At 56.0% G+C, this 57,671-nt stretch carries 46 protein-coding genes and 1 riboswitch (2 of these 47 only partly in view); of the genes, 27 read left to right on the top strand and 19 right to left on the bottom strand.

What is annotated here, in order from left to right; translation table 11 throughout:
• Window positions 1–94 carry the start of a GNAT family N-acetyltransferase gene (locus L3068_RS15150; protein ID WP_226856235.1) on the bottom strand. The gene continues 362 nt to the left of window position 1, outside the view, so only the first 94 of its 456 coding nucleotides appear in the window; its start codon is at window positions 92–94; its stop codon lies off the left edge, out of view.
• Entirely contained in the window at window positions 69–401 is a 333-nt protein-coding gene (locus L3068_RS15145; protein WP_008500887.1) for an RcnB family protein, read from the bottom strand. Before L3068_RS15145 ends, L3068_RS15150 begins: the two co-directional genes overlap by 26 nt.
• A 476-nt stretch (window positions 402–877) precedes the next feature.
• Here L3068_RS15145 and L3068_RS15140 point away from each other — a divergent pair, with 476 nt between their 5' ends.
• The 4 genes from L3068_RS15140 (at window position 878) to L3068_RS15125 (ending at window position 5,238) form a co-directional block, all read left to right on the top strand.
• Complete coding sequence (locus L3068_RS15140; RefSeq protein ID WP_023337539.1) at window positions 878–2,017, top strand: polysaccharide export protein; 1,140 nt, start codon at window positions 878–880, stop codon at window positions 2,015–2,017.
• Complete coding sequence (locus tag L3068_RS15135) at window positions 2,017–2,466, top strand: arsenate reductase/protein-tyrosine-phosphatase family protein (RefSeq protein ID WP_023330908.1); 450 nt, start codon at window positions 2,017–2,019, stop codon at window positions 2,464–2,466. Before L3068_RS15140 ends, L3068_RS15135 begins: the two co-directional genes overlap by 1 nt.
• On the top strand, window positions 2,466–4,646 hold the full coding sequence (locus L3068_RS15130; RefSeq protein ID WP_117581216.1) for a polysaccharide biosynthesis tyrosine autokinase: 2,181 nt from the start codon (window positions 2,466–2,468) through the stop codon (window positions 4,644–4,646). The genes L3068_RS15135 and L3068_RS15130 overlap by 1 nt, the downstream gene beginning before the upstream one ends.
• A gap of 76 nt (window positions 4,647–4,722) precedes the next feature.
• Window positions 4,723–5,238, top strand: a complete 516-nt coding sequence (locus L3068_RS15125) for a protein disulfide oxidoreductase (RefSeq protein ID WP_023330906.1) — start codon at window positions 4,723–4,725, stop codon at window positions 5,236–5,238.
• Between the two features lie 36 nt (window positions 5,239–5,274).
• On the opposite strand, the gene L3068_RS15120 is transcribed toward L3068_RS15125, so the two are convergent.
• The 3 genes from L3068_RS15120 to L3068_RS15110 form a co-directional block, all read right to left on the bottom strand.
• On the bottom strand, window positions 5,275–6,741 hold the full coding sequence (locus tag L3068_RS15120; protein WP_117581218.1) for a pyridoxal phosphate-dependent decarboxylase family protein: 1,467 nt from the start codon (window positions 6,739–6,741) through the stop codon (window positions 5,275–5,277).
• Between the two features lie 18 nt (window positions 6,742–6,759).
• Window positions 6,760–8,136: a diaminobutyrate--2-oxoglutarate transaminase gene (locus L3068_RS15115; protein WP_014884533.1), complete on the bottom strand. Its 1,377-nt coding sequence runs from the start codon at window positions 8,134–8,136 to the stop codon at window positions 6,760–6,762.
• Window positions 8,137–8,479: 343 nt separating this feature from the next.
• Window positions 8,480–9,487: a LacI family DNA-binding transcriptional regulator gene (locus L3068_RS15110; protein ID WP_014884532.1), complete on the bottom strand. Its 1,008-nt coding sequence runs from the start codon at window positions 9,485–9,487 to the stop codon at window positions 8,480–8,482.
• A 238-nt stretch (window positions 9,488–9,725) separates the two neighbouring features.
• Here L3068_RS15110 and L3068_RS15105 point away from each other — a divergent pair, with 238 nt between their 5' ends.
• From L3068_RS15105 to L3068_RS15085, 5 genes are all read left to right on the top strand, one after another.
• On the top strand, window positions 9,726–10,967 hold the full coding sequence (locus L3068_RS15105) for an MFS transporter (RefSeq protein ID WP_014884531.1): 1,242 nt from the start codon (window positions 9,726–9,728) through the stop codon (window positions 10,965–10,967).
• Between the two features lie 16 nt (window positions 10,968–10,983).
• The gene (locus L3068_RS15100) at window positions 10,984–12,417 is read left to right on the top strand and encodes a glycoside hydrolase family 32 protein (protein ID WP_117581220.1); all 1,434 of its coding nucleotides are present in this window, start codon (window positions 10,984–10,986) and stop codon (window positions 12,415–12,417) included.
• Between the two features lie 278 nt (window positions 12,418–12,695).
• Window positions 12,696–12,792, top strand: a riboswitch (TPP riboswitch).
• A 35-nt stretch (window positions 12,793–12,827) separates the two neighbouring features.
• Window positions 12,828–13,598 (top strand): hydroxyethylthiazole kinase, encoded by a 771-nt coding sequence (gene thiM / locus L3068_RS15095; protein WP_047027432.1) that lies wholly within the window; start codon window positions 12,828–12,830, stop codon window positions 13,596–13,598.
• Window positions 13,595–14,395 (top strand): bifunctional hydroxymethylpyrimidine kinase/phosphomethylpyrimidine kinase, encoded by an 801-nt coding sequence (gene thiD, locus L3068_RS15090; protein ID WP_047624390.1) that lies wholly within the window; start codon window positions 13,595–13,597, stop codon window positions 14,393–14,395. Before thiM ends, thiD begins: the two co-directional genes overlap by 4 nt.
• Before the next feature lie 42 nt (window positions 14,396–14,437).
• A complete protein-coding gene (locus L3068_RS15085) occupies window positions 14,438–15,184 on the top strand; it encodes a GntR family transcriptional regulator (RefSeq protein ID WP_023330895.1) in 747 nt (248 codons plus the stop codon).
• On the opposite strand, the gene L3068_RS15080 is transcribed toward L3068_RS15085, so the two are convergent.
• The 3 genes from L3068_RS15080 to L3068_RS15070 are packed head-to-tail and all read right to left on the bottom strand — an operon-like array spanning window position 15,158 to window position 18,386.
• Window positions 15,158–16,111, bottom strand: a complete 954-nt coding sequence (locus tag L3068_RS15080; protein ID WP_117581222.1) for a PfkB family carbohydrate kinase — start codon at window positions 16,109–16,111, stop codon at window positions 15,158–15,160. The genes L3068_RS15085 and L3068_RS15080 overlap by 27 nt on opposite strands.
• On the bottom strand, window positions 16,108–17,112 hold the full coding sequence (locus tag L3068_RS15075; protein ID WP_045280995.1) for an ADP-ribosylglycohydrolase family protein: 1,005 nt from the start codon (window positions 17,110–17,112) through the stop codon (window positions 16,108–16,110). Before L3068_RS15075 ends, L3068_RS15080 begins: the two co-directional genes overlap by 4 nt.
• Complete coding sequence (locus L3068_RS15070; protein WP_014884524.1) at window positions 17,109–18,386, bottom strand: nucleoside permease; 1,278 nt, start codon at window positions 18,384–18,386, stop codon at window positions 17,109–17,111. Before L3068_RS15070 ends, L3068_RS15075 begins: the two co-directional genes overlap by 4 nt.
• A gap of 250 nt (window positions 18,387–18,636) precedes the next feature.
• On the opposite strand from L3068_RS15070, the gene fbaB reads away from it, so the two are divergent.
• Window positions 18,637–19,689 (top strand): class I fructose-bisphosphate aldolase, encoded by a 1,053-nt coding sequence (fbaB, locus tag L3068_RS15065; protein ID WP_117581224.1) that lies wholly within the window; start codon window positions 18,637–18,639, stop codon window positions 19,687–19,689.
• Window positions 19,690–19,742: 53 nt separating this feature from the next.
• Here fbaB and yegS read toward each other — a convergent pair whose 3' ends face one another.
• The 9 genes from yegS to yegD form a co-directional block, all read right to left on the bottom strand.
• The gene (gene yegS, locus L3068_RS15060; protein WP_032636047.1) at window positions 19,743–20,642 is read right to left on the bottom strand and encodes a lipid kinase YegS; all 900 of its coding nucleotides are present in this window, start codon (window positions 20,640–20,642) and stop codon (window positions 19,743–19,745) included.
• A gap of 248 nt (window positions 20,643–20,890) precedes the next feature.
• Window positions 20,891–22,252: a prephenate-dependent tRNA uridine(34) hydroxylase TrhP gene (trhP, locus tag L3068_RS15055; RefSeq protein ID WP_008500866.1), complete on the bottom strand. Its 1,362-nt coding sequence runs from the start codon at window positions 22,250–22,252 to the stop codon at window positions 20,891–20,893.
• A gap of 168 nt (window positions 22,253–22,420) precedes the next feature.
• Window positions 22,421–23,143, bottom strand: a complete 723-nt coding sequence (baeR, locus tag L3068_RS15050) for an envelope stress response regulator BaeR (protein ID WP_014884522.1) — start codon at window positions 23,141–23,143, stop codon at window positions 22,421–22,423.
• Window positions 23,140–24,543: an envelope stress sensor histidine kinase BaeS gene (gene baeS, locus L3068_RS15045; protein ID WP_023330891.1), complete on the bottom strand. Its 1,404-nt coding sequence runs from the start codon at window positions 24,541–24,543 to the stop codon at window positions 23,140–23,142. The genes baeR and baeS overlap by 4 nt, the downstream gene beginning before the upstream one ends.
• Window positions 24,540–25,955 (bottom strand): MFS transporter, encoded by a 1,416-nt coding sequence (locus L3068_RS15040; protein WP_087529859.1) that lies wholly within the window; start codon window positions 25,953–25,955, stop codon window positions 24,540–24,542. The genes baeS and L3068_RS15040 overlap by 4 nt, the downstream gene beginning before the upstream one ends.
• Window positions 25,956–29,033, bottom strand: a complete 3,078-nt coding sequence (mdtC, locus tag L3068_RS15035) for a multidrug efflux RND transporter permease subunit MdtC (RefSeq protein ID WP_117581226.1) — start codon at window positions 29,031–29,033, stop codon at window positions 25,956–25,958.
• On the bottom strand, window positions 29,034–32,156 hold the full coding sequence (locus tag L3068_RS15030) for an MdtB/MuxB family multidrug efflux RND transporter permease subunit (protein WP_014884518.1): 3,123 nt from the start codon (window positions 32,154–32,156) through the stop codon (window positions 29,034–29,036).
• On the bottom strand, window positions 32,156–33,358 hold the full coding sequence (locus L3068_RS15025) for an MdtA/MuxA family multidrug efflux RND transporter periplasmic adaptor subunit (RefSeq protein ID WP_117581228.1): 1,203 nt from the start codon (window positions 33,356–33,358) through the stop codon (window positions 32,156–32,158). The genes L3068_RS15030 and L3068_RS15025 overlap by 1 nt, the downstream gene beginning before the upstream one ends.
• Window positions 33,359–33,565: 207 nt before the next feature.
• Complete coding sequence (gene yegD / locus L3068_RS15020) at window positions 33,566–34,918, bottom strand: molecular chaperone (RefSeq protein WP_014884516.1); 1,353 nt, start codon at window positions 34,916–34,918, stop codon at window positions 33,566–33,568.
• A 130-nt stretch (window positions 34,919–35,048) separates the two neighbouring features.
• Between yegD and alkA the strand changes: the two genes are divergently transcribed.
• Window positions 35,049–35,921: a DNA-3-methyladenine glycosylase 2 gene (gene alkA / locus L3068_RS15015; RefSeq protein WP_117581230.1), complete on the top strand. Its 873-nt coding sequence runs from the start codon at window positions 35,049–35,051 to the stop codon at window positions 35,919–35,921.
• Here the strand turns inward: alkA and L3068_RS15010 are convergent.
• Entirely contained in the window at window positions 35,886–39,215 is a 3,330-nt protein-coding gene (locus tag L3068_RS15010; RefSeq protein WP_117581232.1) for a diguanylate cyclase, read from the bottom strand. The genes alkA and L3068_RS15010 overlap by 36 nt on opposite strands.
• A 343-nt stretch (window positions 39,216–39,558) precedes the next feature.
• Between L3068_RS15010 and udk the strand changes: the two genes are divergently transcribed.
• The 3 genes from udk to asmA all read left to right on the top strand — a co-directional run bounded on the left by udk (window position 39,559) and on the right by asmA (window position 42,746).
• On the top strand, window positions 39,559–40,200 hold the full coding sequence (gene udk / locus L3068_RS15005; protein ID WP_008500855.1) for a uridine kinase: 642 nt from the start codon (window positions 39,559–39,561) through the stop codon (window positions 40,198–40,200).
• A gap of 91 nt (window positions 40,201–40,291) precedes the next feature.
• Window positions 40,292–40,873: a dCTP deaminase gene (gene dcd, locus L3068_RS15000; RefSeq protein ID WP_014884513.1), complete on the top strand. Its 582-nt coding sequence runs from the start codon at window positions 40,292–40,294 to the stop codon at window positions 40,871–40,873.
• A gap of 22 nt (window positions 40,874–40,895) precedes the next feature.
• Entirely contained in the window at window positions 40,896–42,746 is a 1,851-nt protein-coding gene (gene asmA, locus L3068_RS14995; RefSeq protein ID WP_045281001.1) for an outer membrane assembly protein AsmA, read from the top strand.
• Window positions 42,747–42,836: 90 nt separating this feature from the next.
• Here the strand turns inward: asmA and L3068_RS14990 are convergent, their stop codons facing one another.
• Window positions 42,837–44,420, bottom strand: coding sequence for a TerC family protein (locus tag L3068_RS14990; RefSeq protein ID WP_023330884.1), 1,584 nt, complete (start codon window positions 44,418–44,420; stop codon window positions 42,837–42,839).
• 693 nt (window positions 44,421–45,113) lie between these two features.
• On the opposite strand from L3068_RS14990, the gene L3068_RS14985 reads away from it, so the two are divergent.
• The 13 genes from L3068_RS14985 to wcaI all read left to right on the top strand — a co-directional run.
• Complete coding sequence (locus L3068_RS14985; RefSeq protein ID WP_014884510.1) at window positions 45,114–46,253, top strand: polysaccharide export protein; 1,140 nt, start codon at window positions 45,114–45,116, stop codon at window positions 46,251–46,253.
• Between the two features lie 6 nt (window positions 46,254–46,259).
• On the top strand, window positions 46,260–46,703 hold the full coding sequence (wzb, locus tag L3068_RS14980; RefSeq protein WP_014884509.1) for a low molecular weight protein-tyrosine-phosphatase Wzb: 444 nt from the start codon (window positions 46,260–46,262) through the stop codon (window positions 46,701–46,703).
• A 2-nt stretch (window positions 46,704–46,705) separates the two neighbouring features.
• Window positions 46,706–48,868, top strand: a complete 2,163-nt coding sequence (gene wzc / locus L3068_RS14975) for a tyrosine-protein kinase Wzc (protein ID WP_214602736.1) — start codon at window positions 46,706–46,708, stop codon at window positions 48,866–48,868.
• A gap of 126 nt (window positions 48,869–48,994) precedes the next feature.
• Complete coding sequence (wcaA, locus tag L3068_RS14970) at window positions 48,995–49,837, top strand: colanic acid biosynthesis glycosyltransferase WcaA (protein ID WP_014884507.1); 843 nt, start codon at window positions 48,995–48,997, stop codon at window positions 49,835–49,837.
• Complete coding sequence (gene wcaB, locus L3068_RS14965; protein ID WP_014170825.1) at window positions 49,837–50,328, top strand: colanic acid biosynthesis acetyltransferase WcaB; 492 nt, start codon at window positions 49,837–49,839, stop codon at window positions 50,326–50,328. The genes wcaA and wcaB overlap by 1 nt, the downstream gene beginning before the upstream one ends.
• Entirely contained in the window at window positions 50,325–51,542 is a 1,218-nt protein-coding gene (gene wcaC, locus L3068_RS14960) for a colanic acid biosynthesis glycosyltransferase WcaC (protein WP_014884506.1), read from the top strand. The genes wcaB and wcaC overlap by 4 nt, the downstream gene beginning before the upstream one ends.
• Window positions 51,517–52,737: a colanic acid polymerase WcaD gene (gene wcaD, locus L3068_RS14955; RefSeq protein ID WP_014884505.1), complete on the top strand. Its 1,221-nt coding sequence runs from the start codon at window positions 51,517–51,519 to the stop codon at window positions 52,735–52,737. Before wcaC ends, wcaD begins: the two co-directional genes overlap by 26 nt.
• A 16-nt stretch (window positions 52,738–52,753) precedes the next feature.
• Window positions 52,754–53,500, top strand: a complete 747-nt coding sequence (gene wcaE / locus L3068_RS14950) for a colanic acid biosynthesis glycosyltransferase WcaE (protein ID WP_023330882.1) — start codon at window positions 52,754–52,756, stop codon at window positions 53,498–53,500.
• A 15-nt stretch (window positions 53,501–53,515) separates the two neighbouring features.
• Entirely contained in the window at window positions 53,516–54,064 is a 549-nt protein-coding gene (gene wcaF, locus L3068_RS14945; protein WP_023330881.1) for a colanic acid biosynthesis acetyltransferase WcaF, read from the top strand.
• 24 nt (window positions 54,065–54,088) lie between these two features.
• Entirely contained in the window at window positions 54,089–55,210 is a 1,122-nt protein-coding gene (gene gmd, locus L3068_RS14940) for a GDP-mannose 4,6-dehydratase (protein WP_014884502.1), read from the top strand.
• A gap of 2 nt (window positions 55,211–55,212) precedes the next feature.
• On the top strand, window positions 55,213–56,178 hold the full coding sequence (fcl, locus tag L3068_RS14935; RefSeq protein ID WP_014884501.1) for a GDP-L-fucose synthase: 966 nt from the start codon (window positions 55,213–55,215) through the stop codon (window positions 56,176–56,178).
• 2 nt (window positions 56,179–56,180) lie between these two features.
• Window positions 56,181–56,660 (top strand): GDP-mannose mannosyl hydrolase, encoded by a 480-nt coding sequence (locus tag L3068_RS14930; protein ID WP_014884500.1) that lies wholly within the window; start codon window positions 56,181–56,183, stop codon window positions 56,658–56,660.
• Window positions 56,657–57,671: the 5' portion of a colanic acid biosynthesis fucosyltransferase WcaI gene (gene wcaI, locus L3068_RS14925; RefSeq protein WP_014884499.1), read on the top strand. Its footprint extends 209 nt past the window's final position; 1,015 of the gene's 1,224 nt are visible here — the first part of the coding sequence; it begins with the start codon at window positions 56,657–56,659; the stop codon falls past the right edge of the window. The genes L3068_RS14930 and wcaI overlap by 4 nt, the downstream gene beginning before the upstream one ends.

Raw genomic sequence — 57,671 nt, 5'->3', positions numbered from 1 at the left:
GGGCGTGGAGATAGAGCGTGCGCAGGAAAGGCCGATCGCTCTCCTGCCACGGACGGATGACGATCGTATCAGCGATGATAGAAGATATCCCCATTATAGGCTTTGTAGATTTTGCCATCTGCATCGCCAATCAGGACGTAGTTTTCGCCCATGTAGGTCCAGTGGGTCCCTGCATCCGGTGCCGGCAGGTTACGCAACTGATACTGTTTGATGGTGTATTCGGGCGTTTGATACTGCGCCGGTGCGGTATCGCCGATTTTGAACTTAGTGAAATCAGCGATGAACTCTTGTTCCTCATAGGCTTTGATGCCTGATGGCGCAGCGGCGGTTTGCGGGGCAGAAAATGCGGATCCCGCCAGAGACAGTAATACACCCAGAAGCAGCAATTTACGCTTAGCCATTTTTTCTCCAGTGATATCGTTACAGATGTTTTGTCTGCGGGCGCGCGTATGAAGCAAGGCAGACAGTCCATTTTAAGGATCAACGCAAGCCGTGTATGAAAAAAATGTAACAAAAATGGACAGTTTTGTGTAGTCGAACCGTGTGGGTCTTATTTGTGTGGTCGATATTTACCATTACTAGTATTTGTTATTTTTATTAATCTATTCTGAAAATAACTTTTAGCATCAAAATTGCGCGGTTAAGCGAATGCTTTACTGAGGAATACCCTTTAGTATCGCCTTCGGATGAAGTGATATTACTTTTGATTTTATTAGACGATTGTGCATCGGCTCAGTTTTTTAAAGCGAATGTATTCGTTTTTTAGAATTTCATGGTAATGCCATTAAAATAATAACTAATTATATTTCATGGTGTTAGTTGCATTCTTTTTGCAGATGTAACGCCTGGCGCAACGATAAACCAACATTTTATATAAATGAAAAACACAACTGCATTCCCACTACTCTTTCTTTTTCTTAGCCAGTTAACAGGGTGTGTATTTTCACCGGGTCAGCACTTAAGTCTGTCTGGAAAAAAAGTTACGCCGAGTGAAGGAATTAATCATCAACTGGATAAACGTGTAGAAATTTTTCCAGTGACCCCTGGGTTGATTGAAAAACTGCGTCCGCCCGTGTCGAAATCTCAGGCGAATCCTAATCTGGATGAGCAGCTCAAAAACTGGGAATACCGTATTGGCACAGGCGACATCCTGACGGTCACCGTCTGGGATCACCCTGAATTAACGACGCCTGCCGGGCAGTATCGTAGCGCGAGCGATGCGGGCAACTGGGTCAACGCCGACGGTACGCTTTTTTACCCCTATGTCGGTAAGCTGCACGTAGCGGGCAAAACAGTTTCACAGATACGTGAAGAGATTACCGCGCGGCTGGATAAGGTCATTGAGAGCCCTCAGGTGGATGTCAGCATAGCCTCCTTCCGTTCGCAAAAAGCCTATATCACTGGTGAGGTAGAGAAATCGGGCCAGCAGCCCATTACCAATATTCCACTGACGGTGATGGATGCAGTCAACGCTGCTGGTGGGCTATCTGCGGATGCCGACTGGCGGAATGTGGTACTCACGCATAATGGTCAGGACTCACGTCTTTCCCTCTATGCCCTGATGCAGCACGGCGATTTAACGCAAAACAAGCTGCTTTATCCTGGCGATATCTTGTTTGTTCCCCGAAACGACGCGCTGAAAGTGTTCGTGATGGGGGAGGTGGTTAAACAGAGCACCCTTAAAATGGATCGTAGCGGCATGACGCTGGCCGAAGCGCTGGGAAATGCTGGCGGCTTAAACCAGAACATGGCCGATGCCACCGGCATTTTTGTTATTCGACAGGTAGCGAAAAAAGGCGACGCGGACAAAATTGCCAACATCTATCAACTGAATGCAGAAGATGCGTCAGCCATGGTACTAAGCACGGAATTTCAGCTGGAGCCGTATGACATTGTCTATGTGACCACCGCACCGCTTTCACGCTGGAATCGCGTCATTACCCAACTGGTGCCGACTATCACAGGTGTTCACGATCTGACCGAAACCGTCCGTTATATCAGATCGTGGCCGCAATAATGTTCAATTCAATCTTAGTGGTTTGCACAGGCAATATTTGCCGTTCGCCAATGGGTGAACGGCTGTTGCGCCAGCAGTTACCCGGCAGGCAGGTGACCTCGGCAGGTATTTTCGGTCTCGAAGGATGCCCGGCGGATGCCGCTGCGCAGGCCGTGGCCTGGCGTCATGGTATTTCGCTGGAGGGGCATGTTGCCCGCAAGGTGACGCGTAGCCTGTTACAAAAATCCGATTTGATTCTGGTGATGGAGCCGAAACACCTTCGTTTTATCGCCACTATGGCCCCGGAGAACCGGGGAAAATCGCTGCTATTTGGACAATGGCTGGAAACCAAGGACATTCCCGACCCGTATCACAAAAGTCGTGAAGCCTTCGAATATGTTTTCAACCAATTGGGAAAAGCCAGTCAGGAATGGGCTCGTCGTTTGAGTCAACAAGGAATGAAGCAGTAATGTCGTCTTCTAAATCAGACAAATTTGGTGCCGCGACACCGCAGAATAATGAAATCGATCTCATTCAGTTGCTTGCTGAGATGTTTGATCACCGGATCATGATTGCGTGTATCACACTCCTGTTCACGGTATGTGCGGGGATTTATGCATTTAGCGCCACGCCAGTTTATCAGGCTGATGCCCTGGTGCAGGTCGAGGCGAAGCAGGATAACTCGCTACTTAAAAGCTTAAGCCAGTTCGGGTCCGATCTCTCCCCCGATGTCGCCCCAGAACTTCTGCTCCTTAAATCAAGGATGATTCTGGGAGAGACCGTTGATCAACTCGGGCTAACATACCACGTTAAGCGGCGCGTACTCCCTGTTATCGGTCCTGTGTGGGAACAGATTCGGGGACGAAAATCTGATGAAATAACGATTGGCGCACTGACTATTCCGCTTCTGGAAGGTGAGCCACAAACGCTTTTACTCACCGCACAGGACCAGGGGCGATTTCATCTTGAGGGTAAGACGCTGGCTGTAGACGGCGTTGTGGGAAAAGCGCTGGTTAAAGATGGGGTATCTCTGCTGGTGACATCCCTCGATGCGGTTCCGGGTACCCAATTTATCCTCAAAACCGTCACGAAACTTGAAGCGATCAACGCCATTCAAAAGAGGCTTACGGTTGCTGAATCGGCGAAACAGAGCGGTATGATCGCGTTAACCATAGCGGGTGAAGACCCCAGTAAGATCGCCAGAGTGCTTAATACAATCGCTGAAAATTATCTCAGTCAGAATATCGCGCGTCAGGAAGCTCAAGATACCCGGAGCCTGACGTTTTTACAGACTCAATTACCGAAGATCAGTCGGGAGCTGGATGAAGCTGAAGCTCGCCTCAATGCCTACAGAGAGAAACGTGATTCTGTCGACTTGTCTCTGGAGGCAAAGTCGGTTCTTGATCAGGTTGTTAATGTGGAAAACCAGCTTAACGAGCTGACATTCCGTGAAGCAGAGGTTTCTCAGCTTTTCAAGAAGGATCACCCCACTTACCGCGCGTTACGGGAAAAGAAACAAACGCTTGAGCAGGAACGTACGCGCCTCAACAAACGCGTTTCAGCCATGCCCTCCACGCAGCAGGAAATATTACGCCTGAGTCGTGACGTGGAATCCGGGCGTACCATCTACCTGCAACTTCTGACGCGGCAGCAGGAGCTGAATATCTCCCGCTCCAGCGCGATTGGAAACGTGCGGATCATTGACCCGGCCGTGACGCAGCCCATTCCGATTAAACCGCGTAAAGCGCTTATTATTGTGCTGGGCATGCTGATGGGGTTAATGCTCTCGACCGGAACGGTTTTCGTGCGTTCGGCCTTTAAGCGGGGCATTACGTCATCTGAGCAACTTGAAATGCAGGGAATACCGCTTCTGGCGACGCTCCCGCGTTCAGTCTGGCTCTGGAAAAAGACGCATCTGCGCAGGCGGAACCTGTTTGCTTCCCACTGGAAACACAGAACATCAAACGTACCTTTCCTGCCAGTTGACCGGCCGACCGATATGTTTATCGAAGCGGTGCGCGGGCTCCGTACCAGTCTGCATTTTACAATGATGGATGCAACAAACCGGATCGTAGTGGTGTCGGGCCCTACGCAGGACTGCGGAAAGACCCTGGTCAGTACCTCACTGGCGTCGATTGCGGCTCAGGCGGGACAGCGAGTCTTGTTTATTGATGCGGATATGCGCAAGGGGTATGTCCACAATATTTTCAAACTGAACAATCATCTTGGATTGTCCAGCGTGCTCGGAGGAAACGTAGAATGGCAGGACGCGGTTCAACGCTTTGAGAAAGGCGGTTTTGATGTCCTGACCTGCGGACCCCGGCCTTCACATCCCGTTGATTTGCTCATGAGTGAACGCTTCCAGGCGGTAATGTCACGGATCGACACACTTTATGACATCGTCATTATCGACACCCCACCCGTACTTGCCGTGACGGATGCATTGCTGATCACCAGAGCCGCGGCCACCACGCTACTGGTTGCCCGTTTTGGAAAAACCAGCGGTAAAGAGGTCGAGCACTCACTGAAGCGTCTGCGGCAAACGGGCGTGCAGGTGAATGGCGCCATCCTCAACGATATCGTGAAATCCGCTGCGCTCTATTACAACTCGGGGTATAGCCACTACGACTACGGTTACACTCAGGAATAAGCGTGGCGCGACACTTCTTTACAGCACCGCGCCGAACAGCCCGTTAAGATGACCTCCGTTACAACGAGAGGTCATAATGGATAACCGTAAATTGAGTCGACTGCGCCGTTGGGCGCGGGAAGGGATCATTTTCTTTTTGCTCGCGCTGGCCGTGATGTGGGGCGTGGATCAATACCGCAAGCCCACACTCCCCGCCAGTTTTAGCGCCACCCCAATGCAAAGCATTGACGGAAAGCGCCACGATATCGAAGCGCTCAGCCAGGAGCGGCCACTGCTGATCTACGTCTGGGCCACCTGGTGTAGCATCTGCCGTTATACGACACCGGCGGTGGATAAGCTGGCAGAAGAGGGCGGTAACGTCATCAGTATTGCCATGCGTTCTGGTGATGATGCGAAGCTGGCTCGCTGGGTCGAGAAGAAAAGCCTGAGTATGCCGGTGATTAACGATGCAAACGGTGCGATGTCACAACAGTGGCAGGTGAGCGTAACGCCGACGCTGGTGATTGTATCGAAGGGGAATGTGGTCAGTACCACAACGGGCTGGACGAGCTACTGGGGATTAAAAATCAGGATGTGGTGGGCAGGTCTGTAAAAATAACCCCTCTCCCGGTGGAAGAGGGGTTTTGTATTACTTAGCCAGAACTTCCTGCGCGGTGTGCTCAACCAAAGACAGCAGGGTTTTAATATCCTCCAGCGTCACGGTTGGGTTCAGCAGCGTAAGCTTCAGGCAGGTAACGCCGTTATGCTCGGTCACACCGACGTTCGCGCGACCAGACTCCAGCAGCGCATCACCAATTTTCTGGTTCAGCAGGGCGATACCCGCATCGTCCATCTGCACCTGGCCACGGAAGCGGAACAGCACGCTTGCCAGCTGTGGCTGCATAACCAGTTCCAGAGCAGGCTGCTCTTTCACGTAGGCGGCAACCTGCTGCGCCAGCGTCACGCCGTGATCGATGATCGCGGCGTATTGCTCCTGACCCAGTGCTTCCAGGCTCATCCACAGCTTCAGCGCGTCGAAACGACGGGTCGTCTGCAGAGATTTGGACACCAGGTTTGGCACGCCCGCCTCTTCATCGAACTCAGAGTTCAGATAGGCTGCCTGATAGCGCATCAGTTCATAGTGACGTGCTTCTTTCAGCAGGAACGCGCCGCAGCTGATGGTCTGGAAGAACTGCTTGTGGAAGTCCAGCGTGACGGAATCCACCAGCTCAATACCGTCCAGGTAATGACGATACTGCTCAGACATCAGCAGCGCGCCGCCCCAGGCTGCATCAACGTGTACCCAGATGTTCTGCTTCGCCGCCAGTTCAGCAATCGCACGCAGCGGGTCGATAGCACCGGCATCGGTGGTACCGGCTGTCGCGACGATCGCCAGAATCTGCTCGCCGTTCGCGTTGCACTTCGCAATTTTCGCCGCCAGATCGGACAGATCCATACGGGAGAATTCATCCGTTTTCACCTGCACCACGGACTGGTAGCCCAGACCCATCAGCGCCATGTTTTTCTGCACGGAGAAGTGCGCGTTTTCGGAGCACAGTACGCGGATCTTACGTAGATCGCCCACTAGACCGTCCTGCTGAACGGAGTGACCCTGACGCGCGAAGAATGCATCACGGGCCAGCATCAGACCCATCAGGTTGCTCTGAGTGCCGCCGCTGGTGAAAACACCTGCGTCGCCAGCCTGATAACCCACGCGGGTACGCAGCCATTCGATCAGTTTGATCTCAATGATGGTTGCGGACGGGCTTTGATCCCAGGAGTCCATACTCTGGTTAGTGGCGTTAATCAGCACTTCTGCCGCCTGGCTTACGACCAGACTTGGGCAGTGCAGGTGCGCCACACACTGTGGGTGATGAACGGACAAGCTGTCTTTCAGGAAGAACTCAACGGCGCGTTCAATCGCCGCTTCGTTGCCCAGCCCTTTCGGGTTGAAATCCAGCTTAATACGGTCGCGCAGTTCCGCGACCGTTTTGCCCTGGTACATCTCAGGCTGTTTCAGCCACTGCATCACAGCCTGAGTGCTTTGTTCAATCGCCTGCTGATAAGCGTCAATGCTCTGCGCAGAGGAGAACAAAATTGGGTTTGAATCTGACATCGTAATCAACTACTCCGGTTACGCCGGGCGAACGCCCGCAGCAAGCAGTGCCTGCTCGAATTTATCCAGGAAGATTTTCAGCTCTTCATCGCTGATCAGCAGAGAAGGCAGCAGACGCAGAACGATACCATTGCGACCACCACGTTCCAGAATCAGACCCGCTTCGAAGCATTTCTTCTGAATCAGTGCAGACAGCTCGCCGTCGCCCGGGAAGCAACCCATGTGGTCAGCCGCTTCGTGTGGCTTAACGATCTCAATACCGATCATCATGCCCAGACCGCGAACGTGGCCGATGACCGGATAACGTTTCGCCATCTCTTTCAGCTGGCCTTTCAGCCATTCGCCCTGTGCAGCCACTTTGCCTGCGATGTTCTGGTCTTTCAGGATTTTCAGCGTCGTCAGACCGGTTGCCATCGCCAGCTGGTTGCCGCGGAAGGTGCCGGTGTGGTGACCCGGTGCCCATGCGTCGAACTGCTTTTTGATACCGAGCACGGCCAGCGGCAGACCGCCGCCAACGGCTTTAGACATCACGATAATGTCTGGCTCAATGCCCGCATGTTCGAAGGCGAAGAATTTACCGGTACGGGCAAAGCCTGCCTGAACTTCGTCGAGGATCAGCAGAATGCCATGTTCCTGCGTCACTTTACGGATGCGCTGCAGCCACTCAGCCGGAGCCGGGTTCACGCCGCCTTCACCCTGAACGGCTTCGAGGATCACCGCTGCAGGTTTACGCACGCCGCTTTCAACGTCGTTAATCAGGTTGTCGAAGTAGTAGGTCAGCGCTTTAACACCCGCTTCACCACCGATACCCAGTGGGCAGCGGTATTCGTGCGGATAAGGCATGAACTGCACTTCTGGCATCATACCGTCAACCGCTTCTTTCGGAGACAGGTTACCCGTCACGGACAGTGCGCCGTGGGTCATCCCGTGGTAACCACCTGAGAAGCTGATGATACCGCTACGGCCGGTCACTTTTTTCGCCAGCTTCAGCGCCGCTTCAACGGCGTCAGCACCGGATGGACCGGTGAACTGCAGGCAGTACTCTTTGCCCTGACCCGGCAGCAGAGAGAGAAGGTATTCAGAAAACGCGTCTTTCAGAGGCGTCGTCAGATCCAGTGTATGTAACGGCAAGCCGCTGGTAATGACATTTTGGATGCTTTTCAGCACATCAGGATGGTTATGTCCAAGCGCAAGGGTTCCTGCACCTGCTAAACAGTCAAGGTATTCTTTATTATCTGCATCGGTGATCCACACGCCTTCTGCTTTAGTGATCGCTAAAGGCAGTTTGCGCGGATAACTCCTGACGTTAGATTCAAACTCGGCCTGACGGGCCAGATAGGTTTCGTTGCTTTTGTGGGCATCTACAGTGTCAATACGGACTTTATCCGTCATCATATCACTCCTACAACCGCCGCTTCGTTATGAGCCACGATTGAATAAAAAGTTAAAAAACAGATGGGGCCTGAAAAAAACGCCGCCAATATAGAGCCTTTTGCCACGGGGCTCAATGGTTAATTTGTTTACTGTTTTGTGACATGGGTTACAGGGGCGGGTTTATCCCCGTTTAAGGAGAGGAAATTACACTTTATGGTAAATAAAAACAGCCTGTTACGTACTTTACGCCCTGATTGTAAAATCATAAAAAAGAGTGTGGCAAATTGTGCGATTCGCTTGATGAAAAGGAGGTAAGCCGCCTCCTTTGCACGCTTATTTCTGCGACCTGTGCAAAAAGCTGCGGTCAGGATGCATGCGCAACGGAATCACGCTTTAAATATGGACTTTCAACACGTGTGGTTTCCAGGTGTTGCTCACCGTTAATAATATGCAGGGCGCTCAGGCGACCAATTTCATAATGCGGCAACTGAACCGTAGAGAGCGGAGGGAGGAAGAGTTCCCCAATGCCGACCATATTGTCGTAGCCGATAACCGCGACATCCTCGGGAATGCGAAGCCCTTGCGCCAGTAGCGTCTGATAGACCATCAACGCGATGCGGTCGTTGCCGCAGATCACGGCGTCGAACCGTGGGACACCATTCTGGATGCGCGCCAGCAACACTGAGGGAATGTCACGATAGTGCTCATCGCCGGGCGCCATATAGTTGTGCTCCAGGCTATCCGGGTCGATTCCCGCTTCAAGGCATGCGCGTTCCAGCCCCTGACGGCGTCGGGTTGTGGCCAGGTGGCCCGCAGGCAAATGCAGGCAGAGTGGTTGTTGATAGCCCTCCGCAAGCAACGCGCGCACGGCGGTGTACTGCCCCAGTTCGTCATCTGGAATATAGCTGGCTACCCGTTCACCGTCACTTTCGCAGTTGGCCAACACACAGGGTAGGGTGAGCAACTTAGCCGGGAGAGGAACCTGACGTAGCCCCATGGTGGTGTAAATAATCCCGTCAGGCCGATGAGACAGGAGAAGGTCGACAATGGCGTCCGGATTATCATCGCTAAACATATTCATCACGAAGCTGTTCCAGCCGTGCATCCTGGCGGTCTCTTCAATGGACAGCGTAATCTCCACCGAGAAAGGTGTCGTCACCGTATCAAGGGCCAGCACGCCGATGGTTTTAGGTGAGGCATGTGCACCACGTATCTTCTTGGCGGACAGATCGGGCACATAGTTGGTCTGCTCGATGGCCCGATGTACGCGCGCCAGCGTTTCCGGTTTTAGGCGCTCCGGGCTGTTAAGCGCACGTGATACGGTCATCAGAGACACGTTCGCCAGCTTTGCGACGTCCTTCAGGGAAGCCATTTTCTTACTCCGTCAATGATCTGTAAGAGAGAATATACAACTAAGTAACTGATGTAAAAGGAAAGCCTGTTCAAGGGTTGTGTCGTGCAGCGATCACAGATGAATATTTGATCGCGATCGCACTCCTTCAATGTTAACGTTAACTTTCGTGATTAACATCATAAATCTTAGTCAAACAGCATGAGAATAAAATTATGTTAACGTTACCATCGTGTCATTACTCCAACATGAGAATGTCATGATGAAAACGCATCACTCTCACAGCTACCCTTTATTGAGCGCATTACTGTTTTTCTTTTTTGTGACCTGGTCGTCTTCCGGCTCGTTGCTTTCTATCTGGCTCCACCAGGAAGTGGGCTTAAAGGCAGGGGATACCGGCATTATCTATGCCGTGCTTTCAGTCTCTGCGCTCTTTGCTCAAATCTGCTATGGATTCATTCAGGACAAGCTCGGTCTGAGAAAAAACCTGCTCTGGTTTCTGACCAGTCTGCTCATTCTATCGGGTCCGGCGTTTTTGCTGTTTGGTTATCTGCTGCAGATTAACGTTTTACTCGGCAGTATTTTCGGCGGGGTTTTTATCGGTTTGACGTTTAACGGCGGGATAGGGGTACTGGAATCCTATACCGAGCGCGTGGCACGCCAAAGCCAGTTTGAATTCGGCAAAGCGAGGATGTGGGGATCGCTTGGCTGGGCAGTGGCGACCTTTTTTGCGGGACTCTTGTTTAACATCGATCCGAAGCTGAATTTCGCTGTCGCGAGCTGCGCAGGACTGGTGTTTTTTATTTTGCTGGCGCGTCTCAGGGTCTCTTCGGCACCGCACGCCATGCAGGAAGCGGTCTCCGGCGGCAAGGTCACGCTGGAAGACGCGCTGCGCCTGCTGACGCTGCCACGCTTCTGGGCGCTGGTGTTTTTCGTAATCGGGACCTGTATTTACGGCGTTTACGACCAGCAGTTTCCGGTCTATTTCTCCTCCCAGTTCCCGACGTTGCAGGAAGGGAACGCCATGTACGGCTACCTCAACTCCTTCCAGGTTTTCCTTGAAGCGGCGGGGATGTTCTGCGCTCCCTGGCTGGTGAATCGCCTCGGCGCGAAGAATGGCCTGATTTTCGCGGGAATGGTGATGGCGATGCGTATGGTGGCATCGGGACTGGTTGAGGGGCCGGTATTGATCTCCATAACCAAACTATTGCACGCAGTAGAACTGCCTGTTTTGCTGGTCTCAATCTTTAAATACAACAGTTTACATTTTGATAAGCGGCTCTCTTCCACCCTTTATCTGGTGGGCTTCGCCTGTACAAGCTCGGTAATTGCCTCAGTCCTGTCGCCGCTGGCAGGTTACAGCTATGAGAAATACGGTTTTGCCCAGTCTTATCTGATTATGGGGCTGTTAGTGTTCAGCACCACGTTTATCTCCATCTTCCTTTTGCGCTCGGGTAAGTCCTCTTCTGACCCGCTCATGCCGCAACCTTCCACTATCTGATCGAAAGAGTAGAGCAATGACGTATTCCATTACGAAAGCAGAGCAGGAACTTCAGTCCAGACGCGAGGGGCTTAACCTGCGCTGGTATCCGCGTTACCACCTCGCTGCACGCGCTGGCTGGATGAACGACCCTAATGGCCTGGTCTGGTTTGATGGCTGGTATCACGCCTTTTATCAACATCATCCGTATTCGACCCAGTGGGGCCCGATGCACTGGGGCCATGCGCGCAGCAAGGATTTAGTTCACTGGGAACATCTCCCGGTTGCACTGGCGCCAGAAGGAGCAGAAGACAAGGATGGCTGTTTTTCCGGATCGGCAGTGGTGGATGGCGATACGCTTGCGCTGATTTACACCGGACATAAATTCCACGGCGATCCTGATGATGAGGCAAATCTCTACCAGGTGCAGTGTCTGGCGACCAGCCGTGATGGTATTCATTTTAGCCGGGAAGGCATGGTTGTTGACACGCCGCCTGGCCTGCATCACTTCCGTGACCCGAAAGTGTGGCGTGAGGGGGAGAGCTGGTACATGGTCGTCGGTGCGCGGGACGGCGAAACGGGTCAGGTGCGCGTGTATCGCTCTGAAGATCTGCACGCGTGGCAGGATATGGGCGTGCTTGCGGTGGCAGAAAAAGAGATGGGGTATATGTGGGAATGCCCTGACTTTTTCACTCTCAATGGCAAGCGCGTACTGATGTTTTCACCTCAGGGAGTGGTGGCTGAAGGATACAAAAATCGTAATCTATTTCAGAGTGGCTATCTGTTGGGCGAGTGGCAGCCTGGTCAGCCTTTTGTGCGAGAAGGTGAGTTTGTGGAGATGGATCGCGGACATGATTTCTATGCGCCACAAAGTTTCCTGACCCCTGATGGCCGCCGTATCGTTATCGGCTGGCTGGACATGTGGGAATCCCCACTGCCGGAGCAGGAAGATGGATGGGCTGGCATGCTCTCTTTACCGCGTGAACTGACGCTGAGTGCGGATAACCGCCTGCAAATGCGACCGGCCAGAGAGGTCGAAGGCATCCGGGGAGAGTGGTTCCCCTGGCCAGTAAGTACTCTTAAAAACCAGCAGATTACTCTGGTGGAACACTGCGACGCGATGGAGGTCATGCTGAAGTGGGATTGCGCCAACAGCGGTGCAGAGCAATACGGCATTCGTTTTGGAGATGGCTTACGCGTCTATGTTGATGCGCAGATGCAGCGCCTGGTGCTGGAGCGTTATTATCCGCAGTATGGCCTGTGCGGTACCCGAAGCGTCGCGCTGAACCTGAACGACACGCTAAGCCTGCGCCTGTTCGTTGACAGCTCGTCAGTGGAAGTGTTTGTCAATGAAGGGGAGGCGTGCCTGAGCAGCCGTATTTACCCTGATGCAGAGTGTCGCGAACTTGCGTTGTTCGCGTGGACCGGGGCCGCTTCGCTTATCGATGCCGGAGCATGGCAATTAGGGTAAACGAATGACGTCAGGAATAACGTCCTGAATTTCCTGACGTCATAATCCGTATGGTCTGCAAATAAAAAGGCGACAGGCGACGCCTTTGTTTTACGTTGCTTCTTTACTCACCGCCGATCTGCTCTGACAGAGTAATAAACGAAGATGAACAGGTGATTCCTTTCCCGGTCTCTGCTGTGATGAGTACCGCGATAAATCGAAACCCCTTGCGCCTGGCACGCCGCCGCGGTTACACTAAACAACAGCAATAAGCGTTAATTAACTAATTGTTTTAAAAGTATTTTGACTCGGGGTGCCCTTCATTGTGAAGGCTGAGAAATACCCGTATTACCTGATCTGGATAATGCCAGCGTAGGGAAGTCAGATGCCTCCCCGGTCATCGCTTCTTCACGCAAGGCAGGAGCGAACCCATGCAGCCTGACCTGCTCGATTTACACGTTTTACATCATTTCCGTACCCGTTCTCCGCTTACCCATTGCATGACCAACGATGTCGTACAGACCTTCACGGCTAACGTGTTGCTGGCGCTTGGCGCATCCCCTGCGATGGTGATTGAGGCCGAAGAAGCTGAGCAGTTTGCCGGGATTGCCGATGCCCTGCTGATTAACGTCGGCACGTTGACCTCGCCGCGCGCCCAGTCGATGCGTCGGGCGATTGAAAGCGCGGTGGCGGCAGGAAAGCCCTGGACGCTGGACCCGGTGGCCGTGGGCGCGCTGACGTTCCGCACCCGCTTTTGCCACCAAATTCTTGCCCTTAAACCGGCCGCCATTCGCGGCAATGCCTCCGAAATCCTTGCCCTTGCCGGAATGAGCGCCGGTGGGCGCGGCGTTGATACCACCGATACCGCGGTCAGCGCGGTGCCAGCTGCACAGGCGCTGGCCCGTCAGACCAATGCCATTGTGGCGGTGACGGGGGAAATAGATTACATCACTGACGGACAGCGCACCCGAACGGTTGCGGGCGGCGACCCGCTGATGACCCGCGTGGTGGGTACGGGCTGTGCGCTCTCCGCCGTCGTCGCGGCCTGCTGTTCGCTGCCGGGCGACAGGCTGGATAACGTTGCCGCCGCCTGCGGATGGATGAAGCGTGCCGGAACGGTTGCCGTTACGCACGCTCGCGGGCCAGGCAGTTTTGCGAGCGCGTTCCTTGATGCGCTCTATACGCTGGAGGAGCAGGCATGAAACGGATTAACGCCCTGACCATTGCCGGTACCGACCCCAGCGGCGGCGCGGGTATCCAGGCTGACCTGAAAACCTTCTCGGCACTCGGCGCGTACGGCTGTTCAGTGATTACCGCGCTGGTGGCGCAAAATACGCGCGGCGTGCAGTCGGTTTACCGAATCGAACCGGATTTTGTTGCCGCGCAGCTTGATTCGGTGTTCAGCGACGTGCGCATTGATACCACAAAAATCGGCATGCTGGCCGAAACGGACATTGTTGAAGCGGTGGCAGAACGACTGAAGCGTTATCAGGTGCAAAACGTGGTGCTGGACACCGTGATGCTGGCAAAAAGTGGCGATCCGCTGCTTTCCGCTTCCGCGGTTGAGACGTTGCGCCGGAAATTGCTGCCGCAGGTGGCGCTCATTACCCCTAATCTGCCGGAGGCCGCCGCGCTGTTAGGCACATCGCATGCGCAAACTGAACGTGAAATGAAAGCTCAGGGAAACGCGCTGCTGGCGATGGGGTGTGGCGCGGTGCTGATGAAAGGTGGGCACCTGGATGATGCTGAAAGCCCTGACTGGCTCTTTACCCGCGACGGGGAAGTGCGTTTTACCGCCCCGCGCGTACAGACAAAAAATACCCACGGCACGGGCTGTACGCTCTCTGCCGCGCTGGCGGCGCTGCGTCCACGGCATGACAACTGGGCCGATACGGTACGCGAAGCGAAGACCTGGCTCTCGGCGGCGCTGGCAAAAGCCGATACTCTGGAAGTCGGTCACGGTATTGGGCCGGTTCATCATTTTCATGCATGGTGGTAAGCCAGTATACTGGCAGGAAACACCACGTCTGAGAAAACAGAGATGGAACAAGCGCATACCCGATTAATCGCTCAACTGAATGAACGGATCGCCGCGGCCGATAACACACCGCTGTACCTGAAATTTGCCGAAACGGTAAAAAACGCGGTGCGCAGCGGGGTGCTGGAGCACGGGAATATTCTGCCCGGCGAACGCGATCTCAGCCAGTTAACCGGCGTGTCGCGCATCACCGTGCGCAAAGCGATGCAGGCGCTGGAAGCCGAGGGCGTTGTAACGCGTGCCCGGGGTTACGGAACGCAAATCCACAACATCTTCGAATATTCGCTGAAAGAGGCGCGCGGTTTTTCTCAGCAGGTGGTGCTGCGCGGTAAAACGCCCAACACGCTGTGGGTCAATAAACGGGTGGTAAAATGCCCGGAAGAGGTGGCCAGCCAGCTGTCGCTCGAGCCTGAAAGCGAGGTGTTCATGCTGAAACGCATTCGCTATGTTGACGACGACGCGGTGTCGATTGAAGAGTCCTGGGTGCCGGTCGGATTAATTCCCGATCCGGATGCGATTGGTATTTCGCTGTACGATTACTTCCGCAGTCAGAATATTTTCCCGCAGCGTACCCGTTCACGGGTGAGCGCCCGTATGCCGGACAGCGAGTTTCAGGCGCACATCAAGATGGACGAAAAAATACCGGTGCTGGTGATCAAGCAGGTTGCGCTTGACCAGCAACACCGGCCGATTGAGTACAGCATCAGCTACTGTCGTAGCGATCTATACGTCTTTGTGTGCGAGGAGTAGTTCCTCGCGAGTGGGGGCGCAATCACCGCCGCGGTGGCTGACCACCCAGGACGCCACGGCATTCCCCAACAGAATGGCATCTGCCAGTGACCATCCTGCCGCCAGCCCGGCGAGCGTGCCGCCCGCATGGCTGTCGCCTGCGCCAATGGTATCCACGACCGTGGCCGGAAACGCCGGAACAACGCCTGAAGCATCGCCGTCATACCAGGCCGCGCCGTCTTTATCATGACGGACAATCAGAGCGGCGCCGAAACGCCGCTGCCATTCTACGCCGAGGTTTTCAGGCTTCACCCCCAGTCTTTCTGCCGCAATTTCTGCCTCCTGACGATTAAGCGACACGATCGGCCTGCAGGCCATAATCCGCGCCATAAGGGGGTCTGGAATATCCCCGATGCGCGGGCCGAAATCGATCAATGCCGTCACCTCATGTAACCCTTCCAGCCAGCTCGTCAGCAGCTCACCGCACGGTGAGGCCAGCTGATATCCGGACAAATAAACCAGGCTGTGTGATGGTACAGACAGCGTATCAAGCCAGCCCGGCTGCCACTGGTTCTCCACCCCGCTAAACGACATAAAGGTGCGCTCGCCGTCAGGCTCTACCAGCGCCAGGCACCAGCCGTTGTCGCCGGTTTCGGCCTCCACGGCGCTGTGCAGATCCTGTTTTGCCATCGCGTTGCGGATAATATCCGCCCACACGCCGTGGCCGACGGGAAGGGCGTTTTGTGCCACAATGCCGAGTCGTTTCAGGGCGATGGCAATGTTCAGCGCGCAGCCGCCGATATTCACACCCTGCTGTTTAAGCTCGATATCGCACCCGCGCCAGGGCAGGGCGTAGGCGTCGGCGATGACGTCAATCACCGCCGCGCCCAGCACCGTCACCGGGCGTGTGGCATACAAGGTTTCGAGACGTCGGGCAAACGAGTTCATACGCCCTCCCTTTGCTCCCGGTAGTGCAGCAGTTTTTCGCAATAGTGGCCGAAATCGAGCTGGTTGACGGCGTCGAGCTCGGCCTTGAGCGCCGGATCAATCGCCTGCACACCATGCAACGCCCCGCAGATGGCTGTTGCCATCGCGCCAATGGTGTCGGTGTCGCCGCCCAGGTTGGCGCACAGGACCGCGCAGCGGTTCGGGTCGGTTCCCGCCAGTTCGACCATCGCAATGGCCGCCGGAACGGACTCAATGGTGCTGGTTCCCGCGCCCGTGAGCTGATAAATCTGCTCGCTGGCGGAGTCGATGCCGTTAGCTTCCCGCACTGTCTTAAGCGCCAGCTCAATACGCGCTGCCAGCGATGCACTGAAGGTGGTTGTTTTCGCCTCCTGCGCATAGCGGGCGATACCCGGCAGGGCATCGACGATGTTCTGCCAGCGTTCCCCGTCGATGGCGCGGGAAACCGCCCAGGCAATCACCACCGCACCGGCGATGGCAAGATCCGATTTATGGGTCGGGCTGGAGGCCAGTGCCACCTGCTCCACAAAATGTTCCAGACGCGTGGCCGGGAGCAGGCAGCCCAGCGGGGAGGCTCGCATCGCCGCCCCGTTGGTCACGCCGTTGTTTTCCAGTTCACTGACCGGTTTACCGTCACGGATCGCGTTTAGCGCGATTTTCGATGTCGGGCCGAGTACGTTCTTATTAAACGCGTCGAAATCGAGCGCCCAGTTCAGGATATGTTTGCCGATAACATCCGCATCAATCTGTCCGTCGCATTCGATAATCGCATCCGCCAGACACAGCGCCATCGAGGTATCATCGGTGAACTCGGCCTGCCTGAAATAACAGGCTGCATTATTCTCTGCCGGGCCGGGTAAAAAGCGGTCGATCCAGCCGAAGTGCGCCTTAACGCGCTTTCTCGGCCACAGCTCTGACGGCATGCCCATCGCATCGCCTAATGCCTGCCCGTAAAGGGCACCGAGAATACGGTTTTGCTTCATTTAACTTCCCCTTGTGTCAGCGCGGCATCGCCATCAACCACCTCAATTGCAGTGATCTCTTTGTCCGATTCGCGGAAAAACAGCATAAACAGCACGGCGATCACGGCAATCATGATCCCACCAAATGTCCACATTCCGGCCCAGTTGAAGGTCAGCCCATTCACCGGCTCTTTGTAGGCGAACATTTTTTCCATCATCACGCCGCCCAGGCGGTAACCCAGCAGGCTACCAAAACCCTGACAGCACAGCGTAATCAGGCCTTGCGCGGCGGTGCGCATATGCGCCGGCGCTTTTTTATCCACGTAGATATAGGCGGTGACGTAGTAGAAGTCGTAGCTCACGCCATGCAGCAGAATACCGAGGAACAGCAGGGCATAGGTGAAGTACTGTTCCGCGCCGCCGTAAACGAAGAATCCATAGCGAATGGCGGCCGTAATCAGACCCAGCAGTAAGACCTTCTTAATACCAAAGCGTTTGGTGAAGAACGGCAGGGCCAGCATAAAGAAGATTTCGGAGAACTGACCGAGCGTCATCCAGCCGGTGGCGTTTTTCATTCCCACTTCGGTGAGATAGCCGTTGGCGAAGATGTAATAGAAGGCCAGCGGCATGGCGAATAAAAATGAGCAGAAGAAGAACACCAGAAAGTTTTTATCACGCAGCAGGATAAGGGCATCCAGACCCAGCATCACTTTGAAATCCAGCTTGCCGGTACTCTTCGGCGGCGTGTCTGGCAGGAACAGGGCAAAGACACCGAGCAGGGCGGAGCTGGCTGCCGTCATCAGCAGCGGAATATTGGTATCCGAGATGTCGCTATAGCCCAGCATTTGCGGCAGGAATCCGCACGCCAGCCCGGAGGCGATCCAGCCGATCGTTCCCATCACGCGGATGCGCGGGAAATCGGCCTCGACATCGCCCACGTTGGCGAAGGCGATACTGTTGGTCAGTGCGATGGTGGGCATATAGGTCAGGGAGTAAGCCAGCAGCAGCGGGAAGAAGGTGCTGAACTGGGTTTGCTGCGCGGCGAAGTACATCAGAATGGCACCGGCAAACATCAGTACCGCCAGCACTTTCTGGGCGGCGAAGAAGCGGTCCGTCAGCGAGCCGACCAAAATAGGCGAGAGAATAGCGGCAATGGCGGTACAGGCATAAGACCAGCCGATTTCCCCGGCGGTAAACCCGCTTTTACTCAGCCACAGCCACAATGGCACAAACCAGGCGCCCCAGATAAACCATTCAACGAACATCATGAATGACAGTTGGACTTTCGTTTTCATTTTTTAATCCTGCATGTCAGTGAGGGTACGCCTTTAACATACCACTCAATAATACCTTTTAAATACCTTTGTGGCGATTGTTTGATCAATGTAACAGTTTTGTTGTACACGAATCGAGCCAGCAGATTGTGCTGAAAAAAAATGCAAAGGGTGGAAAATCGGTTAAGTCGGTACCAGGCTTAGTCTGCCCATAAAAAATGGGACGGGATAAACACACACCGACACGATGTCGGATTTACGGGAGTATCACATGACTGATATTGCGCAGTTGCTTGGCAAAGACGCCGACAGCCTTTTACAGCATCGTTGTATGACCATTCCAGCCGACCAGCTTTACCTGCCTGGTCATGACTATGTTGACCGGGTGATGGTGGATAACAACCGTCCGCCAGCGGTTCTGCGAAATATGCAAACGCTCTATAACACCGGACGACTGGGTGGCACCGGCTATCTCTCTATTCTGCCGGTAGACCAGGGCGTTGAACACTCGGCGGGTGCCTCCTTTGCCGCGAATCCGCTCTATTTCGATCCGAAGAACATCGTTGAACTGGCGATAGAAGCGGGCTGTAACTGCGTGGCGTCCACCTACGGCGTGCTGGCCTCCGTCTCGCGTCGCTATGCCCACCGCATTCCGTTCCTCGTGAAGTTGAACCACAACGAAACCCTCAGCTACCCAACCGAATATGACCAGACCCTCTACGCCAGCGTCGAGCAGGCGTTCAATATGGGGGCGGTGGCCGTTGGCGCGACGATTTACTTTGGCTCTGAACAGTCCCGCCGTCAGATTGAAGAGATCTCTGCGGCGTTTGAGCGTGCGCACGAGCTGGGTATGGTCACCGTGCTGTGGGCGTACCTGCGTAACTCAGCGTTCAAAAAAGACGGGGTAGATTACCACGTCTCCGCTGACCTGACCGGGCAGGCGAACCATCTGGCCGCGACCATCGGCGCGGATATTGTGAAGCAGAAAATGGCCGAGAATAACGGTGGCTATAAAGCGGTCAACTTCGGCTATACCGACGATCGCGTCTACAGCAAGCTGACCAGCGAAAACCCAATCGACCTCGTGCGCTACCAGCTGGCGAACTGCTATATGGGCCGCGCGGGGCTGATCAACTCCGGCGGGGCTGCAGGGGGCGACACTGACCTGTCAGATGCGGTGCGTACAGCGGTTATTAACAAACGCGCGGGCGGCATGGGGCTGATCCTGGGCCGTAAGGCGTTTAAGAAATCGATGGCCGACGGCGTGAAGCTGATCAATGCGGTTCAGGACGTCTATCTGGACAGCAAAATAACGATTGCCTGACCTGAGGACGAAACGTAGGCCGGGTAAGGCGTAGCCGCCACCCGGCAATACAATCAGCGCAAAAGCACACAGTCCGGCGGCAATCTGCACTGCAGCGCGCCGGGCAATACCTCAATGCGGAACTGCGTCCCGCTCAGCGGTTCGCCGTCGAGATTAAAGGTCATCCCGTGCGGGGCATTCACCTCAAACCATGCCGATTTCCCGGCAATAATATTCGGGCTCTCTTCGGGCTGCGTCAGCGTGGTAAACAGCGCGGGCAGCAGGCCGTCACCTGTGAAAATACGTAGCTGGAGCTGACCGTCATTGATCAGCGCCTCCGGGCAGAGCTGCTGTCCGCCGCCTGCCTGACGGCCATTGCCAATCCCAATCACCAGCGCATCTCCCTGCCAGTGAAAATCCTCGCCATGAATTTCGCAGCGGTCTGGCTTAAGGGTATCCATGCGTATCAGACCGTGTATCAGATAAGACACGCCGCCCAGCGCCGCCTTCAGCTTTTCCGGCGTTTCGCTGGTGATGCGCGTGCCAAATCCGCCCGTCGCCATATTAATAAAGCAGGTTTTGTCATTCACCTGGGCAATATCCACCGCGGTGGCTTTGCCAAGGATGGCCAGCTGGAGAGCTTTCTCTAAATCTTCCGGGATCCCGGCGCTGGTGGCGAAATCATTGGCGGTGCCGAGCGGTAAGATGCCCATCACCGGGCGGTCAGCCGGGGGAAGGTCGATAAGCGCAGAGGCGATCTCATTGATGGTGCCGTCGCCGCCGCCGGAAATAATAGTGCTGACGCCTAACGTTAAGCCTTCATGGATATAGCGTGCCGCGTCGCCCTTTTCCCAGGTTACCCGCACGTGGATACGTGCGCCATCGTCACGCAACCCCTGAATTGCCTGACGCAACAGATCGTTGCCTGCACTTTTGCCATTGAGAATCAATAAACTGTCTGGATAGGTTGCCATCCGCGCTGCTCCCTTTTTTAGCGTTAGTAAGAGTGTATAGCAGAGCGGCAAAAAGCGGGTAAGAACAGGATGAAAGGCAAAAAATAAGCCCGCGTAAGGGAGATTACGCAGGCTAAGGAGGTGGTTCCTGGTACAGCTAGCATTTATGGGTTATGTTTTTCAGCGGGGGGATAATACCCGTATTGAACGAAGCGGTATGTGATCCGATTCTAAGAATTATCCCACCGTGAAAAAATTCCCCTGATTAACTATTTACCGTGTGGGTTTCGGGTGCTTTCACCGTTGAAATTACGCATCAGCAGCGCGAATTTCAGCTCCACCTCTTCCGGAACCGGCAGCCAGACGGTATGACCGTCACCCGGGGCAACCTCAATCGCTTCGCCTTTACCGTTTTCCAGATGCTCCAGCGTGAAGTTCATATTGCCCTGCGGGGTCATCAGCTCCAGGCTGTCGCCTTTGGTGAACTTATTTTTCACCGCCACGGCCGCCAGTGCACCCTTACGCTCGCCGGTGAAGTCACCGACAAACTGCTGACGCTCGGAAACGGAGTAGCCGTGCTCATAGTTCTGGTAGTCATCGTGAGTGTGACGACGCAGGAAGCCTTCGGTATAGCCGCGGTGCGCCAGACCCTCCAGGGTTTCCAGCAGGCTGGTATCGAACGGTTTACCGGCTGCCGCATCGTCGATGGCCTTGCGGTAGACCTGTGCGGTACGCGCGCAGTAGTAGTAGGATTTGGTGCGGCCTTCGATCTTGAGGGAGTGCACACCCATCTGGGTCAGGCGTTCAACGTGGGCGATAGCGCGCAGATCTTTCGAGTTCATGATGTAGGTGCCGTGTTCGTCTTCAAAGGCGGTCATGTACTCGCCCGGACGTTTGGCTTCTTCAATCATAAACACGCTGTCGGTCGGTGCGCCGATGCCCAGCGTCGGCTCAACGTTGGTCACCGGGATTGGCTCATGTTTGTGGACAATGTTGCCGATGTCGTCCTCTTTGCCTTCCTGGACGTTGTATTCCCAGCGGCAGGCGTTGGTGCAGGTACCCTGGTTCGGGTCGCGCTTGTTGATATAGCCGGAAAGCAGGCAGCGGCCGGAGTAGGCCATGCACAGCGCGCCGTGAACGAAGATTTCGATCTCCATATCCGGCACCTGAGTGCGGATCTCTTCGATCTCTTCAAGGGACAATTCGCGAGACAGGATAACGCGGGTCAGCCCCATCTGCTTCCAGAACTTCACCGTCGCCCAGTTGACGGCGTTAGCCTGTACCGAGAGGTGAATATCCATCTCCGGGAAGTTCTCCCGAACCAGCATGATTAAACCCGGGTCCGACATGATCAGCGCGTCCGGCCCCATATCCACCACCGGCTTCAGGTCACGGATGAACGTCTTCAGCTTGGCGTTGTGCGGCGCGATGTTGACCACCACGTAGAATTTTTTGCCAAGGGCATGCGCTTCGTTGATGCCGAGCTGCAGGTTCTCGTGGTTGAATTCGTTGTTACGCACGCGCAGCGAGTAGCGAGGCTGGCCCGCGTAAACGGCGTCGGCACCATAGGCGAAAGCGTAACGCATATTTTGCAGCGTTCCCGCCGGGGAAAGGAGTTCCGGTTTAAACATGTTTGTTCTCGTTCTGATGACAGGTCAGATCCGCATGCACCAGGTGCAGCGGTAAGGGGAGATCCCCCACTTTAAGGGCGGGCATTGTAGCGCTGAGGGGCAGGGAGGTAAAGTGATTGTGCCGGGTGGTGGCTTCACCTTACCCGGCTTACGTTGACCAGCGGCGGACTAGGCTATCCTGCACGCATCCGCTTCCCAGCGATACCCCACGCCGTACACCGCGCGGATAAACGACTGCTCGGCGTCCAGCGCCTCCAGCTTGCGGCGCAGGTTTTTGATGTGGCTGTCGATGGTGCGGTCAGTCACCACGCGGTAATCATCGTACAGATGGTTCAGCAGCTGTTCTCGGGAAAATACCTTCCCGGGCTCATGAGAGAGGGTTTTCAGCAGGCGGAATTCGGCAGGCGTCAGGTCCAGCAGCTTACTGCGCCAGCTTGCCTGGAAACGGCTTTCGTCGACAATCAGCGGGCTTTGTGCATCCAGCACCTGCAGTTCGCGCTGCGGTTTGCAGCGGCGCAGAATGGTTTTCACCCGGGCGACCACTTCACGCGGGCTGTAGGGTTTACAGATGTAATCGTCCGCGCCGATTTCGAGGCCCAGCAGGCGGTCAATCTCTTCAATTTTGGCGGTGACCATGACGATCGGCACGTCGGAGAAGCGACGAATTTCCCGGCACAGGGTCAGGCCATCGGTACCCGGTAGCATCAGGTCCAGCAGGATCAGGTCCGGCGGCGTCTGGCGCACGTACGCCAATACCTGGTCGCCGTGGCTTATCAGTGACGGGGCATAGCTGGCCGCGCGTAAATAGTCGATCAGCAGTTGCCCCAGCTTGGGTTCGTCTTCGACAATCAAAATACGTGGCGTGTTTTCGTCAATCGGTAACTCGGTCATGCTTCTCTCGATAAATCCCGTTCCAGAGGTAACTCTACAGTAATGCTAACCCCGCCAAAAGGCGAATGGGCGGCGCGGATCGTCCCATTATGCGCCTCGACGATGTTAACGCAAATCGCCAGCCCCAGGCCGGATCCGCCGCTGGCGCGGTTGCGGGAGCCTTCGGTCCGGTAAAAACGTTCGAACAGCTTGTCCAGCTGCGCATCCTGCACCCCTGGGGCGGAATCGGCGAAGGTGAGGGCGAAGCGCCCGTTTTCCTGTCTGCCGGAAATATGCAGCCCGCCGCCGCTGTCGGTATAGCGCAGGCTGTTTTCCAGCAGATTATTGAAGAGCTGCATCAGACGGTCTTTGTCGCCAAACACCACCGCGCTGTCCGGCAGGGAGAGATCGATCTTCAGGTTGCGGCTGGCAAACCGTTCCCGGAAGGCGCCGCTGGCAACTTCAAGCACGTTAATCACATCAACCGGCGCCTTCTGGTAGGCCAGTGCACCTTCGTCGGACATAGAGAGCTGGTGGAGGTCATCCACCAGCTTGGTGAGTGTGCCCACTTCCGCCTGCAAAGAGGCCACCGATTCAGGCGTAAACTGACGTACGCCGTCCTGAATGGCTTCCAGCTCGCCGCGCAGGACCGCCAGCGGCGTGCGCAGTTCGTGAGAAATATCGGCCATAAAGTCGCGTCGCATCTGCTGGTTTTTCTCCAGCGTGCTGGCGAGCTGGTTAAAGTCCTGCGCCAGCCGGCCGAGTTCGTCCTGGCTACGGGTATCGACGCGGGTGGTGAAATCCCCGGCGGCCAGCTTGTGCGTCCCTTCCACCAGCCGCTTTACCGGGGCGAGCAGACCGCGCGCCAGCGGGAAGGTGGCGAGCGCGGCGAGCAGGGTGGAGAGGGCTACAATCAGCCAACTGGTCCGGCGCTGCTGGCGGTCAAAGTTGATGTCGGTATTGCGCGTCAGGCGCTCCACCGGGGAGGCGATAACCCAGCCGACGGTGGCGTTATTGACCTTAATCGCCCGCCGGGTACCGTCCGGCGGAATCGGTGCGCGCGGGCCAACCAGCGTGCGCATCTCCTGGTCAATGACCCAAAACTGGGTGCGCCAGCCGTGCGGCGGCATGCCCGGGCCGGGACGATCGTCCCCGGTATCGTGCTCCAGCGAGCGCAGGATCTGGAAAATAAAGCGGTCATTGTTGCGCAGAAAACGCCAGTTGCCGTGCTGGGCGTACTGCTCGCCCAGCGCATCGCTTAAGCCCTGCAGACGCTGCTCGTTGCCGTGCTTAATGTAATCAATAAAACCCCGCTCAAAGCTGACCCGCACGGCCCAGTGCATGGTGATCAGCAGGACGATACAGGTGGCGAAGATCGCCACAAAGAGCTTGCCGGTGATCCCCGGTCGCCAGAATTTCATGAGCCACTCCTTTTGCCGCGCCTAATCACGACGTTCTTGCTGGTATCATCTGGCACTCTGGCGAAGATGAATGCGGGCAGGGCGATGATGACCGCCATGCTGAGATACGTATATAAAAAGATCTGATGCGCCACCGGCGTATCGACGCTGAGATGGTGCTGGCCGTACATGCCGAGCAGCAGTCCGGCGATCGTCACCCCCACGCTCATCGAGAGCTGCATGATCATCGACAGCAGGCTGTTGCCGCTGCTCGCCAGTTCGTCCGGCAGGTCCTTCAGCGTCAGGGTATTCATCGACGAGAAACGCATGGAGTTGATGATTCCCTGGCAGAACAGGACCAGCGGCAGAACGTAGAACCAGCCCATTAACGCCACGGCCATGAACAGCAGGCTGACCAGCGCCAGCCCCAGCGTGGCGGCCACCAGCACGTGACGATAGCCAAAGCGGTTTACCACCTGCACCACGATGCGCTTCATGCCCATGCTGCCGAGCACCATCGGGATCATCATCAGGCCCGCGTGAAACGGTGAAAATCCCATCCCGATTTGCAGGAAAACGGGGGTCATAAACGGCAACATGCCGCTGCCAATACGTCCGGCAAAACTTCCCACTAGTCCCAGACGGTAGGTCGGGTTTTTAAATAAATTCAGGCTGAACAAGGCCCGATCGTTTCCTCTGGCATGCCACAGGTACCACAGAATCGCGGTGATGCCGACGGTGACCAGAACACCGAGCATGAGGGAAGAGATCCCCAGCCCCTTTTGTCCGTCGAGCGCCAGGGTGAGCGTGGCCATGCCCGCTGCCAGCAGAATGAAACCGAAGAAATCGAAGCGACGCGTCTGCATTGTGTAGTTCGGCATCAGCGCGAGGGTGGCAATCGCGCCGATGATGCCCACCGGCAGGTTGATTAAGAAAATCCAGTGCCACGAGGCGTATTCCACCAGCATCCCGCCCAGCGCCGGGCCCAGCAGCGGCCCCACCTGGCCGGGCAGGGTGACAAAGGTCATCGCCGCCATGTACTGCTCGCGTGGGACAATCTTCATCACCGTTAACCGCCCGACGGGCACCATCATCGCCCCGCCAACGCCCTGCAGCACGCGCGCCATGACCAGCTGGTCGAGGGTGCTGGCCTGAGCGCAAAACAGCGAGCCGGTGGTGAACAGCACGATGGCGGTAAAGAAGATATTTCGCACGCCCACTTTGTCCGCCAGCCAGCCGCTGGCAGGCAGCATGACGGCAACCGTCAGCACGTAGGCGACAATCACCATATGCATATGCAGCGGGCTCTCCCCCAGGCTTTTCGCCATGGAGGGGAGGGCAGTATTGACGATGGTCGTGTCCAGCGACTGCATAAAGAAGCCGAAGGCGACTATCCATAACTGCCAGCGAACGTTAGCGGGGAGGTCGGTCATTTACTCGGTCACCGTGGATCTGTTTTTACGCGAAAAACGCAGCCGCAGGCGGTCGAAGAACAGATAGACCACCGGCGTGGTGTACAGCGTCAGCAGCTGGCTCATCACCAGGCCGCCGACAATGGTGATCCCCAGCGGCTGGCGCAGTTCAGACCCGTCGCCGCCCGAGACAACCAGCGGCAACGCACCAAACAGTGCCGCCAGGGTGGTCATCATGATCGGACGAAAACGCAGCAGGCACGCCTGGAAGATCGCCTCTTCCGGGGAGAGATTGCCATTACGCTGGGCGTCCAGCGCGAAGTCGACCATCATAATCGCGTTTTTCTTCACGATACCGATCAATAGCATGATCCCGATGAGCGCGATAAGGCTGAATGGCGCACCAAACAGCTCAAGCGCCAGCAGTGCCCCCACGCCTGCGGAGGGTAGCGTCGAGAGAATAGTCAGCGGGTGAACGTAGCTCTCATACAGGATACCCAGCACAATGTAGACCGTGGCGATGGCGGCCAGAATCAAAATCACCTGCGAGTTCATCGTCTCCTGGAACACCTGCGCGGTGCCGGCAAAACTGCCGCGCACGGTGGACGGCACGCCGAGCTGCGTCATGGCGCGATTGATCGCATCGCTGGCCTCAGAAAGCGACGATCCGGCGGGCAGGTTAAAGGAGATGGTCGACGCCGCTGACAGCCCCTGGTGGTTCACCGACAGCGGCGCGTTGGCTGGCTGCCAGCTGGCAAAGTAGGAGAGCGGTATCGCCTTGCCGTCGTTGTTAATCACAAACATTTTGTCCAGGGCGCTGATGTCCTGGGTGTAGCGCGGGTCCACCTCCATCACCACCTTGTACTGGTTCATTGGCTGGTAGATGGTCGAGATCTCACGCTGGCCGAAGGCGTTGTTCAGCAGGCTGTTGGCGGCCTCAACGTTGATGCCCAGCCGCGACATGGTTTCGCGGTCGTAGGTCAGGGCCATCTCTGCGCCGTTGTCCTGCTGGTCGGAGTTCACGTCCGCCAGATCCGGCAGGGCGGCCAGCGCCTTGCGGATCTTCGGTTCCCACTCGCGCAGGGCGGCCAAATCATCCGAGAGCAGCGTGTACTGATAGCTGGCGTTAGCCTGACGCCCGCCGACGCGGATATCCTGAACGGCCATCAAAAACAGGTTGGCCCCCGGCTCTTTGGCGAGCTTGACCCGCAGGCGATCGATCACCTGCTGGGCGGTTTCATTGCGCTCGCTGCGCGGTTTGAGGGTGATAAACATCATCCCGCTGTTGACGCGCGATCCGCCGGTAAAGCCGGTGACGTTATCCACGGCGTTGTCTTCACGAATGATCTTCATAAAGTCCTGCAGCTTGCCGCGCATCGCCTGGAACGAAATGCTCTGGTCCGCCTGAATGCCGCCCATCAGCACGCCGGTATCTTGCTCCGGGAAGAAGGTTTTCGGGATGGTGATATACATCCAGACGTTGAGCACAATGGTGCCGATGAGCACCAGGCCGACAAGCCGGGTATGGTTGAGCACCCACTTCAGCGATTTGCCATAGCCTTCCTGCATCGCCATCAGGAAACGGCCAAAGCCTTTGCGACGCGGCTGGGAGTGCGGCTTGCTGCGCTTGAGCATCCACCCGCACATCATCGGCGTGAGCGTCAGCGAAATCAGCAGCGAGATGCCGATGGCGACCGAAAGCGTGACGGCAAACTCCCGCAACAGCCGACCCGGCAGGCCGCCCATCAGCAGCAGCGGCAGGAACACCGCCACCAGGGACAGGCTCATGGAGAGCACCGTAAAGCCCACCTCGCGCGTCCCCTGCAGCGCGGCCTGAAGTGGCTTCACGCCCGCTTCCAGATGGCGGGAAATGTTCTCCAGCACCACGATAGCGTCATCCACCACAAAACCCGTCGCAATGGTCAGGGCCATCAGCGACAGGTTATTGAGGCTAAACCCGCACAGGTACATGGCGGCAAAGGTGCCAATAAGCGACACCGGCACGGCCACCGCCGGGATCAGCGTCGCCCGACCGGAGCGCAGGAACAGGAATACCACCAGGATCACCAGTGCGACGGAGATCACCAGCGTCTGCTCCACCTCCTCAAGCGAGGCGCGAATGGTCGGGGAACGATCCTGGGCAATTTGCAGATCGATCGCGGCCGGGATAGTCTCCTGCAGCTCCGGGAGGCGGGCGCGAATGCTGTTCACCGTCTCAATAATGTTCGCTTCCGGCAGCTTACGAATCATCAGCAGGATAGCCGGTTTGGCGTTGGTCATCCCGGCGTTGCGTACGTCCTGCACGGAGTCCGTCACGCTGGCGACATCGCTTAAGCGTACCGCCGCGCCGTTGTTGTAGTGAATAATCAACGGCTGATATTCAGCTGCAGTTTTCAGCTCGTCGTTGGTGTGGATCTGCCAGCGGTGGCTGCTGTCCTCAACCGCCCCTTGCGGTTTGCGCACGTTGGCGTTGCTGATGGCGGATCGCACATCGTCCAGCGACACGCCCTGATTGAACAGCGCCTGCGGGTTTAATCCCACGCGCACGGCGGGCAGGGAGCTCCCGCCGACGCTCACGTCACCGACGCCGTTAATCTGCGAGATCGTCTGCGCCAGCTGGGTGGACGCAAAGTCGTACAGCTGCCCCTGAGAGTAGGTATCCGACGTCAGCGTCAGGATCATGATCGGCGCATCCGACGGGTTGGCCTTGCGGTAGGTCGGCCGGCTCGGCATGCCGCTCGGCAGCAGGCTTTGCGCGGCGTTGATGGCGGCCTGCACGTCGCGCGCTGCGCCGTTAATATCCCGGTCGAAGCTGAACTCCAGAATGATGCGCGTACTGCCGAGCGAACTGCTGGAGGTCATCTCGTTGACCCCGGCAATCCGCCCGAGAGAGCGCTCCAGCGGCGTGGCGACGGATGACGCCATGGTTTCCGGTGAGGCGCCCGGCAGCGAGGCGCTGACCATGATCACCGGGAAATCCACCTGCGGCAGGGGAGCCACCGGCAGTAGTCGGAAACCGAGCACGCCGCAGAGGGTGATGGCGAGCGAGATTAATATTGTCGCCACCGGGCGATAAATGAAGAGGGCGAAAAACTTCACTTACGCCTCCTCTTCACGTTTCGGGAAGCGGCTTTTCGTCCACAGCGCCAGACGGTCAAACAGCAGATAAATCACCGGTGTGGTGAACAGGGTCAATACCTGGCTCACCAGCAGACCGCCGACCATGCCTATTCCCAGCGGGCGGCGCAGCTCCGCGCCGACACCGGTGCTGAGCATCAGCGGCAGTGCGCCAAGCAGGGCCGCCAGCGTGGTCATCAGGATCGGACGAAAACGCAGCAGACAAGCCTGGAAGATAGCCTCACGCGGCGACATGCCCTGCTCACGTTCGGCGGCCAGCGCAAAGTCGATCATCATGATGGCGTTTTTCTTCACGATCCCAATTAACAGGATGATGCCGATAATGGCAATCACGTCCAGCTCGCTTCCCGCCAGCATTAATGCCAGCAGCGCCCCCACGCCTGCCGTCGGCAGGGTAGAGAGGATGGTGATCGGGTGGATAAAGCTTTCATACAGCACGCCGAGCACGATGTACATTGCCACGACGGCGGCGACAATCAGCCAGATGGTGTTGCCCAGTGCGGCCTGGAACGCTAGCGTGCTGCCCTGGAACTGGGTCTGAATATCGGACGGGAAGCTGAGCGCTTTTTCAGCCGCCTGGATCGCCTCCACCGCTTCGCCGAGCGAATAATTGTCCGACACGTTGAAGGAAATCGTGGTGGACGGGAACTGATCCAGGTGGTTAATCGACAGCGGGGTATAGCGCTCTTCCACCGTGGCGATAGCGCTTAACGGCACAATCCCACCGTCTTTGCTGGTCAGGCGCACCGAATCCAGCCCGGCCAGACCGGGTGTATTTTCCGTGTTGTGCTCCAGTACCACGCGGTATTGATTCGCCTGGGTGTAGATGGTGGAGATCAGTCGCTGCCCAAACGCGTTATACAGGGCGTTATCCACGTCCGCCATGGTAATGCCGAGACGGCTTGCCGTGTCGCGGTTGACGTTCACATACGCGGCCAGCCCTTTGTCCTGCCAGTCGCTGCTTACATCGTTAAGTTGCGGCAGGGTTTTTAGCTTATCGACCAGCTGCGGCACCCAGGTGCTGAGGGCATCCAGCGTGGTGGCCTGCAGCGTAAACTGGTACTGCGTGCGGCTGACCTGGGTATCAATGGTCAAATCCTGTATCGGTTGCAGATAAAGCTCCACGCCCGGGACGCGAGCGACGGCGCTTTGCAGCCGTTCAATAACGGCATTGACGCGATCGTCACGCTCATCCAGCGGTTTGAGGTTGATCTGCAGACGGGCGCTGTTCAGCGACGGGTTGGTGCCGTCGACGCCAACGTAGGACGTCAGGCTCTCTACCGCCGGGTCTTTCATGACGATCTCAGACACCTGCTGCTGACGCTGCGCCATATTGGCGAAGGAGACCGACTGCGGCGCCTGCAGGGTTCCCTGAATAATGCCGTTGTCCTGAATCGGGAAGAAGCCTTTCGGGATAAAAATCCACAGCATCACGCTGAGCGCCAGCGTGCCAAGCGCCACGCCGAGCGTGGCCCATGGATGGTTCAGCACTTTGGCCAGCACGCGACCATACGCCGCAATGATCCGTTCGAACATCCGCTCGGAGGCGAGCGAGAAGCGGTTTTGCTTGCGCAGGGACGCGTGGCTCAGCATCCGGGCGCACATCATCGGCGTCAGGGTCAATGACACCACGGCGGAGATCAAAATGGCCACCGCCAGCGTGACGGCAAATTCGCGGAACAGTCGCCCGACGATATCGCCCATAAACAGCAGCGGGATCAGCACGGCAATCAGCGAGAAGGTCAGCGAGATAATGGTAAAGCCGATCTCACCCGCCCCTTTCAGCGCCGCCGCCAGCGGTTTTTCGCCTTTCTCGATATAGCGCGAGATGTTCTCGATAACCACGATGGCGTCGTCCACCACGAAGCCGGTGGCGATGGTGAGCGCCATTAGCGTCAGGTTGTTGATTGAAAAATCGAGGAACACCATCACCGCAAACGTGCCAACCAGCGAGAGCGGCACGGCGACGGCGGGAATAATGGTTGCCGGGACGTTGCGCAGGAACAGGTAGATAATCATCACGACCAGGGCAATCGCCAGCATCAGTTCGAACTGAGTGTCGGTGACCGACGCGCGAATGTTCGTGGTGCGGTCGGAAAGCACCTTCACGCTGACCGACTTCGGCAGGCTTTCGATCAGCTGCGGCAGCATGGTGCGAATGCTGTCGGCGGTTTCGATGATGTTGGCGCCCGGCTGGCGCTGGACGTTCATTACGATCGCCTGCTGCTTGTTCGCCCATGCGCCAAGCCAGCTATTCTCCGCCCCTTGCTCCACCGTCGCCACATCGCCCAGACGCACCGGGGCGCCGTTCTGGTAAGCAATAATCAGCTGACGGTATTCATCCGCGGACTGCATCTGATCGTTGGCAGAGAGCGTGACGGCGCGGGTTGGGCCGTCCAGCGAGCCTTTTGCCGAATTAACGTTGGCGCTGCTGATGGCGGTGCGGATGGTTTCACTGGTCAGCCCCAGTGCGGCAATCGCCTGCGCATTAAGCTTAACGCGCACCGCCGGGCGCTGCCCGCCCGCCAGCGTGACGAGACCGACGCCGGAGACCTGAGAAATCTTTTGCGCCACGCGGGTCTCGACCATGTCTTCCACCTGCGTCATTGGCATGGCGGAGGAGGTGACGGCAAGCGTCATGATCGGCGGATCCGCCGGGTTTACTTTGCTGTAGACCGGCGGGTTAGGCAGGTCCGACGGCAGCAGGTTGGTGGCCGCATTGATGGCGGCCTGAACTTCCTGCTCGGCTACATCCAGTGACAGCGTCAGCTGGAACTGTAGCGTCACGACAGAGGCCCCGCCGGAGCTTTGGGAGGACATCTGCTTCAGGCCCGACATCTGCCCAAACTGGCGCTCCAGCGGGGCGGTGATGGCGGACGTCACCACGTCCGGGCTGGCGCCGGGATAAAGCGTCACCACCTGAATGGTGGGGTAATCCACTTCCGGCAGCGCCGAGACGGGCAGGAAGCGGTAGCCGATAATCCCCGCCAGCAGGATCGCCACCATCAGCAGCGTGGTGGCGACAGGACGGAGGATAAACAGGCGTGACGGCCCACCTGTAGCGACGGGAGGCATAACCTGCATCAGGAGGCCGCTCCCTGTTTCGCAGGTTCAACCACTTCCACTTTCGCCCCTTCAGTCAGACGGTCGATACCGTCGGTGACCACGCGGTCGCCAGCGGAAAGCCCGGCGCTGATTACCACCGTCTGACTGTCCTGAATCCCGGTTTTCACCAGATGCTTACTGACTTTGTTTTCACTGTTCAGTACCCAGACAAAGTTGCCTTCGTTACCCATCTGCAGCGCGGCGGTGGGGATCACCACCGCGTTCTCTTCGGTCGCGACCAGCATTCGCGCGTTGACGAACTGGTTCGGGAAGAGGGCATCGTCCTGGTTGTTAAAGCGGGCCTTCAGCTTAATGGTACCGGTCGTGGTGTCGATCTGGTTATCCAGGCTGAGCAGGCTACCTTCGCTGAGCTTCTGTTTATTGGTGCGGTCCCAGGCTTCCACCACCAGGCCTTTCCCGGCTTTTTGCGCCTGAATGACCGTCGCAATGTCGCTTTCCGGCAGGGTAAAGACTAAATCAATCGGGTGAGTCTGGGTGATCACCACGATGCCCGTGGTATCTCCGCTGGAGATTTGGTTGCCGATATCGACCTGCTTCAGACCAACCCGCCCGTCAATCGGTGCGGTGATGCGGCTCCAGTCGAGCTGTAACTGGGCGCTGGCCACGGCGGCTTCGTCGGCTTTGATGGTGCCCTGCGTTTCGCTGACCAGCGACTGCTGTGTGTCCAGCTCCTGGCGGGAGACCAGATTGGTTTTTACCAGCTGCTGATAGCGCGCTAAATCACGCCGGGCGTTGGCAAGGGTGGCTTTGTCTTTCGCGAGCTGTCCCTGCGCCTGGGCGAGGGCCACCTTAAACTGGCTTGGGTCGATCTCCGCCAGTAAGTCACCGGCCTTAACCTGCTGACCTTCCTGGAAGTGGATCGCAATGAGCTGACCATCGACGCGGCTACGCACCGTGGCGGTGTTAGCGGCGGTAATGGTTCCGAGCCCCGTCAGATAACGCGGAACGGCTTTACTCACCGCCGTAGCTGCCTGAACCGGCGCCAGCGCACCGCCTCGCATACCGTGACGGCCGCCACCTGCCGGGCGCTGTGATGCGCTGTTGGCACCGGCGGGTACGCCAGAGTTTGCGGATTGGCTGTGCCAGTACCAGGCGGCGGCAAGTGCCACCACAATGATGCCAGCGGCGATTGCCCAGCGGGATTTATTACGGCCTTTCATCGTTATACGTTCTCATCCTGAATACTTCGGGGAATGATACTAGTTTAGTCAGGCAACACAGCGGAAAAATGGAGGAAATATGGAAGACTGTCTGGAATTGTCTGAGTGTGGTGCTTTTTTTTGCCGGGTGGCGCTTCGCTTACCCGGCCTACGGTTCGAGGGTTTTGTAGGCCGGGGAAGGCGAAGCCGCCACCCGGCACCGCGGCACTAGCTAAACATCACCTGCGCCCAGCGCGCCAGCCCCGCGGTAACGGAGCCAAAGTCATCGCCACCAGCAATTGGAATACCCGGCAACTGTTCCGCCAGCGCTTTTTTGATCAGCGGTGAACGGGCGCTTCCTCCGGTCAGGTAGATGACGTCCGGCTTCTCTTTGCCGTTCTCCAGCGCGAGTTGCACCTGTTCCAGTATGCGCTGTAGCGGCTGCGCGAGCGCGGTCTCCAGCCCCTCCTGTGAAATCGCCGTGGCCAGATCGTCGCTGATAAATGGCAAGGACACCGCATGTTCAGCGCGGTTTGAAAGGGCAATTTTGCTCTCTTCGGCGGTGCGTACCACGCGGTAGCTCAGGCGCTGACGCCACACTTTATACAGCAGGGCGACTTTATCGGCGTCCTGCGCGTCACGCATCAGGTCATTCAGGAAGCGGCCGTTGGCGGTACTGTAAAAATCACTCTGCGCCGGGACGTCGTTGATGGCAATCGCGTTCCACCACGGCAGGATCGGCAGGGCGATGCCTTTTTCCGTTTGCCCGCCCATGCCGAGCAGCGGCATCAGGCTCTTGAATGCCAGGGCGATATCCAGATCGTTACCGCCCACGCGGCAGCCGCTGTGCCCCAGCAGGCTATTTTCACGGTCGCGGCGGTGATGCCACTGCGGCCCCATCAGCAGCAGCGAGCAGTCCGTTGTACCCCCGCCGATATCCACGACCAGCACCCGTTTTTCTTCCGTCAACGTGGCCTCAAAGTCCAGCCCCGCCGCAACCGGCTCATACTGGAACACCACGTCGCGAAAGCCTGCCCGGTGCGCCGCGCGCTCAAGGATCCCCTGCGCCTGCTGGTTGGCCTCATCGCCGCCCAGCCCCTGGAAGTTGATCGGGCGGCCAATCACGGCCTGGGTAATCGTCTCGGGGACCTGCGTCTGCGCCTGATGACGGATATGCAGCATCATGGCGCATACCAGGTCTTCAAACACCGCCACCTGCTGCGGTTTGAGGCCGCTGGCCCCGAGGAAAGATTTTGGCGATTTAACAAAGTAGACCTCTTCCGGGTCTTCAATGTAATGCCCGAGTGAAGAGAGGCCGAACTGCACGCTGGAAGGCGTAACGTCGATATCTTCCTCGCGGTTAAAGCTCACTGCCCGGCGCAGCAGCGCCTGAGTTTCTGCCGCAGTCGCCGGAACCTGATGGTGGCGGAACAGCCACTCGCTCACCGCTTCACGCGTCGGCGCGCAGAGCATTGACGGCAGCAGCGTGCTCTCTTTTTCCATTTTCAGGAGCTGTGGTTGCCCGTTTTGCATAATTGCAACCGAGCAGTTTGCCGTACCGTAGTCGAATCCGATAAACACAATAAATCCCCATGCCAGTGAGAAGGGGCGAGACTTTAGCGGAATGCCTGTCCGGCGACAACAGGAATATGAAAGCAAGGCGTAACACGCTTTTTCAGTTTATCCTGAGGGGAACAAAAAAGGAGCGACAATGTATACCCTGACCTGGCACCCCCCTTACGACTGGCAATGGATGTTTAGCTTTCTTGGCGCCCGTGCGGTGGCGGGGGTTGAGACGGTCACGGAAAGCTATTACGAGCGCAGTTTTGCCTGTGAAGGGCGTCAGGGGATCTTCCGCGTTACGCCGGACACGCAAACCCATACGCTACAGGTCACGCTGAGCCCGGGGTTAACGCCGGTGGCCGGACTTTGCCTTGAGCGTATCGGGCGTCTGTTCGATCTTGCCTGCGATCCGCAGGACGTCCACCGGACTTTGGGCGATCTCGGCGCCGCGCGGCCAGGCCTGCGTTTGCCCGGGGCGATGGATGCCTACGAACAGGGCGTGCGGGCCATTCTGGGTCAACTGGTCAGCGTGGCGATGGCGGCTAAACTGGCTTCACGCGTTGTCGCCCTGTGCGGTGAGCCGGTCAAGGATGCGCCGGGCTATGTCTGCTTTCCCTTCCCACAAGCCCTGGCGGCTGCTGACCCGCTGGCGCTCAAAGCGCTCGGGATGCCGGTCAAACGCGCGGAATCGCTGATTCATCTGGCACAGTCGGTCGTCGACGGGACGTTTCCGCTCACGCCGCCTGAGGACGTTGAGGCAGGCATGAAGGCGTTACAACAACGGCCGGGTATTGGCCGCTGGACGGCAAATTACCTCGCCCTTCGCGGCTGGCAGGCGAAAGATGTGTTTCTTCCGGATGATTATCTGATTAAGCAACGTTTCGCCGGAATGACGCCTGCGCAAATTCGTCGCTATGCCGAGCGCTGGCAGCCGTGGCGTTCCTACGCGCTGCTGCACATCTGGTATACCGACGGCTGGGCGCCGTCAGTTGATGGCGAAATAACTGGTGTTGAGCAGTAGATCCAGCGGCTGCGGCTCGGCGATGGTGTCACCATAGATAAAATCAATGCCAATGCCGGAAAGCGTATCCATCATGATGGGCTGGTTGCAGGGGCCTGCGATGGTTCTCATCCCCAGACGCTGGGCATGGCCCTGAACGATGGTCACCATCATCTCATCCATCAGGTTGCCATAGACGTTGCTCACGACTTCGGCATCCAGCATCAGGTAATCGGCCATGTTCGGACTCAGGTGGGTGAAAATGTCCATGTCGCGGCCTATCTGGCTGAGGATCACGCGGCAGCCCGCCTGGCGAAGCTTTTGTAAACCCCGCTGCAGATTCTCATCCGAATCACACACCACGCCGGCAGGGATCACCAGATGCAGCAGACGGCCCGGCATTGGGCTTTTATCAAGAAGATCGAGAAGTTCGTCGACCAGCGTCACGCTGGCTAAACCGGCTGCCGAAAGCGGCAATGCGATCCCCATGCCTTTACTGGCGATCCTGGCGGCAGATGTCCGGAAGAAGTCGCTAAAGATGCGTCTGTCGAGGGCGTGCAGCAGTTCCGGCTCTGCCAGGCCAGAACGGAAGGCGTGTTCCTCCAGGACTTCGCCCTGGCTGGTCCACAGGCGCAGCGAAATCAGCCAGAAATTACAGCTCTCCGGTATGCGAGGGGAGGCGACGCTACGGGCTATCATCATCAGGTGATTGTCTTTGATCATGTGCCATTGTTCGTCCAGCGACATCATGCTGCGCGTGCTGTGATCCCGCTCCTGCTGCGGTTCGTAAACCGTCACGATGCCGCGCCCGCTGTTTTTCGAGGCATAACAGGCAATATCTGCCTGTGACATCACTTCTGACGCCAGGTGGTTATGTTCATCGATCAGCGTGATCCCGGCGCTGGCGCCAATTCGATGCAGGCGGCCTTCCCACATAAAGTGATAGTCGTTGATGCTATGGACCAGACGACCGGTGATATAGCGTGCGCTCTCAATATTGCAGTCCGGCAGCAACAGCCCAAACTCATCACCCCCCAGACGCGCCAGCACATCGCTGGAGCGCAGCATGGTTAACATCATGGAAGAGAGTTCCCGCAGCAGGGCATCGCCCGCCGCATGGCCTGCGGTATCATTGACGGCTTTGAAGCGGTCCAGATCGATAAAGACCAGCGCATGACGCTGCCGCGTCTCACGAACCGTTTGCAGGAGTCGTTTGAGGTGGTTTTCAAAGCTGACCCGGTTTGCCAGGTGGGTCAGGGCATCGTGCGACGCGCTGTAACTCAGCTGACGCAGCATTTTGCGCGACTCGGTGACATCCTGAATAACGATAACCGAGCCGATACTTTGTCCATCCAGCGTGCTGAGTGGCGTAATGCAGTAATGGATGTCAAACGCTCCACCCGTGCGGCAGTTCAGCACCACGTCCTGGTCGATATCTGAGCGTGACATATCCCCGCTGTGGATGTTCTCCATCAGCGGCCCTCGCTCCCCAAACGTGATGTGTAATACCTTGAGAACCGGCTGGCCGATAGCCTCGGTTTGTAGCCAGCCGCTCATCTTCTCGGCGACCGGGTTCATAAAGGTGACGTTCATGTCGATATCGGTACAGAGCACGGCTTCGCCGATGGAGTCGAGCGTGATATGCAGACGCTCTTTTTCCTGGAACAGCGCCTCGTTAAGCTGCTTAACCTCAGTCATGTCCATGTTGATGCCAAGCAAACGCTCGACTTCACCCTCTTTATTCAACACCCGGTTTGCCAGGGAGCGAATATGGCGCACGCCTTCCTTCACGCGGATACGGAATTCCAGCTTAAACGGCAGACGTGAGATCAGTGAATCCCGCAGCACCTGTTCTGCATGGGCGCGGTCTTCCGGCAGCATCGTGTCGTGCCAGAGCTGCCAGGTGGGCTTGATGTGCGGCGGGATTTCATACAGTTCGAACATCCGCTTATCCCAGCTGATGATGTCAGGCTCCAGATCCCACTCCCAGATGCCGATGCCGCCCGCTTCGTTGGCCAGCGTAATGCGCTCCATCAGGCGTTTGTTGACCCACTCGGTCTGCTTCAGGTCGTTAATGTCTTCAATCTGGGCGATAAAATAGAGCGGCGAGCCGTCGGTATGGCGCACAACGGAGACGGCAAGCAGCGCCCAGACCACTTCACCGTTGCGCGTGTAATAGCGCTTTTCAAGGGTATAGGTGTTGATGTCGCCGTTGACCAGCTGCTCCAGCTGTTCGAGGTCGGTGTGCAAATCTTCCGGCCAGGTGAGCTGCTGGAAGGTGAGTGACTGTAGTTCGGACTGGCTGTAACCGAGGAAATTGCACAGCGCTTTGTTGGCCTGTAGCCACTGCCCCTCAATGCTGACTAACGCCATCCCGATGGCGGAATACTCCATCGCATTACGAAAACGCGCTTCGCTTTCAGTGATGTGTTTGCGTTCGGCACGGAAGGCATACATCACCATGGTCATCACGTTCGCCGGGAGAAGCAGCATCAGGAACGGCAGCCAGGGCGCGTTGATCATCGGCCCTTCGTGTTGGGTGGTCAGCGCCTCAGGGTTATGGGCAATCATCAGGGACACGACCATCACGGTGACCAGAAACACCAGGAACGCTTCCATTCGCGGTAAGCGCACGGCGCTCCACATAAGCAGGACGATCACGCAGGTAAATGGCCATGGAAGCCAGGTGATGGCTGCCCAACTCAGGGCCAACGTCACGGCCATTGTGAGCAGCGTTTCCAGCAGCAGTCGCGGATCACGGTGGCGCAGCAGGTAGTGGGGTTTAAACAGTAATCCCAGCGGCACCAGTGCCAGCGCGCCAATGGATTCAGATAACACCCACACAATGAAATCGCGCAGTGGCTCAGGACCGGGAACCAGAAAAATCACCAGAATACCGCCTACCAGCGGCGGCACCAGCGCGCTGCCCATCGCCAGACGGATCCAGTCACTTAAATTTTGCAGCGGGTTATACCACGGGAGCAGTTTGCGCAGTAGTAATGCACCGACGACGGCCTCAATCACATTTATGGCGGTGTAGGTGAGGTTAATCGCCCCCCACGAGAACAACATCCACGAGGCCAGAATATTGCCGAACGAACAGGCCAGGGCAATGCCCGGCCACATTTTTCCCGCGTGGCGGTAAAACGCCACCATCATGATGGCGGTGGGGAACCAGAGCGGCGCCAGCAGGGTGCCGAAGCGGGTAAGCTCCAGCGAAAATAAGGTAAAGATAAAGGTGACCAGGCCCAGACAGACAAGTCGTAATAAAGGATGTGGGGTGGTAACCAAAACCCGCTGGTATTGTTTATTCATTACCGCTTTATCCAGAGACGCCGTGCCGTCAGGAGAGAAGTCCGTACGAGTGAATTTGATAATTTGGTTTATGCTAGTACAAACAATTTACAATTCATATGGCGACTGCTCATAATTTGACATCATAGACTTATTAAATAGTTACAGGTTAAAAAATCGCTGTGAAACGCTGAAAAAACGCGCATTAAAATTTCACTCAGGGAACAATTCACAACTTTACAGGCTGTCTCGCATTACCTGCGCTTTCGACTGGTATCACGCCCGCGAAATCCCTATAATTGCCGCGTTTGACGCTCCGGCGTCGTCCTTCCTTAACATCCAGGTTAATCAGGTCGCTAAATTTATGACTGATAAGTCTCATCAGTGCGTCATTATAGGCATCGCCGGCGCATCGGCTTCAGGTAAAAGTCTAATTGCCAGTACGCTTTATCGCGAACTGCGTGAACAAGTAGGTGATGAGCACATCGGCGTCATTCCCGAAGACAGCTATTACAAAGATCAATCCCATCTGTCGATGGAAGAGCGCGTAAAAACCAACTATGACCACCCGAATGCAATGGATCACAGTTTACTGTTCCAGCATTTAGAAGCCCTCAAAAGCGGCCAAGCGATTGAGCTGCCCGTTTACAGTTACGTAGAACACACCCGCACCCAGGAGACGATCCGCATCGAGCCGAAAAAGGTGATTATCCTTGAAGGTATCCTGCTCCTGACCGATGCTCGCCTGCGTGAATCGATGAACTTCTCGATTTTCGTCGATACCCCGCTGGATATTTGCCTGATGCGCCGCATCAAGCGAGACGTTAACGAGCGCGGCCGTTCGATGGATTCCGTCATGGCGCAATACCAGAAAACGGTCCGTCCGATGTTCCTGCAGTTTATTGAGCCCTCCAAACAATACGCCGATATCATCGTGCCGCGCGGAGGCAAAAACCGCATTGCCATTGATATCTTAAAAGCGAAAATCAGCCAGTTTTTTGAATAAGCCGCGCGAATTGTGTACCGTTCAGAGATAACCTGGTTTTACCCTGAGATGTTAAGGTCTCAGGGGTCGATGCATGAAAGGAGAAAGTGCCATGCGTCTTTGTGATCGCGATATTGAAGCCTGGCTGGATGAAGGCCGTTTGTCTATTACCCCACGTCCTCCTGTAGAGCGTATCAATGGGGTGACCGTTGATGTACGGTTGGGGAATAAATTCCGCACCTTTAGTGGCCATACTGCACCGTTCATCGACCTCAGCGGGCCGAAGGATGAAGTCAGCGCCGCGCTCGATCGCGTGATGAGTGACGAAATCGTCATTGACGAAGGTGACGCTTTTTATTTGCATCCAGGTGAACTGGCGCTGGCGGTGACGTTCGAATCCGTGACCCTGCCTGCTGATCTCGTCGGCTGGCTGGACGGCCGTTCTTCTCTGGCCCGTCTGGGGCTGATGGTGCACGTGACCGCGCACCGTATCGATCCCGGCTGGTCGGGCCGTATCGTGCTGGAGTTCTTCAACGCCGGCAAACTGCCGCTGGCGCTGCGCCCCGGCATGATGATTGGTGCGTTAAGCTTTGAACCGCTAACCGGCCCGGCAGACAGGCCTTATAACCGCCGGCAGGACGCAAAATACCGCGACCAGCAGGGTGCGGTTGCCAGCCGTATTGATAAAGACTGATCGTTAGTCCATTGAGGATGCCATGAGAAGAGTTCTGACAACGCTGATGATTTTGCTGGTCGTGCTGGTTGCTGGCCTTTCGGCGTTGGTTCTGCTGGTTAACCCTAACGATTTCCGCGCTTACATGGTGCGGCAGGTCGAGGCGCGCAGTGGTTACCAACTGAAGCTCGACGGGCCGCTACGCTGGCACGTCTGGCCACAGCTCAGCATTCTCTCTGGCCGCATGTCGTTAACGGCACCGGGCGCTGCCCAGCCGATCGTGTCTGCGGACAATATGCGTCTCGATGTGGCGCTCATCCCCCTCATTTCTCACCAGTTGCAGGTTAACCAGGTGATGCTCAAAGGGGCGGTCATTCAGCTTACCCAGCAGACTGAAGCCGTGCGCAACGCGAATGCGCCGGTTGCACCGCGTGAGAATACCTTACCGGATGAGCCGTCCGATACGGGCTGGTCCTTTGATATTGCCAAACTGAAAGTTGCCGATAGCGTGCTGGTATTCCAGCATGAGGATCAAGAGCAGGTTACGGTTCGCAATATTAATCTGCAGATGGAACAGGATGCGCACCATCTTGCGTCGCTGGAATTCAGCGGGCGAATGAATCGCGACCAGCGCGATCTGACCCTCTCGCTAAATGCCAGGGTAAATGCGTCAGACTATCCCCATCAGCTGACGGCCGATATTCAGCAGCTCAACTGGCAGCTCACGGGCGCAGATCTTCCGACCCAGGGGATCACCGGACAGGGGACGATGCAGGCCGTCTGGCGCGAAGAACAAAAACAGCTGGAGCTGGATAACCTCAACCTGCAGGCCAATGACAGCAGCCTGAAGGGGCAGGCGAGCGTCACGCTCGAAGAGAAGCCGAAGTGGGTGCTGAACCTGCAGTTTGACAAGCTCAACCTGGAAAACATCCTACCGCCGCTACCGGCTGGCACAACGGACAGCGATGCTGTGCAGACAGGACAAAGCCAGCCGCCGGTGTCGCGTCCGGTTATCTCGTCGAATCTTGATCAACCTGACTATAACGCCCTGCGCGGATTCACGGCCGATATCCTGTTGAAAGCCAACAGCCTGCGCTGGCGCGGTATGGACTTCACCGACGTGAGTGGCCAGATGTTTAACCACAACGGGTTGCTGGTGATCTCCGAGCTGAGCGGCAAAATGGGGGCAGGGCATCTTTCACTGCCTGGCACGCTGGACGTGCGTAAGGACGAAACCCGCGCGCAATTCCAGCCGCGTCTCGACAACGTTGAGATTGGTACCATCCTTAAAGCCTTTAACTATCCGATATCCCTGACAGGGCAGTTGACGCTGGCGGGGGATTTCTCAGGCACAAAAATTGATGCCGAAGCTTTCCGCCGTGAATGGCAGGGCGAGGCGCACGTGGACCTGAAAGACTCCCGTATGGAAGGTCTTAACTTCCAGCAGCTGGTACAGCAGGCAGTGGAGCGCAGCAGTGACGTCAAAGCGCAGGACAACTACGATAGCGTCACGCGCCTCGACAGTTTCTCCACGGATCTGACGCTGGATAACGGGCAACTGACGCTGGCAGCGATGCAGGGAACCTCTTCTATGCTGTCGTTGACCGGAGAAGGCTCGCTGGATCTGGTCAAAGAGACGGCGGACACGCGCTTTAACGTCCGGGTACTTTCCGGCTGGCAGGGCGAAAGTAAGCTGATTGATTTCCTGAAAGAGACGCCAGTGCCGCTTAGCGTCTATGGTAAATGGCAGGCGCTGAATTACAGCCTTCAGGTGGATCAGATCCTGCGTAAGCATCTGCAGGATGAAGCGAAACGTCGGCTTAATAGCTGGGCAGATCGTAATAAAGATTCCCAGAACGGCAAGGATGTGAAGAAACTGCTGGATAAGCTTTGATGACAGTTGTGCCGGGTGGCGGCTTCGCCTTACCCGGCCTACAAAAGCCTGACGTCGTAGGCCGGGTAAGCGCAGCGCCACCCGGCTTTTTTACACCTCAAAATCCAGTTCTTCCTCATCCCGCAGTGGAATGAGCTGCACTTTCTGCACGCGATGGTTTTCAATCTGCAGCGTTTTAAGCCGATAGTCACCCACCTGAACCTCTTCACCTGGCTGCGGGATACGCTGTAAGTATTCCATCAGCAGGCCCGCAATGGTGTGGTACTCCCGCTTTTCATCCAGCGGCAGCGGCACATACTGCACCAGGTCTTCCAGCGGCATATGGCCGTTGGCCGTCCACGAGCCGTCGGCGTTTTTCTGAATATCATGGCGGGCATCAATCTCATCCACTTCGTTTGGCAAATTGCCGGCAATGGTTTCCATCACGTCGCTGAGCGTGACCAGCCCTTCAACCGAACCAAACTCATCCACCACAAAGGCAAAGTGCGTTCGCGCATTTCGGAATTGCTCAAGGGCAGAGAGCAATTGCAATCCTTCCGGGAAGACCAGGGGCTGGCGTACCAGGGCGCGCAGATTGAGCGCCTCCCCGTGCAGCTGCTGCTGGAGCAGGTCGATAACGTGCACGACGCCCAGTAATTCTTCTTCCTCTTCACCGCCGGTCACCACCACGCGCGTGTGTTGGTTTTTATCCAGCAGGGCGCGGATGTGCTCTTCGGGGGCGGTGAGATCGATATGCTCAATGTCATGCCGGGAAGTCATGATGCTGCTGACCGTGCGCTCATTAAGGTTAAGCACTCGCTCAATCATCAGGCGCTCCTGCGGGTTAAAGATCTGCCCGTCGCTGTGATCGGCCAGCATGGCAGCAGATTCGGCGTCCAGCTCTGCATCCTCTTTTTTACCGCTCAGCAGGCGCATAACGGTGTCGGCCGTGCGCTGACGCAGGGTCTGATTAGCGGAAAGGAAGCGGCGGCGGTTAAATATCGCCAGCTGATTAAGCGCTTCAATCATGACGGAGAAACCAATGGCGGCGTACAAATAGCCTTTCGGAATGTGGAAGCCAAAACCGTCGGCCACCAGACTAAAGCCAATCATCAGCAGGAAGCTCAGGCAGAGGATCACGATGGTCGGGTGGCTGTTCACAAAGCGGGTGAGTGCCTTGCTCGCCATCACCATCAGCGTGATGGCGATAATCACCGCTGCCATCATAACGGCCAGATGGTCCACCATCCCGACGGCGGTGATCACCGAATCCAGGGAGAAGACGGCATCCAGCACCACGATTTGCGCTACCACCGGCCAGAATCTCGCGCCACGTCGCTGGGTCGGGTTCTCGCTGTCTTTACCTTCGAGCCGTTCATTGAGCTCTACCGTGGCTTTGAACAGCAGGAACAACCCGCCGAAGAGCATGATCAGATCGCGGGCGCTAAAGCTGAGGCCGTGAACGGAAAACAGCGGTTGCGTGAGTGTGACCATCCAGGAGATAGAGGCCAGCAACAGTAAACGCATCACCATCGCCAGCAGCAGGCCCGTTACGCGCGCGCGATCGCGCTGGGAAGGGGGCAGTTTTTCAGCGAGGATGGCAATAAAGACCAGATTATCAATCCCGAGCACTAATTCGATGACGACCAGCGTCACCAGCCCGGCCCAGATTGATGGATCGGCAATCCATTCCATAGTAATAGCAATACCTTCTGTTATATGACGATTGTCACACTTCGATCATGGATAAAGCCGGGGAAAATTGCAATGCCGGGCTGAGATTTCTCTTAATACGAAACGCTTAAAAGAGAGCAAACTCATCGGGGTGTAAATAAGCAAAATACGTATATTTAATTATAAAGAGAACATTTTAGGATATATCGCAGATAATGGTTTTTACTCCCGCCTTGTCAATATAAAGAAAATCCTAAAAGGTCAAAACTTTGCTCTTAATATTAATCTTAAAAACAGATATTAGGACAGTTGTCTCCTTGCCTGCTATTAGGTTAGCTGCAACAATTCTCCCAGCATCAAATGTTAAATCTTGTTGTTGCTATTTTTGTTTTGGTCTTCCGGGATGGTTATTCATTATCCGTTGGGTGTCTCACCCGGCTGATATATTTCCAGAAGGCCTTGCTCAAGAGGGTGTCTATCCATAACACATTGTTTAGTCAGTGGATTGGTAACTGAAAGCCAAGGGCGGTAGCGTGCCTGAAAGCGTGTGAATCAGCCTCGGTTATTCTGTCAATAGCCAATGGATGAATAAGCTTTTTTTAGGACTGATGCCAGTTATATTTCTATTTGATTAACTGCATGCTGAAACCCAATACGACCCAAGCTTATTTAAATTGCACAGGATAATTACTCTGCCAAAGTGATAAATAATCAATGATGAAATCCAAAATGAAATTGATGCCATTATTGGTGTCTGTGACCTTGATGAGTGGTTGCACGGTCTTTCCCGGCAGCAATATGTCAACAATGGGTAAGGATGTGATCAAGCAACAGGATGCCGATTTTGATCTCGACAAAATGGTGAATGTTTATCCACTTACGCCACGTCTGGTCGAACAATTACGCCCACGTCCGAATGTTGCTCAGCCGAATATGTCTCTGGACCAGGAAATCGCCGCTTATCAGTATCGCGTGGGGCCGGGTGACGTGATCAACGTGACCGTCTGGGATCACCCCGAACTGACCACGCCAGCGGGCCAGTATCGTAGCTCAAGCGACACCGGGAACTGGGTACAGTCAGATGGCACGATGTTCTACCCCTACATTGGTAAAGTCCATGTTGCCGGGAAAACCCTTGCCGAGATCCGGAGTGATATTACCGGCCGCTTAGCGCAGTACATCGCCGATCCGCAGGTGGACGTTAATATTGCCGCATTCCGCTCGCAAAAAGCCTACATTTCCGGCCAGGTCAATAAATCCGGCCAGCAGGCCATCACCAACGTACCGTTAACCGTTCTGGATGCCATTAACGCCGCAGGCGGGTTAACCGACGGTGCCGACTGGCGCAACGTGGTCCTGACCCACAACGGCAAAGAGCAGCGCATCTCACTGCAGGCGCTGATGCAAAACGGCGATCTGACCCAGAACCGCCTGCTCTATCCGGGCGATATTCTCTACGTACCGCGTAATGACGATCTGAAAGTCTTCGTGATGGGTGAAGTGAAGAAACAGAGCACCCTCAAAATGGACTTCAGCGGCATGACGCTGACCGAAGCGCTGGGCAATGCGGAAGGCATCGATCTGACCTCCTCCAACGCCAGCGGCATCTTCGTGATTCGCCCACTTAAGGACGACGCCAGCAACAAAGGCAAGATTGCCAACATTTACCAGCTCGATATGTCCGACGCCACCTCGCTGGTGATGGCAACGTCGTTCCGCCTCCAGCCATACGATGTGGTGTATGTCACTACCGCGCCGGTTGCCCGCTGGAACCGTCTGATCAACCAGTTGCTGCCAACCATCAGTGGCGTTCGCTACATGACGGATACGGCGCGCGACATTCATACCTGGTAATCCGCGATGTTTAACAAAATTCTGGTGGTATGCGTGGGGAACATTTGCCGTTCCCCGACGGCAGAGCGGTTGTTGAAACACTACCAGCCTGAACTGACCGTCGAGTCCGCAGGCCTTGGCGCGCTGGTCGGTAAAGCGGCCGATGAGCGCGCAACGAGCGTGGCCCGCGATCATAACCTCTCCCTTGACGGGCATATTGCCCGCCAGGTCACCGGCCGCATGTGCCGGGAATATGACCTGATCCTGGCAATGGAAAAACGCCATATTCATGCGCTATGCGATATCGCACCGGAGATGCGCGGCAAGGTGATGCTGTTTGGTCACTGGGACAATGAACGCGAAATCCCCGATCCGTATCGCAAAAGCCATGAGGCCTTCGAGGCGGTTTACACCTTACTTGACCAGTCTGCCCAACAGTGGGCGCAGGCACTGAAAGCTCAGCAGGGATAACAATGACAGAAAAAACAAGACCTTCTGCCGCCCCGACTTCGGGCAGTGATGAAATTGATATTGGTCGCCTGGTCGGCACGGTTATCGAGGCAAAGTGGTGGGTGCTTGGCATTACCGCTGTGTTTGCCGCGGCAGCCGTCGTCTACACGCTGTTCGCCACGCCTATCTACAGCGCCGACGCGCTGGTGCAGATTGAGCAAAATACCGGCAACTCGCTGGTGCAGGATATTGGCTCTGCGCTGGCGAACAAACCACCGGCATCCGACGCTGAAATTCAGCTGATTCAGTCACGTCTGGTACTGGGGAAAACGGTTCACGACCTCGGTCTCGATATCTCCGTCACCAAAAATACCTTCCCGATCTTTGGTGCCGGCTGGGATCGCCTGATGGGACGAAGCAACGATACGGTAAAGGTGACTGACTTTGTGCTGCCGAAAGGGGCGGGCGATCAAACCGTTACCCTGACGGTGCTGGGTCCGACACAGTACCAGTTGACCAGCGATGCGGGATTCAGCGCGCGCGGCGAAGTGGGCCAGATGCTGACGAAAGATGGCGTCAGCATGATGGTGAGCGCCATTCATGCCCAGGAGGGCGGCGAGTTCACCGTGACCAAATTCTCCACGCTGGGAATGATCAACAATCTGCAAAACAACCTCACCGTGACTGAAAACGGTAAGGACACCGGCGTGCTGAGCATGACCTTTACCGGTGAAGATAAAGATCAAATCCGCGACATCCTGAACAGCATCACCCGCAACTATCTTGAGCAGAACGTTGAGCGTAAGTCGGCGGAAGCGGCGAAAAGCCTGGCTTTCCTTGCTAAACAGCTCCCGGAAGTGCGGGCCCGTCTGGATGATGCCGAGAATAAACTGAACGCTTACCGTCAGGATAAAGACTCTGTTGACGTGCCGCTGGAGGCGAAGTCTGTTCTTGATTCAATGGTTAACATCGACGCCCAGCTCAACGAGCTGACCTTCAAAGAGGCGGAGATTTCCAAGCTGTACACCAAACGCCACCCGGCCTACCGGACGCTGCTGGAAAAACGTCGCACGCTTGAAGAAGAGAAGGCGAAGCTGAACGACCGCGTAACCGCGATGCCGAAAACGCAGCAGGAAATTGTACGTCTGACCCGCGACGTGGAATCTGGTCAGCAGGTGTACATGCAGCTGCTGAACAAACAGCAGGAGCTGAAAATCACCGAAGCCAGTACCGTGGGTGATGTGCGCATCGTCGACCCGGCGATTACCCAGCCGGGCGTGCTGAAGCCGAAGAAAGCGCTGATCGTTCTCGGCAGCATTATTCTCGGCCTGATGCTCTCCATTGTCGGTGTGCTGCTGCGCTCGCTGTTCAACCGCGGAATCGAAAGCCCGCAGGCGCTGGAAGAGAGTGGTATCAACGTCTATGCCAGCATCCCGCTTTCCGAGTGGCAAAAATCCCGTGACAGCGTCAAAACCATTAAAGGCGTTAAGCGATACAAACAGAGCCAGTTGCTGGCCGTGGGTAACCCGACGGACCTGGCGATTGAAGCGATACGTAGCCTGCGTACCAGCCTGCACTTCGCCATGATGCAGGCCAAAAACAACGTCCTGATGTTAACCGGTGTCAGTCCGTCAATCGGTAAGACCTTTGTCTGCGCCAACCTGGCGGCCGTCGTCAGCCAGACCAACAAACGCGTGCTGCTAATCGACTGCGATATGCGCAAGGGTTATACCCACGAGCTGCTGGGCACCAATAACGTTAACGGTCTGTCGGAAATCCTGCTGGGGCAGGGGGAGATTAGCCAGAGCGCCAAGCCGACCTCGATTCCGAGATTCGATCTGATCCCACGTGGTCAGATACCGCCTAACCCGTCGGAACTGCTGATGAGCGAACGCTTCACCCAGCTGATTGAGTGGGCGAGCAAACACTATGACCTGGTGCTGATCGATACGCCGCCGATTCTGGCCGTGACCGATGCCGCCGTGGTAGGTCGCCATGCGGGTACCACCCTGATGGTGGCACGTTACGCGGTGAACACCCTGAAAGAAGTGGAAACCAGCCTGAGCCGCTTCGAGCAGAACGGGATTGAGGTGAAAGGGGTGATCCTGAACTCCATCTTCCGCCGCGCGACCGGGTATCAGGATTACGGTTATTACGAGTACGAATATAAGTCTGACAGTAAATAACAGCCAAAACATACCCTTACACCCCTCACCCTAACCCTCTCCCCTGAGGGGAGAGGGGATTGTTCGGTGCCGCTTTCACCCTATCCCCTCAGGGGAGAGGGCCGGGGTGAGGGGTAGGAGAAAGAAATGACCACACAACGCCCTTTGATTTCTATCTATATGCCGACATGGAATCGTCAGCAGCTGGCGATCCGCGCAATCAAGTCGGTGTTACGTCAGGATTATGACAACTGGGAACTGATCATCGTGGATGACTGTTCTTCTTCGTATGAACAGCTGCAAAAATTTGTCACCGATCTCAACGACCCGCGCGTGATGTACACCCATAACCCGATTAACTCCGGGGCATGCGCGGTGCGTAACCAGGCGATTATGCAGGCCAAAGGGCAGTATTTGACCGGCATCGACGACGATGACGAATGGACCCCGAACCGACTGTCGGTCTTCCTTTCACATAAAGCACAGCTGGTGACGCATGCGTTCCTGTATGCCAACGACTATGTCTGTCAGGGTGAAGTCTATTCGCAGCCTGCCAGCCTGCCGCTGTACCCGAAATCACCCTATTCTCGCCGCCTGTTCTACAAGCGCAACATTATCGGCAATCAGGTTTTCACCTGGGCATGGCGCTTTAAGGAGTGCCTGTTCGATACCGAACTGAAAGCCGCGCAGGATTACGACATCTTCTTGCGGATGGTGGTTGAGTATGGCGAACCGTGGAAAGTGGAAGAGGCCACGCAGATCCTGCACATCAATCATGGGGAGATGCAAATTACCTCCTCGCCGAAGAAGTTCTCGGGCTACTTCCATTTTTACCGCAAGCACAAGGACAAGTTCGACCGTGCCAGCCGGAAGTATCAGCTCTTTACCCTCTATCAGATCCGCAATAAGCGCATGAACTGGCGCACGCTGCTGACGCTGCTGTCCGTCCGTAACGGCAAACGTCTGGCTGATGGACTTCGGGGGAAATAATGTTTCTTGAAGATTGCCGCGCAAACAGCTGGAGCCTGCGCCCATGCTGCATGGTCCTGGCGTACCGTATCGCGCATTTTTGTTCGGTGTGGCGCAAGAAAAACGTGCTGAACAACCTCTGGGCAGCGCCGGTTCTGGTGCTGTACCGCATTATTACTGAATGCTTTTTTGGTTATGAAATTCAGGCCGCTGCCACCATTGGCCGCCGCTTTACCATTCACCACGGCTATGCGGTGGTGATCAATAAGTTCGTGGTCGCCGGGGATGATTTCACCATTCGTCATGCGGTCACCATTGGCAACCGAGGGCCAGACAGCCTGGCCTGCCCGGTTATCGGCAATAACGTCGAGCTGGGCGCGAACGTGGTGATCATTGGTGACATTACCATCGGTAACAACGTGACGATTGGTGCGGGCAGCGTGGTGCTGGACAGCATTCCGGACAACGCGCTGGTGGTGGGAGAAAAGGCCCGCGTGAAGGTGATTAAATGAACATTCTGCAATTTAACGTCCGCCTCGCTGAAGGCGGAGCGGCAGGCGTGGCCCTGGATCTGCACCAGCGCGCACTGCAAAAAGGACTTCAGTCTCGTTTTATTTATGGCTACGGCAAAGGCGGCAAGAAAAGCGTCAGTCACGATAACTTCCCGCAGGTGCAAAAGCACACGCCGCGTCTGACCTCGATGGCCAACATTGCCTTGTTCCGCCTGTTTAACCGCGATTTGTTTGGCAACCTGAATAATCTTTATCGCACTGTGACCCGAACCACGGGCCCGGTTGTGCTGCATTTCCACGTCCTGCACAGCTACTGGCTGAATCTGGAAGAGGTGGTGGCGTTTTGTCAGAAGGTGCAGGCGCACAAGCCTGATACACGCTTCGTCTGGACGCTGCACGATCACTGGAGCGTGACCGGACGCTGCGCATTTACCGACGGCTGCGAAGGCTGGAAGGATAACTGCCAGAAATGCCCGACGTTAAGCAACTACCCGCCGGTGAAAGTGGATCGTGCTCACCAGCTGGTAACCGGCAAGCGCAAACTGTTCCGCGACATGCTCTCGCTCGGCTGCACGTTTATCTCCCCGAGCCAGCACGTGGCCGATGCCTTCAACAGCCTTTACGGGGCAGGGCGCTGCCAGATTATCAACAACGGTATCGACGTGGCGACGGAAGCCATTCTGGCGGAGCTGACGCCGGTGGCGGACACCGCGGGTAAACCGAAAATCGCCATCGTTGCGCATGACCTGCGTTACGACGGCAAAACCAACCAGCAGCTGGTGCGCGACATGATGGCGCTCGGTGACAAGATTGAACTGCATACCTTCGGCAAGTTTTCCCCGTTCGAAGGGGCGAACGTCGTGAACCACGGGTTTGAAACCGACAAGCGCAAACTGATGAGCGCGCTGAACGGCATGGATGCGCTGGTGTTCAGCTCCCGCGTGGATAACTACCCGCTGATCCTCTGCGAAGCGCTTTCCATCGGCGTGCCGGTGATTGCCACCCACAGCGATGCCGCGCGTGAAGTGCTGGAAAAGTCGGGCGGTAAAACGTTCTCGGAAGGGGAAGTGCTGCCGCTGGTGCAGATGCCGAAAGCGCAGATCGCTGAGACTGTTTTTGGCACTGACCTGGAATCGTTCCGCAACCGCAGCCGCAAGGCCTACAGTGGGCAACAGATGCTGGAGGAGTATGTCTCGTTCTATCAGAATCTGTAGTTATCTGCTGCTGCCGCTGATCTACCTGCTGGTCAACGTCAAAATTGCCCAGCTTGGCGAAAGCTTCCCGATAACCATCGTCACCTTCTTGCCCGTTCTGCTTCTGCTGTATGTCGATAAAATCAACCTGAAGAAGCTGATGATTGCCCTGGGGTTGGGCACGGGCCTGACGCTGTTTAACTACATCTTTGGCCAGTCACTGGATGCCAGTAAATACGTCACCTCCACCATGCTGTTTGTCTATATTGTCATTATTATCGGCATGGTCTGGAGTATTCGGTTTAAAACGATTTCTCCGCACAATTATCGGAAAATCCTCAGGTTCTTTTATATTGCCGTTGCGTTAATTGTTATGCTTGCTGCACTGGAAATGGCGCAAATTATTCTCACCGGTGGCAGCAGCCTGATGGAGATAATTTCGAAATATCTCATTTACAGCAACAGCTATGTATTGAACTTCATTAAGTTTGGCGGAAAGCGTACCACGGCGCTCTATTTTGAACCGGCGTTCTTCGCTCTGGCGTTAATCTCAATTTGGCTCAGCATCAAACAGTTTGGTATCAAAACACCTAAGACCGATGCTATGATTCTTGCAGGAATTGTTCTGTCTGGATCGTTCTCAGGGGTAATGACATTTATCCTGTTTTACCTGCTGGAGTGGGCGTTCCAGTACCTGAACAAAGATGCGATTAAGAAAAAACTGCCGCTGGCGATTATCTCCCTGACGGTATTTTTGGTCGGCGTGATATTTGCGTTCCCGTACATCTCAGAACGTCTGGGAGATTTGGGAACAGAAGGCTCATCGTCCTATTATCGCATCATTGGTCCGCTGGTGATGGTGGGTTATTCCTTAACCCATATTGATGGTGTAGTAAGATTCGGCTCACTTTACGAATATGTTGCATCATTCGGAATCTTTAACGGTGCGGATGTCGGTAAAACCATAGACAATGGTCTGTATCTGTTAATTATTTATTTTTCGTGGTTCGCCGTACTGTTGACGCTGTGGTATCTGTTTAAAGTTTTCAAAATGATGATTAACGCGTTTGGTGATAACCAGAACTTTCGCGTGCAACTTTATCTGTTTACACCGGTGTCGCTGTTTTTTACCGGGTCAATATTTAGCCCGGAATATGCTTTCTTGATTGTCTGTCCGTTTATTTTGCGCAAAGCGCTTAATATTACGAACGTATGACGAAATGAGGTGATTTATGTTTCTTAGCGTCATTACTGTCGCTTTTCGTAATTACGAAGGGGTGGTAAAAACCTGGCGCTCGCTGCGCAACCTGGCGCGCGATCCAAGCCTCACTTTTGAGTGGATTGTGGTCGACGGCGGCTCGAACGATGGCACGGCGGAGTTTCTGGAAAAACTCAACGGTGAGTTCAACTTACGTTACATCAGCGAGAAAGATAAAGGCATTTACGATGCGATGAACAAGGGCATTAACATGGCCCAGGGTCGTTATGCCATCTTCCTCAATTCTGGCGATGTTTTCCATGATGACGTGGCGCTGTTTGCCCGTCAGCTGGCGCGTCAGAAAGAGGAGGCCATGTATATTGGCGATGCACTGCTTGATTTTGGTGATGGGCATAAAGTGTGCCGCAGCGCAAAGCCAGGCTGGTATATCTACCACAGTTTGCCCGCCAGCCATCAGGCCATTTTCTTCCCGGTAAACGGTCTGAAAAAACAGCCATACGATTTGCAGTATAAAGTGTCATCGGATTATGCCCTGGCCGCCAGCCTGTATAAATCGGGCTACCCGTTCCGCCGAATTAAAGGGCTGGTCTCTGAATTCTCAATGGGTGGCGTGTCAACATCGAATAATCTGGAATTGTGCCAGGATGCCAAAAACGTGCAGCGCAAAATATTACGCGTGCCGGGGTTCTGGGCGGAATTGTCTTATTTATTACGCCTGCGGACGACAGGTAAAACGAAAACCTTATATAACAAAGCCTGAATATAAGGAAACGCAATGCAGGATTTGAAGGGTTTTTCCGTGCCGAAAGGCTTTCGGGGCGGCAACGGTATTAAAGTGCAGCTGTGGTGGGCCGTTCAGGCAACGTTATTTGCCTGGTCACCACAAATATTGTACCGCTGGCGAGCATTCTTATTGCGTCTGTTTGGCGCAAAAATCGGAAAAAACGTAGTCATTCGACCTTCGGTAAAAATTACCTACCCCTGGAAATTAACGCTTGGGGATTACGCCTGGGTAGGGGATGACGCGGTGTTATATACCCTTGGCGAAATTACGATTGGCGCAAATTCGGTGGTGTCACAGAAGTGTTATTTGTGCACCGGCAGCCACGATTTTATGAGTCAGCATTTTGATATTACCGCTTCGCCTATTGTGATTGGTGAAAAATGCTGGCTGGCAACGGATGTTTTTGTTGCACCAGGTGTTTCTGTTGGCGATGGCACGGTAGTGGGTGCCCGCAGCAGCGTTTTTAAATCGCTACCGGCAAATAAAGTTTGCCGTGGCAACCCCGCAGTGGTGATACGCGAACGCGTTGAAACTGATTAAATTCATAAGTAGAGGAATATAAACATGTCTAAAGTCGCTCTCATCACCGGCGTTACCGGGCAGGATGGTTCTTATCTGGCAGAGTTCCTGCTGGAAAAAGGGTATGAAGTACACGGTATTAAACGTCGTGCCTCTTCGTTCAACACCGAACGTGTCGATCATATTTATCAGGATCCTCACGCGGCAAACCCGAAATTCCACCTGCACTACGGCGACCTGACCGATACCTCCAACCTGACCCGTATCCTGCAGGAAGTGCAGCCGGATGAAGTGTACAACCTGGGCGCGATGAGCCACGTGGCGGTCTCCTTCGAATCCCCGGAATACACCGCTGACGTTGACGCCATGGGTACTCTGCGTCTGCTGGAAGCGATTCGCTTCCTGGGTCTGGAGAAGAAAACCCGTTTCTATCAGGCCTCTACCTCTGAGCTGTACGGTCTGGTGCAAGAAATCCCACAGAAAGAGACCACGCCGTTCTACCCACGTTCTCCGTATGCGGTCGCAAAACTGTACGCCTACTGGATCACCGTGAACTACCGTGAATCCTACGGCATGTATGCCTGTAACGGCATTCTGTTCAACCACGAATCCCCACGTCGCGGTGAAACGTTCGTTACCCGTAAAATCACCCGCGCTATCGCGAACATCGCCCAGGGTCTGGAATCGTGCCTGCACCTCGGCAACATGGACTCCCTGCGTGACTGGGGCCATGCGAAAGACTACGTGAAAATGCAGTGGATGATGCTGCAGCAGGAACAGCCAGAAGACTTCGTGATCGCGACCGGCGTTCAATACTCCGTGCGTCAGTTCGTTGAGATGGCCGCTGCACAGTTGGGCATCAAGCTGCGTTTCGAAGGTACCGGCGTAGAAGAGAAAGGTATCGTTGTTTCCGTAACCGGCCATGACGCGCCAGGCGTGAAACCAGGCGACGTCATTGTTCAGGTTGACCCACGTTACTTCCGTCCTGCTGAAGTGGAAACCCTGCTGGGTGACCCAACCAAAGCGCACGAGAAACTGGGCTGGAAACCAGAAATCACTCTGCAGGAGATGGTTTCCGAGATGGTCGCCAAAGATCTTGAAGCAGCGAAAAAACACTCCCTGCTCAAGTCTCATGGCTACGAGGTTGCCATCGCGCTGGAGTCCTGAGAATGACAAAACAACGTATTTTTGTCGCCGGTCATCGCGGAATGGTGGGTTCCGCGATTGTTCGCCAGCTGGAACAGCGCGGTGACGTAGAAGTGGTTGTCCGCACGCGCGACGAGCTGAACCTGCTCGATAGCCGTGCGGTGCAGGACTTCTTTGCTAACGAACACATTGACCAGGTGTATCTGGCGGCGGCGAAAGTGGGCGGCATTGTCGCCAACAACACTTACCCGGCGGATTTCATCTACGAGAACATGATGATTGAGAGCAACATCATTCACGCGGCGCACCTGCACAACGTGAATAAGCTGCTGTTCCTCGGTTCATCCTGCATCTACCCGAAAATGGCAAAACAGCCGATCGCGGAAAGCGAACTGCTGCAGGGCACGCTGGAGGCAACCAACGAGCCTTACGCGATTGCCAAGATTGCCGGGATTAAGCTCTGCGAATCTTACAACCGTCAGTACAACCGCGACTATCGCTCGGTGATGCCGACCAACCTGTACGGACCGCACGACAACTTCCACCCGAGCAACTCGCACGTGATCCCGGCGCTGCTGCGTCGCTTCCACGAGGCGACCGCCGAGAACGCACCGGATGTGGTGGTGTGGGGCAGCGGCACGCCGATGCGCGAATTCCTGCACGTGGACGACATGGCTGCCGCCAGCATTCACGTGATGGAGCTGGATCGCGAAGTGTGGCAGGAGAACACCGAGCCGATGCTGTCGCACATCAACGTGGGAACCGGCGTGGACTGCACCATTCGCGAGCTGGCGCAAACCATCGCGCAGGTGGTGGGCTACAAAGGCCGCGTGGTGTTTGACGCGACGAAACCGGACGGCACGCCGCGCAAACTGCTGGACGTGACCCGTCTGCATCAGCTGGGCTGGTATCACGAGGTATCACTGGAGCAGGGGCTGGCCAGCACCTATCAGTGGTTCCTGGAAAACCAGCACCGCTTCCGGGGGTAACGATGTTTTTAAGTCAGGAAGATTTTGCCACGGTGGTGCGTTCCACTCCGCTCATCTCGATTGATTTGATCGTGGAGAACGAACGCGGCGAGTTCTTGCTGGGGAAACGAACCAACCGTCCTGCACAGGGCTTCTGGTTCGTGCCCGGCGGGCGCGTGCAGAAGGATGAGACGCTTCATGATGCGTTTGAGCGTCTCACTCTGGCGGAACTGGGCCTCCAGCTGCCGATGGCGGCGGGCCAGTTTTACGGGGTCTGGCAGCACTTCTATGACGATAACTTTTCAGGCACCGGGTTCACCACGCACTACATCGTGCTGGGGTTCCGCCTGAAGGTGACTCAGGCAGACCTGCGTCTGCCTGATGCTCAGCATGACGACTACCGCTGGCTGGCACCGGAGCCGCTTCTGGCAAGCGAGAACGTCCATGACAACAGTCGGGCGTATTTCCTGGCGGATCGTCAGGCCGAGGTGCCAGGCATATGAAAATCCTCGTATACGGAATTAACTACTCGCCGGAATTAACCGGTATCGGAAAATATACCGGCGAGATGGTCGAGTGGATGGCGAGCCAGGGACATGACGTGCGGGTCATTACCGCGCCGCCGTACTACCCGGAATGGAAAGTCGGTGAGCGCTACTCAAGCTGGCGCTACCGTCGTGAAGAGGGGGCGGCAACCGTCTGGCGCTGCCCGCTTTATGTACCTAAGCAGCCCTCGACGCTGAAACGGCTACTGCATCTCGGCAGCTTTGCCCTGAGCAGTTTTTTCCCGCTGATGGCGCAGCGTCGCTGGAAGCCGGATCGCATCATTGGTGTGGTGCCGACGCTGTTTTGCACGCCGGGTATGCGCCTGCTGGGCAAACTCTCCGGCGCACGCACCCTGCTGCACATACAGGATTATGAAGTGGACGCCATGCTGGGCCTGGGGATGGCAGGCAAAGGCAAGGGTGGAAAAGTGGCGAAGCTCGCCAGCGCCTTTGAGCGTAGCGGTCTGCATAACGTGGATTACGTTTCGACCATCTCACGCTCGATGATGAACAAGGCGCAGGAGAAGGGCGTACCTGCCCGGAAGGTGATCTTCTTCCCGAACTGGTCCGAAGTGGCGCGTTTTCGCGACGTGACGGAGCAGGACGCTCAGACGCTACGCGCCCAACTCGGTTTGCCTGAAGACCAAAAAATCATTCTTTACTCAGGCAACATCGGCGAAAAGCAAGGGCTGGAAAGCGTGATTGAAGCGGCTCAGCAGCTTAACGAGCATCCGTGGATGTTTGTGATTGTCGGGCAGGGCGGCGGGAAAGCGCGGCTGGAAAAGATGGTCAGCGAACGCGGCCTGAGCAACGTGAAATTCTTCCCGCTTCAGTCTTACGAGGCGTTACCTGCGCTGCTGAAGATGGGCGACTGCCATCTGGTGGTACAAAAACGTGGCGCGGCGGATGCGGTGTTGCCTTCCAAGCTGACAAATATTCTGGCGGTGGGCGGCAACGCGGTGATCACGG

The sequence above is a fragment of the Enterobacter cloacae complex sp. ECL414 genome (assembly GCF_021869685.1).
GTDB lineage: Bacteria > Pseudomonadota > Gammaproteobacteria > Enterobacterales > Enterobacteriaceae > Enterobacter > Enterobacter kobei.
Note: the sequence above shows the minus strand (reverse complement) of the source record. Positions and strands in the feature narration are given on the sequence as shown.

Excerpts from the sequence above, each read along its gene's own strand:
- L3068_RS15145 (WP_008500887.1), bottom strand. The coding sequence starts at position 401 with ATGGCTAAGCGTAAATTGCTGCTTCTGGGTGTATTACTGTCTCTGGCG.
- L3068_RS15140 (WP_023337539.1), top strand. The coding sequence starts at position 878 with ATGAAAAACACAACTGCATTCCCACTACTCTTTCTTTTTCTTAGCCAG.
- L3068_RS15135 (WP_023330908.1), top strand. The coding sequence starts at position 2,017 with ATGTTCAATTCAATCTTAGTGGTTTGCACAGGCAATATTTGCCGTTCG.
- L3068_RS15130 (WP_117581216.1), top strand. The coding sequence starts at position 2,466 with ATGTCGTCTTCTAAATCAGACAAATTTGGTGCCGCGACACCGCAGAAT.
- L3068_RS15125 (WP_023330906.1), top strand. The coding sequence starts at position 4,723 with ATGGATAACCGTAAATTGAGTCGACTGCGCCGTTGGGCGCGGGAAGGG.
- L3068_RS15120 (WP_117581218.1), bottom strand. The coding sequence starts at position 6,741 with ATGTCAGATTCAAACCCAATTTTGTTCTCCTCTGCGCAGAGCATTGAC.
- L3068_RS15115 (WP_014884533.1), bottom strand. The coding sequence starts at position 8,136 with ATGATGACGGATAAAGTCCGTATTGACACTGTAGATGCCCACAAAAGC.
- L3068_RS15110 (WP_014884532.1), bottom strand. The coding sequence starts at position 9,487 with ATGGCTTCCCTGAAGGACGTCGCAAAGCTGGCGAACGTGTCTCTGATG.
- L3068_RS15105 (WP_014884531.1), top strand. The coding sequence starts at position 9,726 with ATGATGAAAACGCATCACTCTCACAGCTACCCTTTATTGAGCGCATTA.
- L3068_RS15100 (WP_117581220.1), top strand. The coding sequence starts at position 10,984 with ATGACGTATTCCATTACGAAAGCAGAGCAGGAACTTCAGTCCAGACGC.
- thiM (WP_047027432.1), top strand. The coding sequence starts at position 12,828 with ATGCAGCCTGACCTGCTCGATTTACACGTTTTACATCATTTCCGTACC.
- thiD (WP_047624390.1), top strand. The coding sequence starts at position 13,595 with ATGAAACGGATTAACGCCCTGACCATTGCCGGTACCGACCCCAGCGGC.
- L3068_RS15085 (WP_023330895.1), top strand. The coding sequence starts at position 14,438 with ATGGAACAAGCGCATACCCGATTAATCGCTCAACTGAATGAACGGATC.
- L3068_RS15080 (WP_117581222.1), bottom strand. The coding sequence starts at position 16,111 with ATGAACTCGTTTGCCCGACGTCTCGAAACCTTGTATGCCACACGCCCG.
- L3068_RS15075 (WP_045280995.1), bottom strand. The coding sequence starts at position 17,112 with ATGAAGCAAAACCGTATTCTCGGTGCCCTTTACGGGCAGGCATTAGGC.
- L3068_RS15070 (WP_014884524.1), bottom strand. The coding sequence starts at position 18,386 with ATGAAAACGAAAGTCCAACTGTCATTCATGATGTTCGTTGAATGGTTT.
- fbaB (WP_117581224.1), top strand. The coding sequence starts at position 18,637 with ATGACTGATATTGCGCAGTTGCTTGGCAAAGACGCCGACAGCCTTTTA.
- yegS (WP_032636047.1), bottom strand. The coding sequence starts at position 20,642 with ATGGCAACCTATCCAGACAGTTTATTGATTCTCAATGGCAAAAGTGCA.
- trhP (WP_008500866.1), bottom strand. The coding sequence starts at position 22,252 with ATGTTTAAACCGGAACTCCTTTCCCCGGCGGGAACGCTGCAAAATATG.
- baeR (WP_014884522.1), bottom strand. The coding sequence starts at position 23,143 with ATGACCGAGTTACCGATTGACGAAAACACGCCACGTATTTTGATTGTC.
- baeS (WP_023330891.1), bottom strand. The coding sequence starts at position 24,543 with ATGAAATTCTGGCGACCGGGGATCACCGGCAAGCTCTTTGTGGCGATC.
- L3068_RS15040 (WP_087529859.1), bottom strand. The coding sequence starts at position 25,955 with ATGACCGACCTCCCCGCTAACGTTCGCTGGCAGTTATGGATAGTCGCC.
- L3068_RS15030 (WP_014884518.1), bottom strand. The coding sequence starts at position 32,156 with ATGCAGGTTATGCCTCCCGTCGCTACAGGTGGGCCGTCACGCCTGTTT.
- L3068_RS15025 (WP_117581228.1), bottom strand. The coding sequence starts at position 33,358 with ATGAAAGGCCGTAATAAATCCCGCTGGGCAATCGCCGCTGGCATCATT.
- alkA (WP_117581230.1), top strand. The coding sequence starts at position 35,049 with ATGTATACCCTGACCTGGCACCCCCCTTACGACTGGCAATGGATGTTT.
- L3068_RS15010 (WP_117581232.1), bottom strand. The coding sequence starts at position 39,215 with ATGAATAAACAATACCAGCGGGTTTTGGTTACCACCCCACATCCTTTA.
- udk (WP_008500855.1), top strand. The coding sequence starts at position 39,559 with ATGACTGATAAGTCTCATCAGTGCGTCATTATAGGCATCGCCGGCGCA.
- dcd (WP_014884513.1), top strand. The coding sequence starts at position 40,292 with ATGCGTCTTTGTGATCGCGATATTGAAGCCTGGCTGGATGAAGGCCGT.
- asmA (WP_045281001.1), top strand. The coding sequence starts at position 40,896 with ATGAGAAGAGTTCTGACAACGCTGATGATTTTGCTGGTCGTGCTGGTT.
- L3068_RS14990 (WP_023330884.1), bottom strand. The coding sequence starts at position 44,420 with ATGGAATGGATTGCCGATCCATCAATCTGGGCCGGGCTGGTGACGCTG.
- L3068_RS14985 (WP_014884510.1), top strand. The coding sequence starts at position 45,114 with ATGATGAAATCCAAAATGAAATTGATGCCATTATTGGTGTCTGTGACC.
- wzb (WP_014884509.1), top strand. The coding sequence starts at position 46,260 with ATGTTTAACAAAATTCTGGTGGTATGCGTGGGGAACATTTGCCGTTCC.
- wzc (WP_214602736.1), top strand. The coding sequence starts at position 46,706 with ATGACAGAAAAAACAAGACCTTCTGCCGCCCCGACTTCGGGCAGTGAT.
- wcaA (WP_014884507.1), top strand. The coding sequence starts at position 48,995 with ATGACCACACAACGCCCTTTGATTTCTATCTATATGCCGACATGGAAT.
- wcaB (WP_014170825.1), top strand. The coding sequence starts at position 49,837 with ATGTTTCTTGAAGATTGCCGCGCAAACAGCTGGAGCCTGCGCCCATGC.
- wcaC (WP_014884506.1), top strand. The coding sequence starts at position 50,325 with ATGAACATTCTGCAATTTAACGTCCGCCTCGCTGAAGGCGGAGCGGCA.
- wcaD (WP_014884505.1), top strand. The coding sequence starts at position 51,517 with ATGTCTCGTTCTATCAGAATCTGTAGTTATCTGCTGCTGCCGCTGATC.
- wcaE (WP_023330882.1), top strand. The coding sequence starts at position 52,754 with ATGTTTCTTAGCGTCATTACTGTCGCTTTTCGTAATTACGAAGGGGTG.
- wcaF (WP_023330881.1), top strand. The coding sequence starts at position 53,516 with ATGCAGGATTTGAAGGGTTTTTCCGTGCCGAAAGGCTTTCGGGGCGGC.
- gmd (WP_014884502.1), top strand. The coding sequence starts at position 54,089 with ATGTCTAAAGTCGCTCTCATCACCGGCGTTACCGGGCAGGATGGTTCT.
- fcl (WP_014884501.1), top strand. The coding sequence starts at position 55,213 with ATGACAAAACAACGTATTTTTGTCGCCGGTCATCGCGGAATGGTGGGT.
- L3068_RS14930 (WP_014884500.1), top strand. The coding sequence starts at position 56,181 with ATGTTTTTAAGTCAGGAAGATTTTGCCACGGTGGTGCGTTCCACTCCG.